Annotated in this window: 53 protein-coding genes and 1 pseudogene (2 of these 54 cut by a window edge); 18 read left to right on the top strand and 36 right to left on the bottom strand. The window is 66.4% G+C overall.

The window, feature by feature from the left end; genetic code table 11:
- The 4 genes from tkt to AB4Y34_RS30020 form a co-directional block, all read right to left on the bottom strand.
- Positions 1–1,236 carry the 5' portion of a transketolase gene (tkt, locus tag AB4Y34_RS30035; protein ID WP_368718057.1) on the bottom strand. It extends 846 nt beyond the left edge of the window, so 1,236 of the gene's 2,082 nt are visible here — the first part of the coding sequence; it begins with the start codon at positions 1,234–1,236; the stop codon falls past the left edge of the window.
- 278 nt (positions 1,237–1,514) lie between these two features.
- Complete coding sequence (locus AB4Y34_RS30030; RefSeq protein ID WP_176105983.1) at positions 1,515–2,060, bottom strand: cupin; 546 nt, start codon at positions 2,058–2,060, stop codon at positions 1,515–1,517.
- Positions 2,061–2,112: 52 nt separating this feature from the next.
- Positions 2,113–2,289: a hypothetical protein gene (locus AB4Y34_RS30025; protein ID WP_176105984.1), complete on the bottom strand. Its 177-nt coding sequence runs from the start codon at positions 2,287–2,289 to the stop codon at positions 2,113–2,115.
- A 61-nt stretch (positions 2,290–2,350) separates the two neighbouring features.
- Positions 2,351–2,683 (bottom strand): hypothetical protein, encoded by a 333-nt coding sequence (locus AB4Y34_RS30020; RefSeq protein ID WP_176384623.1) that lies wholly within the window; start codon positions 2,681–2,683, stop codon positions 2,351–2,353.
- A gap of 173 nt (positions 2,684–2,856) precedes the next feature.
- Here AB4Y34_RS30020 and AB4Y34_RS30015 point away from each other — a divergent pair, with 173 nt between their 5' ends.
- The gene (locus tag AB4Y34_RS30015; protein ID WP_368718056.1) at positions 2,857–3,093 is read left to right on the top strand and encodes a hypothetical protein; all 237 of its coding nucleotides are present in this window, start codon (positions 2,857–2,859) and stop codon (positions 3,091–3,093) included.
- Between the two features lie 48 nt (positions 3,094–3,141).
- Here AB4Y34_RS30015 and AB4Y34_RS30010 read toward each other — a convergent pair whose 3' ends face one another.
- On the bottom strand, positions 3,142–3,387 hold the full coding sequence (locus AB4Y34_RS30010; protein ID WP_176384626.1) for a DUF6723 family protein: 246 nt from the start codon (positions 3,385–3,387) through the stop codon (positions 3,142–3,144).
- A 146-nt stretch (positions 3,388–3,533) separates the two neighbouring features.
- Here AB4Y34_RS30010 and AB4Y34_RS30005 point away from each other — a divergent pair, with 146 nt between their 5' ends.
- A complete protein-coding gene (locus AB4Y34_RS30005; protein WP_368718055.1) occupies positions 3,534–3,860 on the top strand; it encodes a hypothetical protein in 327 nt (108 codons plus the stop codon).
- Between the two features lie 68 nt (positions 3,861–3,928).
- Here AB4Y34_RS30005 and AB4Y34_RS30000 read toward each other — a convergent pair whose 3' ends face one another.
- Complete coding sequence (locus AB4Y34_RS30000; RefSeq protein WP_176105989.1) at positions 3,929–4,603, bottom strand: MarC family protein; 675 nt, start codon at positions 4,601–4,603, stop codon at positions 3,929–3,931.
- 353 nt (positions 4,604–4,956) lie between these two features.
- Here AB4Y34_RS30000 and AB4Y34_RS29995 point away from each other — a divergent pair, with 353 nt between their 5' ends.
- The 3 genes from AB4Y34_RS29995 (at position 4,957) to AB4Y34_RS29985 (ending at position 7,404) form a co-directional block, all read left to right on the top strand.
- Positions 4,957–5,172, top strand: coding sequence for a DUF3311 domain-containing protein (locus AB4Y34_RS29995; protein WP_013091742.1), 216 nt, complete (start codon positions 4,957–4,959; stop codon positions 5,170–5,172).
- A complete protein-coding gene (locus AB4Y34_RS29990; RefSeq protein ID WP_176105991.1) occupies positions 5,169–6,644 on the top strand; it encodes a sodium:solute symporter in 1,476 nt (491 codons plus the stop codon). Before AB4Y34_RS29995 ends, AB4Y34_RS29990 begins: the two co-directional genes overlap by 4 nt.
- 109 nt (positions 6,645–6,753) lie before the next feature.
- Positions 6,754–7,404 carry a glutathione S-transferase family protein gene (locus AB4Y34_RS29985; protein ID WP_368718054.1) on the top strand — a complete coding sequence of 217 codons (651 nt, stop codon included), beginning with the start codon at positions 6,754–6,756 and terminating at the stop codon, positions 7,402–7,404.
- A gap of 12 nt (positions 7,405–7,416) precedes the next feature.
- Here the strand turns inward: AB4Y34_RS29985 and AB4Y34_RS29980 are convergent, their stop codons facing one another.
- Together AB4Y34_RS29980 and AB4Y34_RS29975 are read right to left on the bottom strand one after the other, a co-directional pair.
- Positions 7,417–8,610, bottom strand: a complete 1,194-nt coding sequence (locus AB4Y34_RS29980; RefSeq protein ID WP_217910554.1) for a GGDEF domain-containing protein — start codon at positions 8,608–8,610, stop codon at positions 7,417–7,419.
- Positions 8,570–9,322, bottom strand: a complete 753-nt coding sequence (locus AB4Y34_RS29975; protein WP_368718053.1) for a hypothetical protein — start codon at positions 9,320–9,322, stop codon at positions 8,570–8,572. The genes AB4Y34_RS29980 and AB4Y34_RS29975 overlap by 41 nt, the downstream gene beginning before the upstream one ends.
- Positions 9,323–9,903: 581 nt before the next feature.
- Between AB4Y34_RS29975 and AB4Y34_RS29970 the strand changes: the two genes are divergently transcribed.
- Positions 9,904–10,971, top strand: coding sequence for an aromatic acid exporter family protein (locus tag AB4Y34_RS29970; RefSeq protein WP_368718052.1), 1,068 nt, complete (start codon positions 9,904–9,906; stop codon positions 10,969–10,971).
- A 43-nt stretch (positions 10,972–11,014) separates the two neighbouring features.
- Here AB4Y34_RS29970 and AB4Y34_RS29965 read toward each other — a convergent pair whose 3' ends face one another.
- From AB4Y34_RS29965 to AB4Y34_RS29945, 5 genes are all read right to left on the bottom strand, one after another.
- Positions 11,015–11,410 (bottom strand): cupredoxin domain-containing protein, encoded by a 396-nt coding sequence (locus tag AB4Y34_RS29965; protein ID WP_176384634.1) that lies wholly within the window; start codon positions 11,408–11,410, stop codon positions 11,015–11,017.
- Between the two features lie 36 nt (positions 11,411–11,446).
- Positions 11,447–12,391, bottom strand: coding sequence for a metallophosphoesterase (locus AB4Y34_RS29960; RefSeq protein WP_176105995.1), 945 nt, complete (start codon positions 12,389–12,391; stop codon positions 11,447–11,449).
- Between the two features lie 172 nt (positions 12,392–12,563).
- The gene (locus AB4Y34_RS29955) at positions 12,564–13,523 is read right to left on the bottom strand and encodes an aldo/keto reductase (RefSeq protein WP_368718051.1); all 960 of its coding nucleotides are present in this window, start codon (positions 13,521–13,523) and stop codon (positions 12,564–12,566) included.
- 48 nt (positions 13,524–13,571) lie between these two features.
- A complete protein-coding gene (locus AB4Y34_RS29950) occupies positions 13,572–14,186 on the bottom strand; it encodes an HAD family hydrolase (protein ID WP_368718050.1) in 615 nt (204 codons plus the stop codon).
- Positions 14,187–14,266: 80 nt separating this feature from the next.
- Entirely contained in the window at positions 14,267–15,442 is a 1,176-nt protein-coding gene (locus AB4Y34_RS29945) for an epoxide hydrolase family protein (protein ID WP_368718049.1), read from the bottom strand.
- Positions 15,443–15,560: 118 nt separating this feature from the next.
- Between AB4Y34_RS29945 and surE the strand changes: the two genes are divergently transcribed.
- Complete coding sequence (gene surE / locus AB4Y34_RS29940; RefSeq protein WP_176384644.1) at positions 15,561–16,340, top strand: 5'/3'-nucleotidase SurE; 780 nt, start codon at positions 15,561–15,563, stop codon at positions 16,338–16,340.
- A 31-nt stretch (positions 16,341–16,371) separates the two neighbouring features.
- Here surE and AB4Y34_RS29935 read toward each other — a convergent pair whose 3' ends face one another.
- On the bottom strand, positions 16,372–17,115 hold the full coding sequence (locus tag AB4Y34_RS29935; protein WP_368718048.1) for a DUF4148 domain-containing protein: 744 nt from the start codon (positions 17,113–17,115) through the stop codon (positions 16,372–16,374).
- Between the two features lie 450 nt (positions 17,116–17,565).
- Between AB4Y34_RS29935 and AB4Y34_RS29930 the strand changes: the two genes are divergently transcribed.
- Entirely contained in the window at positions 17,566–18,042 is a 477-nt protein-coding gene (locus AB4Y34_RS29930; RefSeq protein ID WP_368718047.1) for a PA14 domain-containing protein, read from the top strand.
- Between the two features lie 145 nt (positions 18,043–18,187).
- On the opposite strand, the gene AB4Y34_RS29925 is transcribed toward AB4Y34_RS29930, so the two are convergent.
- The 8 genes from AB4Y34_RS29925 to cbiE form a co-directional block, all read right to left on the bottom strand.
- Positions 18,188–18,823 (bottom strand): carbonic anhydrase, encoded by a 636-nt coding sequence (locus AB4Y34_RS29925; RefSeq protein WP_176123793.1) that lies wholly within the window; start codon positions 18,821–18,823, stop codon positions 18,188–18,190.
- A gap of 320 nt (positions 18,824–19,143) precedes the next feature.
- The gene (locus AB4Y34_RS29920) at positions 19,144–19,419 is read right to left on the bottom strand and encodes a DUF1488 domain-containing protein (RefSeq protein WP_013091756.1); all 276 of its coding nucleotides are present in this window, start codon (positions 19,417–19,419) and stop codon (positions 19,144–19,146) included.
- A 219-nt stretch (positions 19,420–19,638) separates the two neighbouring features.
- Positions 19,639–20,820, bottom strand: a complete 1,182-nt coding sequence (locus AB4Y34_RS29915) for an alpha/beta hydrolase family protein (RefSeq protein ID WP_368718046.1) — start codon at positions 20,818–20,820, stop codon at positions 19,639–19,641.
- Between the two features lie 2 nt (positions 20,821–20,822).
- The gene (locus AB4Y34_RS29910) at positions 20,823–21,773 is read right to left on the bottom strand and encodes a GyrI-like domain-containing protein (RefSeq protein WP_368718045.1); all 951 of its coding nucleotides are present in this window, start codon (positions 21,771–21,773) and stop codon (positions 20,823–20,825) included.
- Between the two features lie 212 nt (positions 21,774–21,985).
- Positions 21,986–22,714, bottom strand: coding sequence for a precorrin-4 C(11)-methyltransferase (gene cobM / locus AB4Y34_RS29905; RefSeq protein WP_368718044.1), 729 nt, complete (start codon positions 22,712–22,714; stop codon positions 21,986–21,988).
- Between the two features lie 20 nt (positions 22,715–22,734).
- On the bottom strand, positions 22,735–23,481 hold the full coding sequence (locus AB4Y34_RS29900) for a cobalt-precorrin-6A reductase (protein ID WP_368718043.1): 747 nt from the start codon (positions 23,479–23,481) through the stop codon (positions 22,735–22,737).
- The gene (locus AB4Y34_RS29895) at positions 23,478–24,578 is read right to left on the bottom strand and encodes a cobalt-precorrin-5B (C(1))-methyltransferase (RefSeq protein ID WP_368718042.1); all 1,101 of its coding nucleotides are present in this window, start codon (positions 24,576–24,578) and stop codon (positions 23,478–23,480) included. Before AB4Y34_RS29895 ends, AB4Y34_RS29900 begins: the two co-directional genes overlap by 4 nt.
- On the bottom strand, positions 24,578–25,801 hold the full coding sequence (gene cbiE, locus AB4Y34_RS29890; protein WP_368718041.1) for a precorrin-6y C5,15-methyltransferase (decarboxylating) subunit CbiE: 1,224 nt from the start codon (positions 25,799–25,801) through the stop codon (positions 24,578–24,580). Before cbiE ends, AB4Y34_RS29895 begins: the two co-directional genes overlap by 1 nt.
- A gap of 311 nt (positions 25,802–26,112) precedes the next feature.
- Between cbiE and cobG the strand changes: the two genes are divergently transcribed.
- Genes cobG through cobJ form a run of 4 tightly spaced genes read left to right on the top strand, consistent with a single transcriptional unit; the run spans position 26,113 to position 30,696 of the window.
- Positions 26,113–27,582 (top strand): precorrin-3B synthase, encoded by a 1,470-nt coding sequence (gene cobG, locus AB4Y34_RS29885; protein WP_368718040.1) that lies wholly within the window; start codon positions 26,113–26,115, stop codon positions 27,580–27,582.
- Positions 27,575–28,201 (top strand): precorrin-8X methylmutase, encoded by a 627-nt coding sequence (locus tag AB4Y34_RS29880; RefSeq protein WP_368718039.1) that lies wholly within the window; start codon positions 27,575–27,577, stop codon positions 28,199–28,201. Before cobG ends, AB4Y34_RS29880 begins: the two co-directional genes overlap by 8 nt.
- A gap of 12 nt (positions 28,202–28,213) precedes the next feature.
- Complete coding sequence (locus AB4Y34_RS29875) at positions 28,214–28,945, top strand: precorrin-2 C(20)-methyltransferase (RefSeq protein ID WP_026229202.1); 732 nt, start codon at positions 28,214–28,216, stop codon at positions 28,943–28,945.
- Positions 28,942–30,696, top strand: a complete 1,755-nt coding sequence (gene cobJ, locus AB4Y34_RS29870; RefSeq protein ID WP_368718069.1) for a precorrin-3B C(17)-methyltransferase — start codon at positions 28,942–28,944, stop codon at positions 30,694–30,696. The genes AB4Y34_RS29875 and cobJ overlap by 4 nt, the downstream gene beginning before the upstream one ends.
- Positions 30,697–30,730: 34 nt before the next feature.
- Here cobJ and AB4Y34_RS29865 read toward each other — a convergent pair whose 3' ends face one another.
- Together AB4Y34_RS29865 and AB4Y34_RS29860 are read right to left on the bottom strand one after the other, a co-directional pair.
- A complete protein-coding gene (locus AB4Y34_RS29865) occupies positions 30,731–33,352 on the bottom strand; it encodes an AAA family ATPase (RefSeq protein WP_368718038.1) in 2,622 nt (873 codons plus the stop codon).
- Complete coding sequence (locus AB4Y34_RS29860) at positions 33,349–34,551, bottom strand: exonuclease SbcCD subunit D (RefSeq protein ID WP_368718037.1); 1,203 nt, start codon at positions 34,549–34,551, stop codon at positions 33,349–33,351. Before AB4Y34_RS29860 ends, AB4Y34_RS29865 begins: the two co-directional genes overlap by 4 nt.
- Positions 34,552–34,767: 216 nt before the next feature.
- On the opposite strand from AB4Y34_RS29860, the gene AB4Y34_RS29855 reads away from it, so the two are divergent.
- Positions 34,768–36,048: a DUF445 domain-containing protein gene (locus AB4Y34_RS29855; RefSeq protein ID WP_368718068.1), complete on the top strand. Its 1,281-nt coding sequence runs from the start codon at positions 34,768–34,770 to the stop codon at positions 36,046–36,048.
- Positions 36,049–36,191: 143 nt separating this feature from the next.
- Positions 36,192–38,165, top strand: a complete 1,974-nt coding sequence (locus AB4Y34_RS29850) for an AI-2E family transporter (RefSeq protein WP_368718036.1) — start codon at positions 36,192–36,194, stop codon at positions 38,163–38,165.
- A 126-nt stretch (positions 38,166–38,291) separates the two neighbouring features.
- Here AB4Y34_RS29850 and AB4Y34_RS29845 read toward each other — a convergent pair whose 3' ends face one another.
- A complete protein-coding gene (locus tag AB4Y34_RS29845) occupies positions 38,292–38,690 on the bottom strand; it encodes a MerR family transcriptional regulator (RefSeq protein ID WP_176384669.1) in 399 nt (132 codons plus the stop codon).
- A gap of 103 nt (positions 38,691–38,793) precedes the next feature.
- On the opposite strand from AB4Y34_RS29845, the gene AB4Y34_RS29840 reads away from it, so the two are divergent.
- The 3 genes from AB4Y34_RS29840 to AB4Y34_RS29830 all read left to right on the top strand — a co-directional run bounded on the left by AB4Y34_RS29840 (position 38,794) and on the right by AB4Y34_RS29830 (position 41,771).
- Positions 38,794–39,714, top strand: coding sequence for an alpha/beta fold hydrolase (locus tag AB4Y34_RS29840; protein WP_368718035.1), 921 nt, complete (start codon positions 38,794–38,796; stop codon positions 39,712–39,714).
- Between the two features lie 113 nt (positions 39,715–39,827).
- Positions 39,828–41,564 carry an FAD-dependent oxidoreductase gene (locus AB4Y34_RS29835; RefSeq protein WP_176384671.1) on the top strand — a complete coding sequence of 579 codons (1,737 nt, stop codon included), beginning with the start codon at positions 39,828–39,830 and terminating at the stop codon, positions 41,562–41,564.
- A gap of 21 nt (positions 41,565–41,585) precedes the next feature.
- Positions 41,586–41,771, top strand: a complete 186-nt coding sequence (locus tag AB4Y34_RS29830) for a hypothetical protein (protein ID WP_176384673.1) — start codon at positions 41,586–41,588, stop codon at positions 41,769–41,771.
- Positions 41,772–41,815: 44 nt separating this feature from the next.
- On the opposite strand, the gene AB4Y34_RS29825 is transcribed toward AB4Y34_RS29830, so the two are convergent.
- From AB4Y34_RS29825 to AB4Y34_RS29805, 5 genes are all read right to left on the bottom strand, one after another.
- Positions 41,816–42,043, bottom strand: coding sequence for a hypothetical protein (locus AB4Y34_RS29825; RefSeq protein WP_176384675.1), 228 nt, complete (start codon positions 42,041–42,043; stop codon positions 41,816–41,818).
- A 53-nt stretch (positions 42,044–42,096) separates the two neighbouring features.
- The gene (locus AB4Y34_RS29820; RefSeq protein WP_176384677.1) at positions 42,097–42,378 is read right to left on the bottom strand and encodes a hypothetical protein; all 282 of its coding nucleotides are present in this window, start codon (positions 42,376–42,378) and stop codon (positions 42,097–42,099) included.
- Positions 42,379–42,581: 203 nt separating this feature from the next.
- Positions 42,582–43,565, bottom strand: coding sequence for a 2-dehydropantoate 2-reductase (locus AB4Y34_RS29815; RefSeq protein ID WP_368718034.1), 984 nt, complete (start codon positions 43,563–43,565; stop codon positions 42,582–42,584).
- 71 nt (positions 43,566–43,636) lie between these two features.
- Complete coding sequence (locus AB4Y34_RS29810; RefSeq protein WP_368718033.1) at positions 43,637–44,431, bottom strand: class II aldolase/adducin family protein; 795 nt, start codon at positions 44,429–44,431, stop codon at positions 43,637–43,639.
- A 97-nt stretch (positions 44,432–44,528) separates the two neighbouring features.
- A complete protein-coding gene (locus tag AB4Y34_RS29805; protein ID WP_368718032.1) occupies positions 44,529–45,728 on the bottom strand; it encodes an aromatic amino acid transaminase in 1,200 nt (399 codons plus the stop codon).
- A 192-nt stretch (positions 45,729–45,920) separates the two neighbouring features.
- Between AB4Y34_RS29805 and AB4Y34_RS29800 the strand changes: the two genes are divergently transcribed.
- On the top strand, positions 45,921–46,862 hold the full coding sequence (locus AB4Y34_RS29800; protein ID WP_368718031.1) for a LysR family transcriptional regulator: 942 nt from the start codon (positions 45,921–45,923) through the stop codon (positions 46,860–46,862).
- Between the two features lie 24 nt (positions 46,863–46,886).
- On the opposite strand, the gene AB4Y34_RS29795 is transcribed toward AB4Y34_RS29800, so the two are convergent.
- From AB4Y34_RS29795 to katE, 6 genes and pseudogenes are all read right to left on the bottom strand, one after another.
- Positions 46,887–47,711 carry a helix-turn-helix transcriptional regulator gene (locus AB4Y34_RS29795; protein WP_368718030.1) on the bottom strand — a complete coding sequence of 275 codons (825 nt, stop codon included), beginning with the start codon at positions 47,709–47,711 and terminating at the stop codon, positions 46,887–46,889.
- 102 nt (positions 47,712–47,813) lie between these two features.
- The gene (locus tag AB4Y34_RS29790) at positions 47,814–48,941 is read right to left on the bottom strand and encodes a response regulator (protein WP_368718029.1); all 1,128 of its coding nucleotides are present in this window, start codon (positions 48,939–48,941) and stop codon (positions 47,814–47,816) included.
- Between the two features lie 9 nt (positions 48,942–48,950).
- Entirely contained in the window at positions 48,951–49,568 is a 618-nt protein-coding gene (locus tag AB4Y34_RS29785; protein WP_368718028.1) for a chemotaxis protein CheB, read from the bottom strand.
- 37 nt (positions 49,569–49,605) lie between these two features.
- Positions 49,606–50,451 (bottom strand): protein-glutamate O-methyltransferase CheR, encoded by an 846-nt coding sequence (locus AB4Y34_RS29780; RefSeq protein WP_368718027.1) that lies wholly within the window; start codon positions 50,449–50,451, stop codon positions 49,606–49,608.
- Between the two features lie 34 nt (positions 50,452–50,485).
- A complete protein-coding gene (locus tag AB4Y34_RS29775) occupies positions 50,486–54,040 on the bottom strand; it encodes a response regulator (protein WP_368718026.1) in 3,555 nt (1,184 codons plus the stop codon).
- A 322-nt stretch (positions 54,041–54,362) separates the two neighbouring features.
- Positions 54,363–56,098: pseudogene (katE, locus tag AB4Y34_RS29770) on the bottom strand (catalase HPII) (its annotated part continues 397 nt past the right edge of the window); the annotation flags it as partial.

The following is a 56,098-nucleotide window of genomic DNA, read 5'->3' as shown; positions in this document are numbered from 1 at the left end:
GCCGGCGCCTTCGAACTTGAGGTTGGTCTTCGTCGACGGCGACAGGTCGGCCGCGCCGCCGATCATCCACGGCACGCGCGCGGCAATCGCATTGAGCACCTTGCCCGATGATTCGCGTGTCGCGATCCCCTTGGGATCGGCGTCGAAGCTCGGGATGTCGCTGTCCCAGCCCTGCGGCAATTCGTGCGCCTGCATCTGCGCGAATTCGCGCGCGAGCTCCGCGTACTGCTTTTTGTAGCTGTCGAACTTCGCCTGCCATTGTTCGCGCGCCGCCTTGCCGCGCGCGCCGATGCCTTGCGCGAAACGTTCATGCACGCCCTCGGGCACGTAGAAGAACTTGTCCTCGGGCCAGCCGTAGAACTTCTTGGCCAGCGCGACTTCGTCGACGCCGAGCGCTTCGCCGTGCGCGGACGCGGTGTCCTGCTTGTGCGGCGCGCCCCAGCCGATGATGCTGTGGACCACGATCAGCGTCGGCCGGTCGGTCACCCTCTTCGCTTCGACCAGCGCCTTTTCGAACGCGGCGGTGTCGTTCGCATCGCCGACGTTCAGCGTGTGCCAGTTGTAGCCGTGAAAGCGGCTTGCCACATCGTCGCTGTACGCGAGGTCGGTATGGCCTTCGATCGTCACGCGGTTGCTGTCGTAAATCCAGATCAGGTTCGACAGCTTCAGATGCCCCGCGAGCGAGGCCGCCTCGTGCGAGATGCCTTCCATCATGTCGCCGTCGCCGCACATCGCGTACACGCGATAGTCGAACAGCGGCGCGTCCGCCCGGTTGAAGTGGTTCTCGTACCAGCGCGCGGCCATCGCCATGCCGACGCTATTGCCGAGCCCCTGGCCAAGCGGTCCCGTGGTGGTCTCGACGCCGGTCGTCATCCGGTACTCGGGGTGGCCCGGCGTGTTGCTGTCGATCTGGCGGAAATGCTGGATGTCGTCGAGCGACACGGCCGGCGCGCCGGTCGGCTTGCCGTGTTCGTCGACGGCTTTCACGTTGGCCAGATGCAGCAGCGAATACAACAGCATCGATGCATGCCCGACCGACAGCACGAAGCGGTCGCGATTCGGCCACAGCGGCTCGTCAGGGTCGTAACGCAGATGGTGTTGCCACAGGTGATAGGCGATCGGCGCGAGCGCCATCGGCGTGCCGGGGTGGCCGGAATTGGCCTTCTGCACGGCGTCCATCGACAGCGTGCGGATCGTGTTGATGCACAGCTGATCGAGGGAGGGATCGTTTTGCATGGGACGCTCCTTGTTCGGCATTTCGGGAGACGGCCGACGCACACCGCTGAGCGCGCGGACGGATCGGCGCATCGTGTCGTCATGGAAAACGCGCGCGTCCGGGCGTGTCCACGAGGACACGAAGCGGGACGCAAAGCCGCACGTGGAACCGCACACGTGCCGACGTTACTGCCGAAAGCGCGCGGGAAAATCGCGGCGAAGCCCACAGATGATGCGCCTAACCGCGCAACTCTGCACGCCACCCCGCAGCAGACCGGCTGCTTCGCGAACGACGAAGTTCAGGCCGCCTGCAGCCAAAGCTCGACCACCGGACCATGCTTGCCGTCGATCGGATCGAGCGGCGGAAACGGCAGCGCCAGCATCTCGGTGAGTTCCTGCGGCGTCAGCGCTTCGCGGCGAATGTCCCACTGCTGCCCCAACGGATAGCCCGCCACCACCTGAAAATGCGGCTCGAACGATTGCAGACAATGGCCGGTGCCGGCCGGCAGCAGCAGCACGTCACCCGTATGCAGCCTCACCACCCGTCCGCCGGGTCCGCCGACGATCACTTCGGCGCTCGCGTCGGTCACGCCGAGCACCTCGTGCGCGGTCGCGTGAAAGTGATGGAAGTCGAAGATGCTGTTGCGCCACTGCGCGGGCCATGCATTGCGCTCGAACAGGATTTCGAATGCGGCGGGCAGATTGCCGCTGCCGGGCGACAGCGCGCGCCGGTACAGCACGACCGGCAGCTTGCTGTTGTTCGGCACCCAGCCGTGCGGTTCCAGCATGAAAGCTTCGTATTCGGTCTGCGCGGCGTCGAAGCCGTGCTTTGACTCGTTGAACATGATTGCTCCTGGCTTGTGATGCGGTTGCCGCGAACCGGCGCTCCAGCACCGGCTAGCCTCCGCCGATGCCCTGCAGCACCTTGCCCGTGCCGCCGCACACGGTGCAGCGAGCACCGTCTACCGTGCCGGTGCCATGGCAGGCGCGGCAAATGTCTTCGCCCGCGCCTGGTGTGTTGGGCGGCGCTTCGTCGCCGGGGTTCATCGATTCAGTTGAGTTGTCCGGTTGCATGCGCTTTCTCCGGTTGAAGGTTGACGGACTGGATGCCCGGGCTGGCTCACGACGCGCCGCGTCATTGCTCGCCCGGCTGCTTGCGATGCGATTCGCGCCCGCCGCCCCCTGGCGGTTCGGCGTGCTCGCCGGTGCCGAGCGGCACCTCGGCGCCGTGCCGCGGGCTCTCGTTCGAACGTGGCGGATTGGTCGCTTTATCCACGCCGGTCTGCACGACCGGTTCGATGCCGAGCGGACTCGGCTCGACGTAGTGCGTGCCGCTCGGCTTGTTGCGGGCTTTGACTTCGTCGGATATCGCGGGCGCGGCGCGCTCATCCGGCCTCGTGGACTGCTCGCCGCCAGGTGTGGCGGCCTGCTGCCGGGTGTCGGCGTTGGTCGATTGGGGATCTGGCATCACGCCCTCCTCGTGTGTTCGGCCGTCGATTCGCGTCGTGACGCGGCATCTCGAACGGCCACCTGGTTCATGCAGCAACATTCGAGCCTTGCCGATGAAGTCAAGCGCAGCGCGACAGGCACGGCCATTGCGATCTCTCGCTTTGTAAAAAGGGGAACCCAAAGGAGAACCCTATGAGCATCACGACTATTCGCGTATCCGGCACCGAGGTGCAGGTCGAGCGCACGCTGTACACGTTCGCGCAAAAGAGCGACGCCGATGCGTTCCAGAACTGCCTCGTCGAGGGTTCGGTCGAGACCTGCTATCGCGATCACCCGCCGCTGGCGACGCGCCCCATCGAGCCCGACGAACATCCGGACGATCCTGCGCGTGGCAGCACGATTTCGCCGTCGCTCGGCGGTATGCCTTGATCGCGTCTGCACGTGTCGCGGAACAGGCACCGCACCGGCCGCGCGCGCTCAGCCTTCGGGGGCGGCGCGATCGGCCGCGACCAGCTCGCGGCCATACGCAATCGCGGCGCGGCGAGCCTCGTCGGCGGTCGCATAGGGGCCGATCTGCGGTGCGCCGTCGAACGGAAACAGAATCCGCCTGTCCGCTTTCCTCACGACCTTCAGTCCACCTATGTATCGGCCGTCGCCTGTTCCGTGATAGCTGGCGAAAATCTCGAACTCGTCGTCAGCAACGTCGGCCTTGTGTCGCGCCATATGCGTTCCTCTTCCTGTGCTTTGCGTGGGTGATGTCCAATGCGAGCCGGGCGCGCGCGGGCATCGCGATGCGGCGTGTGCGGGTTTTCAGCAAGTCACGTTCCACGCAACGACATCCGTCGTCATGCGGCACAAGCATTGCGCGTGTGAACGAAGACTTTGTGGAGACCCTGATGGATTTACCTGACACGAGCCGGCAAACGCCCCGTGCAATCGGCACATTCGGCCTGGACGCACCCACCCTGGCGCGGATTTCGACGCAGACGCTGCCGCTGCCGCTGCATCTGCATGTGCCGACGCCGCCCGAGGTCGACCCTGAGATCCCGCCCAAGACGCCGCCGCCGAACATCGACCCCGATCCGATCCCGGACGATCCGCTCGACGACCCCAACGGACCACCGGAAGGCGACCCGCCCGCGGCGCCGCCGCCGTTGCACGCATGGCGCCGGCGGTTGCCGTGCATCGCGGATTGAGCCCATGTCGGGACGGCCAATATGGGAGGATCGACAGTTATCCTCATTGCCATGAGCGCGCCGACCTGCTACGGGGTAGTCGCCCGCATCGTCGCGATCGGAGTCAGGAATTCCGACACGCCGGTCAGGATGATCTGTACGCCGATGCACAGCAGCAGGAACGCCGACACCCGCAATGCGACCTTGGTGCCCTCGACGCCGAGATAGCGCGCCAACACCGTCGCGCGGCTATAGATCAGATATACGCAGACGGCCACCGCGAACGTGATCGCGACCGAAGCGATGCTCGACATCACGAACGCCGACAGCTTGTGCGTACGATTCGCGGACAGCGCGATCGCGGTCGCGATCGAGCCGGGCCCGGTGGTCAGCGGCACGGTGAGCGGAAAGAACGCACGGGCCTTCGCAGTCTCGGCATCGACGCGCTTGACGTCCGTCTGCTCGGCCGGCGTGTCGGGCGCATTGAGCATCTGCCAGCCGCCGACGGCGAGCGCGAGCCCCCCGCCAATGCGCAGCGCCTCCATCGAGATACCGAAGAAATGCAGGATCGGCGTGCCGATGAAGAACGCCACCAGCAGCACGCAGGCGGCGTTGATCGCGACCTTGCGGGCAAGCGCGTCGCGCTCGTCGAGCGTCAACGATGCGGTCCGATCCAAAAACACGAACGCGCCGCCGAACGGATTGATGATGCTGATCATGCCGATGAAGCCGAACATAATGTCCGAGATCAGACTTTCGACCATGTGCGTGTCCGTGTGTCTGCGTGTGTGCCTGCATGTGCTCGCGGGGGTTCGCGCGTGGGCGCGGTGCCGGTCATGAATCCGGCACGCATCGCGCGGACCGGAAAATGCTGCAATGCTCGCAGATCATATCGCGGTGCGCCAGTCGCCCAGTAAAAAAGCCGCGCGATACATGGCGCGTCACGTCGCGTCCCGCTTTGCACCGCAGCAATCCGTGCGGGAAAGATGCAATTGCAACGGTCGAAATCCTCGCATTTATTTTGACCTACTTTACGGGAGCGAAGTATCCGGCATACAGTCATCAGCGAAGCCGGAATTTCAACGACACATAACTGCCCGTTCGAGGAGTTGCCCGCATGCTTCTTCGTGTACTTGCCGCGTTGCCGTTCATCGGCATTCTGGTCGGCGTTACGTTTGTCAATCGGGTCGAGCCCATCGTGCTCGGCATGCCGTTCGTGCTGGCATGGATCGTCATGTGGGTGGTGTTGAGCGCGATCATCATGGCGATCGTCTACAACCTCGATCCGTCCAACCGGCGCGTCGCCGCCAATGGCGAGGAGGTTCGCCCATGAGCGCACTCGTCATCATCGCTGCCGTTACGCTGTTCGCGCTGTTCCTGGGCGTGCGCGCGAGGCGCGGCCACGACATGAGCCTCGAGCAATGGAGCGTGGGCGGCCGCAGCTTCGGCACCGCGTTCGTGTTCCTGCTGATGGCAGGCGAAATCTATACGACCTTCACGTTCCTCGGCGGCAGCGGCTTTGCATACGGCAAGGGCGCACCGGTCTACTACATCCTCGCGTACGGCACGCTCGCGTACATCCTGTCGTACTGGATGCTGCCGCCGATCTGGCGCTACGCGAAAGCGCACCGCCTCGTCTCGCAGCCGCACTTCTTCACGCGCAAATACGAAAGCCCGGCGCTCGGCACGCTGGTCGCGCTGGTCGGCGTGGCCGCGCTGATTCCGTATCTGGTGCTGCAATTGAAGGGCCTCGGCATCATCGTCGCGACCGCGTCTTATGGCGTGATCTCGTCGACGGCGGCGATCTGGATCGGCGCGATCGTCGTGACCTCCTACGTGATCGTGTCGGGCGTGCGCGGCTCCGCATGGAACTCGGTGGTCAAGGACCTGCTGATCCTCGCGATCGTGCTTTTCCTCGGCATCTATCTGCCGCTGCATTACTACGGCGGCTTCGCCGCGATGTTCCGCACCATCGACGCCGCCCGTCCCGGCTTCCTGACCTTCCCGGCGCACGGTTCGAGCGTCGTGTGGTTCCAGTCGACCGTGCTGCTGACCGCGCTCGGCTTCTTCATGTGGCCGCATACGTTCGGTTCGATCTTCACGGCGAAGGACGAGCGCATCTTCCGCCGCAATGCCGCGATCCTGCCGCTCTATCAGCTGATCCTGCTGTTCGTGTTCTTCGTCGGCTTCGCGGCGACGCTGCGCGTGCCGGGCCTGAAGGGGGCCGACATCGACCTGTCGCTGTTCCGCCTGTCGCTGCAGACGTTCGATCCGTGGTTCGTCGGCGTGATCGGCGCGGCCGGCATTCTGACCGCGCTGGTGCCGGGCTCGATGATTCTGACCTCGGCCTCGACGCTGCTCGCCAACGACGTCTACCGCGGCATGGTGAACCGCAACGCGTCCGATGCGTCGGTCGCGATGATCGCGCGCGTCCTCGTGCCTATCGTGGCGCTGGTCGCGGTCTTCTTCACGCTGAACGGCGGCGAAACCATCGTCGCGCTGCTGCTGATGGGCTACAGCTTCGTCACGCAACTGTTCCCGGCCGTGATCTGCAGCCTGTTCCCGCGCAACCGCGCGACGAGGCAAGGCGCGTTCTGCGGGATCGTCGCCGGCGTCGCAGTGGTCACGCTGACCACGACGCTGCACTGGAGCGTCGGTCAACTGATGCCGTTCCTGCCCGAGGCGCTGAAGGACGTCAACATCGGCTTCCTCGCGCTCGCGGTCAACGTGATCGTGTTCGTGATCGTCAGCGCGGTGACGCAGCCGAGCGCGGCCGAGCAGGAGAAGCACGCGTCGGCGCATTGAAAGACAGCTAGCGCCTGATGCATCTGAAGGGGCTGTTCGCTTCGGCGACAGCCCCTTATTCTTCCGGTTCACGGTTCGACCGCTCGTCCCTCGACCCACGGAGCCCGACATGTCCTACGTTCTCTACTACTCGCCCGGCGCGGCCAGCATGCCCGTGCACTGGATGCTGCTCGAAATGGGCGTGCCGTTCGAAGCGCGCCTCGTCGATATCGACGCGGGCCAGCAGCACGATCCCGAGTATCTGCGTTTGAATCCGGCCGGACGCGTGCCGACGCTGGTCGTCGATGGCGTGCCCCGGCATGAATCGGCCGCGCTGCTGATGCTGCTTGCCGAGCGCCACGCCGACGCCGGGCTCGCGCCCGCGCCGGGGTCGTCCGCGCGCGGCGAATGGTTCGAATGGATGATCTACCTCGCGAACACGCTGCTGCCCGCGATGCGCGACTGGTTCTACGCCGGCAGCGACGGCGACCCGGCCGGCGCCGACGCGGTGCGCGCGCTCGCGCAACGCCGCATCGAAGCGGCGTGCGAGCGGCTCGACGCGCATTTCGCCGGCGGCCACGCGTACCTCGCGGGCGAGCAGCTCAGCACCGCCGATCTGCTTGCGCTCGTGCTGATGCGCTGGACCCGCAACATGCCGCACCCGGCGACGGTGGGCTGGCCGCATCTCGCGGGCTATATCCGCATGCTGCGCGCGCGGCCGGCGTTCATCGAACTCAATGAGCGCGAGAAGCTGACGGAGTGGCGCAACGAGGCTCAGTGACGCTCGACAGGTTCACATCGTCGCTTCCCTGCCCGTCTGCGCCGCGAACGCGAAACCGTTCTTGCCGTCGCGCTTGACCTGATACATCGCGGCATCGGCGGCGGCGATCAGACGGCGGTGATCGTCGACATCGTCGGGATAGCTCGCGATGCCCACGCTCGCGCGCACGCGGCCGATTCCCATCTGCTCGTCGGTCTCGACCACGCAGGCCATCAGCCGGCGCGCGATCTCGGCGAGCTCGTCATCGCCGGCGAAGGTGCGCACCAGCACCGCGAATTCGTCGCCGCCAATGCGCGCGACCAGATCGCCTTTGCGCACCGACGCGCGAAACCGCTCGGACACCGCGGCGAGGAATTCGTCGCCGGTGCGATGTCCGAACGAATCGTTGACCTGCTTGAAGCCGTCGAGATCGATGTAGAGCACGGCGAGGCGCGGCTCGACGGCCGCGGTCCGCGCGTTTCTGGCGGCGGCGTCGAGCGCGCCCAGCAGCTTGCGGCGGTTCGACAGGCCGGTCAGCGAATCGTGCAGCGACGCCAGTTCGAACTCGTGCGACTGCCCCGCGAGCTGGCGGTTGCGCTTCGCGTACATGCCGAGCGCCGTGATCAGCATGCAGAACAGCAGCGCGGCGAGCGCGATCAGCGTGCGCGCGACGTGCGTGACGCGCAGCCGCACGTCGGCGCTCGCCGCGTCGCGCTGCGCGCGCCAGTAGGCCGAGACGCTGCCGAGCACCGCCGCGACGGCTTCGGGCGTCGCCTGGGTCGGTGACATCGACGGAATGGGCGGCGCCGGCGACGGACTCGCGTTGACGAGCGCCGCGAGCGACGCGAAACGCCGCGCGAGTTCCGCGCGCGCCGCCTCATAGCCCGGCACGAACGACGCGTCGTGGCTCGCCGGTGCGTTGGCCATGTGCTGCCACGCGGCCAACTGTTCGCGCGCGCTGTCGACGCGCCCGGCGGCTTCGAGCACGAGGCCCGCGTACTCCTGCTTCAACTGATCGGAAAACACCGTGCGGATCTGCATCGCCACATACAGCAGGCCGAACAGCAGACACAACAGCGCGGCCACGGCGACGCTCGCGGGCCCCGGCCGGAAGCGCCACACCGGCCCGCGCGCGCGTGCGGCGCCGCGCAGCCACGCTTGCCCCGCTGACCCGGCGACCCCGTGCTCAGGGATGGGAGTAGGGATCTTGCTGTCGGCCGTTGTCATGTTGACGATAGCTCACGCGTCGAAAGAACTGTCCGATCCGCGCAAACAGACCGCCGTTGTGCTGCGACGACGCGCGCCGCTCCTGCTGCGCGACGCGCGTTTCTTTCGTATGTTGACCGCCCGCGGGCTTCGCCGTCGAATTCGCGACGTGCCGCATGGAGCGCGGCGGTGGCGTCGGAACGATCGGGGCGGTGGGTGGGTGGTCCGACAGACCCGCCGACAGATCCGCCGAGGCATCGACCGGGGTATCGGCCAGCGCGGCGGTGAGATTCGACTCGGGCGTACTCGGGTGGACCTGCCCGGACCACACGGCCGGGTTGGTGTCCTCGAAGCCGCCGTTCGAGCCGGCCGTTGCGAGCGCGACGTCTGACGCGGTGGGCTGCGTGGCTGACTGCGCGATGGCGGGCGTGGCGGCCTCCTGCGGCGCGTGCGCGACGGCCACCGTCGGCACCGCGGGCGCCGATGAACCGAGCGCCTGGCGTGCGCCCGCAATGGCATCCGCGTAGGTCTGCTGATCCTGGTTGAACCAGACGCCGTAGGCGACGGTACCCATCACGCCAAAGGTCAGCGCGCCGGCCGCCGCGAGGCATAGCGCGAGGCGGCCGAAGCGCGGCGGCGGGACGCCCGATTCGTCCGTGCCGTCGGGTTCGAAGGAGGAACGGCCGTCCGTTGTGGAATGACGCAAGTCGGTATCGTCGGGATCGGTAGCCATCGCAATACGCTCCGGGTATGCCACTTCCTGCTGACCAGCTGGCGCACTGACGAGCCGCCGCATAAGCCGCGCTCGCGGGCTGCCGCCGCACGCAATGCTCAATGAATGTAATCCTGTCGCGAACCGCCGACAACACAGCAGCGTTGCGTTTGCGCGTCGCTTCCAGGGTGCTTCGAACGACGCCGCCGGATACCGCGTGAGTTGGCAAAAAAGTGTGCAAAGCTGGTAAAAACTCCAACTCCGCTAATCGCTCGACAGCCAGCCGCGCGCCCGCCGTCACCGCGACGCCCGATGCGACGCGAGTTCCGCGAAACGCGCCATCGCGGTGGCCGTTTCGCATGCAACAACCGCGCCTGAACGCGCACTCACGCGCGACCCCGACAGCGCCGTTCGAAACCCTCGTGGGACTGAGCGCCGCGCGCCCTTGAGCAGCATCTCGCGAACCTGATGGCGTGCGAATTCCCGAAACCATTCGCGCCCGGTGGTAAGGTCACCTGCGCGCATGTCGCGAACGCGCGCCGTGCCTGACGCGGCCCGGCCTGACGCGGCCCGGCCCCACCTCATCGGTCAGCATGAGAATCATGTCGAACAGGTATCAGCACCAACCCCTCACGCCGCTGCGCCGCGCGCTCGCGCGCTTTTCTCTTTCGGAAACCGCCAGGTACACGAAGCTGACGCTCGGCCTGTGGATCGGTTTCGGCATCCCGTACCTGCTCGGATTTCCCGACGCGGCCGTGCCGCTTGCCGGTTCGACGATGCTGACGCTGGCGCTCGGTAGCTCGATTTCGGCGGCGCGAAGCTACTTCTACAAGCGGGTGTTTTCCAACGTGGTGGCGATGCCGATCGGCACGCTGCTGATCTGGCTGACCGCACCGCACCTGTGGATGGGCGCGGCACTGCTGCCGCTCGTGATCTTCAGCATCGTCGCGCTGCGGCCGTCGCTGTTCCAGATGACCAGCATCACGGTGCCGATCACGCTCGTGCTCTATACGGGCGAACATCTCCCTCTGCTCGAACAGCGTCTGATCGGCGTGGTACTCGGCATGTTCCTCGGCTTCGTGATCCAGCAGATCGCGTTTCCCCCCGATCACGGCTACTGGGCCAACACGCTCGTCAACGACGGCAACGAACAGGCCATCGATGTCGTCGCGCAACTAGCCGCGGCTCAGCTCGACAAAGCGCAGATCAAGCCGGCGGCCTCGAAGCTGCGCACGCTGAGCACGAACCTGAAGCAGGCTCACCTGCTGCTGAAGACCGACCTCGAGCAAGCGTGGGTGTCGCCCCATCTGAGGCGCAACGCGGCAAGGCTGCCGGTGTTCGCGTGCTATCAGGAGACTTTCGATTCGCTGGTCAATTTTCTGGAAACGATGGACACGTTTCACGATCAGTTCGCCGCGCTCGATGCCGCGTGGCGCGAAATGTTTCTCGCGCGGCTCGCGCGGCTCGTCAGCGCTCACCGGCAACTGGCCGAGGCGGCGGACCTGCGCGTCGAGCGTCCGCCGCTCGACGCCCCGCCTCTGCATATCGAGGACCTGCGTCAACTGACCGAGGACCTGCCCGCGTCGAACGTGTTTACGAGCGTGTACCTCGGACATCTGACCGGCTACGGGATTCTGCTGTGCCGGTTGAGCGAGCTGCATACCGCGTGAGCGGCGCGGGTTGCCCGGTTCGCCTCGCCGCTCATGGCACCGCTCATTGCACGGTAATGGTCGCCCTCATGTTCGGATGAATGCCGCAGAAGATCTTGTACACGCCCGGTTTATCGAATTTGAATTGATAGGTGTCGTTCTGATCCAGCGCGGACGAGCGGAACAGCCCCGCGTCGTTGACCACGGTGTGCGGCTCGCCGTCGAGATTTTTCCATGTGACCGTCGTGCCCGCCTTGATGGTCAAATCCGTCGGCGTGAAATTAAAGTTTTTCATGAACATCGCGTTAGGCGTCGCCGCGACGGTCTGCTGCTGCGCCGGCTTCATCGGCATCTGCATCGGCATGGTGGTTTGCGCGAAGCCGAGCCCCGCCGACATCGCCAGAATCGCGGCACTGCCGAGCGCAACTGCGAGTACTCGGCCCATCAGGTTGGTTGGCATCACTGATCTCCTCGAGCGTAAAAGTAGCGCGTGCGGTCACGCGAGCGTCGTGTCGTCGAGCGTCGCCTTCAGCGGATGACGCGCGATGCTGACGCTCGTCACGCCGAGCATCTTCGGCAACTGGTCGCTCGCGACCTTCAGCGGCCCCGGGCCTTCGCCCTGGCCGGCGGTCGGTTGCGGATAGGCGGTCGAGCGCGCGGTATGGAACGTCACGTTGCCTTCGACCTTCGTCACGATTTGGTGAATGTGACCGTTCAGCACCGTCACCGAACCGAAGCGCTTCAGATAGTCCATCGCCTGTCCCGCGTCACCGGTGCCCCAGCCCCACGGCTCGTAGATCGTCCACATCGGCATGTGCGCGAACACGACGACCGGGGTGCTCGACGTGCGGCCTTTCAGATCGTTTTCGAGCCATTCGAGCTGCTCGCTGCCGAGACCGCCGAGGCCATTCGGCTTGAAATGCATCACGTTGACGAGGCCGACGAAATGCACGCCCTGATGATCGAAGCTGTAATAGCCGCGGTTATCCGACGCCTTGCCGAAACGGTTGAAGTACTCGGTGCCGGGGCCGTCGGTGACGTCATGCTCGCCGGGGACCGTGTGCAGCTCGGTGATCTTCAGTCCCGACATCAGCTGCGCGGCCAGATCGAATTCAGAGGGCTTCGACAGATGCGTGATGTCGCCGGTGTGAATCGCGAGCGGCGGCCGCGACGGCATCGCGTTGACGTAATCGATCGTCTGTTTCAGCGTGCCCGCGACGTCGGGATTCGCTTCCTTGTTGAAGCCGATATGCGTGTCGCTGATCTGCAGGAAAAGCGGCGTACCCGCCACTGGCGTCGCGGTGTTCGCGTCGGCCGCGAGCGCGAGTTCGACCGGCGTCAGCACGCCGCCAGACAGCATGAACACGGTGCCCAGGCCACCGAACGCAAGACACTTCAGCGCGCCGCGACGCGCCGGATCGAATGAATGTTGTGACGACATGATGACCTCACGATAGGGATTCGCCGAACCGAACCCGGTTCGTGAGGCATGACTGTCGTGTGGCGGGTTTTATTCCCGTGTCGTGCGGCGTTTGCGGGACGTAACGCGTGTATGCAAATGGAAAGCAGTCAGTAAACGCCGTGACGGATTGCACACTGAATTGCGCATCGCGTCAGCCGCCGACCGCCGCGACGATCCGTGCGCGCATCGCGGCGTCGGGCAGCGGTCCCGATCCCGCGCGCACGTTGTCCGCCATGTATTGCGGCCGGCCGGTGCCGGGAATCACGACCGTCACCGCAGACTGCGCGAGCACGAATTTCAACAGAATCTGCGCCCAGCTCGTGCAACCGATTTCCGCGGCCCATGCGGGCAGCGGCGTTTTCATCACGCGCGCGAGCAAACCACCGCCGCCGAACGGCTGATTGATCACGACGCCGATGCCGAGATCGGCCGCGAGCGGCAGGATGCGTTGCTCGGCCGCACGATCGTCGGCCGCGTAGTTGATCTGCACGAAGTCGGGCTTCTCGCTGCGCATCACCGCCGCGACCTCGTCGAACGCGCTCGACGTGTAATGCGTGATGCCGAGATAGCGAATCCGGCCGCGCGCTTTCCAGTCGCGCAACGTCGCGAGCTGCGTGCGCCAGTCGAGCAGATTGTGGATCTGCATCAGATCGACATGCGGCTGCTGAAAACGCCGCAGCGATTCCTCCATCTGCGCGATGCCGGCTGCGCGTCCCTCGGTCCAGACCTTGGTGGCGACGAAGGCCTTGCGATGCGCGTCGAGCTGGGTGAGCAGCGCGCCCGCGACCGCTTCCGACGAACCGTACATCGGCGAAGAATCGATCACCGAGCCGCCCGCTTCGAACAGGATGCGCAGCACGTCGGCGAGCTGAGCGCGCGCGGCGGCATCGTCGCCGACGTCGAAGGTACGCCACGTGCCGCAGCCGATCACGGGCAGCGCTTCGCCGGTGGACGGGATCGCGCGGCGGTTCATGCGGGGTAAGGAGGTACCGGATTGCGCGGGTGGTTTAGTCTGCGCGGACGTGACGCGCGACCACGCGAGCGTTGCCGGTAATCCGAGCGCCGCGCGCAGAAAGCGGCGGCGGTGATCGTGGTTCGACGCAAGTGCCATAGCGGGTAGGTGCCCTCGTGCGTGGAAGTTCGACCGTCATCGCAGCGGCTAAAGCACACCCCGCCGCGCGAATTCGACCGCCAGGCCATCCGCGTCGACGAACCGGTAGCCCTGCAAACCAGCCGCGAGCGCGCCGTCCACGTTGGCCTCGCTGTCGTCGATGAACAGCGTCTCCGGTGGGGCCGCGCCGAGCCGTTCGACGCAGCGCAGATAGGTTTGCGCGGCGGGCTTCGCCGCGCCGAACACCGCCGACGAATACACGTGCGGCCCGAACAGCCGCGCCACGGGCGGATTCAGATAAGCGATGTGGTCGGTCAGCAGGCGGCAGTTGTTGGTCAGTATCGCGATGCGGCAACGCTGCGCCGCGCGCGACGCCAGCGCGAGCGCCGCTTCGTTTGGCATGATCGACGCGAGCCGCGCGTCGAGCCATTCGGCGCGGCTCACGGGATACCCGAGCAGCGCGCCGAGTTCGCGCAGATATTCGTCGTCGCTGATTTCGCCGCCGTCGGCGCGCGCCTCGAGTCCCGAGCCCCAGATCGCATGACGCACGGTCTCTTCCGTGCAGCCCGCGATCGCCGCGAGACGCTCGACACGCGCGGCGCGGTCGTAGTGCGACAGCACACCTTCCAGGTCGAACAGAAGCAGCGTGACGGGTGCGCTCATGCCGTCGGTCTCCGGGGTTGAAGTTTGCGCCGCGCGCCGTGCGCCATGCGCCATGCGCTTTTTGCGCGCTACGCTGCGGCCTAACGTGTTTTCTGCCGCAACGGCCTAAAGAACTTGCGAATCTCGGCCGCCAGCAACTCGGGCTTTTCCATCGCCGCGAAGTGCCCGCCGGCCGGCATTTCGCTCCACTGCACGACGTTGAAGGTTCGTTCGAGCCAGCTGCGCGGCGGATGATTGATCTCTTTCGGAAACAGCGCGAAGCCGACTGGCGTGTCGATGCGCTCGCCGTCGGTGAAACGCATCGGCTGCAGGCGGTTTTCCCAATACATCTGCATCGCCGGCCCGATGCACTGCGTGAACCAGTACAGCGAGATATTGGTCAGCAGCTCGTCGATCGAGAACACGCTTTCGACGTCGCCGCCGCAATCGCTCCACTCGCGAAACTTCTCGCCGATCCATGCGGCGAGTCCCACCGGCGAATCGTTCAGCGACGCGGCGACGGTCAGCGGTTTGGTGCTGTGCTGATGCGCGTAGCCGCCTTCGAGCGCGGCCCAGTCGTTCTTCTCGCGCAGATAGTCCCGCTCGGCCGGGGTCGGCTCCCGCTGCGCCGCGCCGATCGCCGGCTCGTAGGAACTCGGCAGGAAGTTCAGGTGGATGCCGTCGACCGCCCGCGGATGATGCGCGGCCAACGCGATCGACACGCCCGCGCCAAGATCGCCGCCCTGCGCGCCGAAGCGCTCGTAGCCGAGCCCGCGCATCAGCGACACCCACAGGTCCGCGACCCGGAACGCGGACATGCCGGCCTGCGCGGGCGCAGGCGAAAACGCGAAGCCCGGCAGCGACGGCGTGACGACGTCGAAGGCGTCGGCGGGATCGGCGCCGAACGCGGCCGGATCGCACAACTGATCGAGCAGCGCGTGAAACTCGAAGAACGAACCAGGCCAGCCGTGCGTGATCACGAGCGGATAAGCCTGGAATCCCGGTGTGACACTCGCGGCGCGCCGATGCGCGAAGTGCACGGTCTGGCCGTTCACGTCGGCGAGAAATTGCGGCAGCTGGTTCAACTTGCGTTCGGCCGCGCGCCAGTCGAACTGCCCAGCCCAATAGCTCGCGAGTTCGCGCAGCCAGGCCGGGTCGGCGCCCTGCTGCCACGCGGGCGCGGGCGTCGCGGGTGCCCAGCGGGTCGCACGGATGCGGCGGCGCAAATCGTCGATGTCCTGATCGGCGATCGCAATCTCAAACGGGTCGATCTGCATGGCGGGTCGTCCTGGGTCGGTTGGCGGCTCAACGTCATCGTACGCGCGTCGAATGAAAGCCGGATAATGGGCGTCCCTTCCCTACGATCCATTGACCGACCCACAGGAGATTGAATCGATGTCCGCTTACGAATCCAAGGTGCCGCGAGTGCTGCTGACGAACGACGACGGTATCGACGCGCCCGGCCTCGCCGTGCTCGAAGCGGTTGCTGCCGAGCTCGCGCACGAAGTCTGGGTGGTCGCGCCCGAGCACGACCAGAGCGGTACGTCGCATTCGATCAGCCTGCATTCGCCGCTGCGCGTGAGCCGCCAGGGCGAACGCCGTTTCGGCGTGACCGGCACGCCCGGCGATTGCGTCGTGATGGGCGTGCGTCATCTGATGCGCGAGGCGCCGCCGACGCTGGTGCTGTCCGGCGTCAATCGCGGCGGCAATCTCGGCATCGAAACGATGTTCTCGGGCACGGTCGGCGCGGCGATGACGGGGCTGCTGCTCGGACTGCCGTCGTTCGCGCTGAGCCAGGTATTCACCGATCGCGAACGCGTGCGCTGGGACACCGCGCGCACGCTCGCGCCCGGCGTGATCCGTCAGTTGCTCGCGATCGAGCATGCGGCGCCGACCTGCCTGAACATCAACTTCCCGGACGTCGATGCAGCCGATGCCGGTCCGCTGACGCCGACGCGCCAGGGCGTCGGGCTCGTCAGGGACATCGAGGTGCTGCCGGAAGTCGATCCGCGCGGCATCGCGTATCACTGGCTGCGCTTCGATCGTGGCCCGCGCGAGAACGATGCCGACAGCGAAACGGCGACGGTCGCGGCGGGCCGCGTATCGGTCACGCCGCTCGCGTTCGATCGCACCGACGAGACCACCTTCGCGCGGCTCGCCGCGTCGTTGATCTAAAGGTTGATGGGACGCGGCGCGGCGGCCTCCTTCAGTGCGCTCCAGGTCCCGACGGTGCGGGTCTGCCGAACGCGGGCATCGTGCCGTTCTCTCTCGCGCGCACGAGTTCGGCCTCTACCTCGGCGCGCGTTTTGGGGCCGCTGTTGGCAACCGCTTGAGTCGCGGCCTCGCTGCTCTGCCCCGAGCGCGGCATCGACCACGCCGATTCGACGCCTTGCGTTGCATGTGGCGGCGACGGCCGCGCCTCTGGCATCACGCCAGCCGCTTTCTTGCCGGAGCGCTCGGCAGTAGAACTTTTCCGGTAGCTGCTGCCCCGTGCATGAGTACCCGATGTCGTCACAGCGCTTTGCGCTGAATGCGGTTTCGTGGTGGTGCCCGATGCAATCCGGCTATGGTGTGTGCGCACTGTCTTTGCCGCGGGCGGCGCCTGGGTCCGGTTCGAGGTGACCGCGGGCGGTGGCGGCAAAATCGTCGGCTGCGGCTGCGGTTGCACCTGCGGTTGCGGCTTGTTCGACTCCCGCGCGTACTGTAGCGCCGCGATGGCCAGTGCGTCGCCTGCCTGCGCTCCGATCGACGCGGCCGGCTGAGACCGCAGCGCAGGCGCGTCGTCGCGCAGCGCATGGTGCCGCGTCGCCGCCGCGCCCGTCGCGCCGACACCCCGTTCGCCATCGGCGACGAGGCTCGCGTCCCGGCCGGACGACCAGTCGTTGTCCAACTGCGACACGTAGGCCCCGATCGTCACCGCGCCGAAGACGAGGCCCGTCAACACGATCATTCTCGGTTCGCTGTACAAGGCACGCTCCCCATTCCGACAGATCGACGACCCATTAGTCAAAGTGTCGGCGATCCGAAGGACAGTGTTTTCGTTTTAGACCCAACAACTGACGAATCGGCGGATCTCGTCGTGGGTGTGTCCGAAACCGACGGGGATTCTTCTGTGCAAACGGGCCCTTTAACCGGAGTCCCAAGCAAGTTTTCCTGCGCCTTCGCGACCCTTTTCTCAGCGGGACGCGAAGCCGGCTCAAACGAGCGGCCCTTCCTCGGGTTTGCCGCGCATCGCGACGGCAACCGAACTGCCGACGATCAACGCGATACCGTCGCGAGCGCGCCGAGGAGCGCCATGATCGCGAGTGCATCGAACGACCCGCGCACGTCCAGTTGCCGCGCTCTCGCGCTTACGGCGACGCTTCAAGCGCATTCGCCGTGTGCAAATTTAATAATAATTATGACCATCGACCAGGCGGGCATCAGGGGAATCGGTGCCGCGCTCGGTGTTGAGATCGAAGTCGATCAGCGGCGTGATCGACGTCTTCACCGGCGCCGCGCTGAAGGTCCGATCGCATCGGCCGGCGTCAATGCGACCAACTACGGCGTGCGCCGGACCGGCGCGCTAAAGGCGGCGCAGGACGGCGAATACATGTTCACGATCAACAGCGACAACGTCGCGCATCTGTGGATCAACGGCGTGAAGGTGATCGACAAAACGAGCACGACGCAAGGCAGCGCTTCGGGCAAGGTCCATTTCGCCGCGAACCAGAGCGCGTCGATCAAGGTCGAGTACGTGCACGGCAGCGGAGCGGCGAGCATGCATCTGTTGTGGTCGAACCCGGCTGCGAAGAGCCCTGATGTGTTGAAGGTCGTGCCGCCGGATTCGCTGGTGACGTCGAGCCGACAGGGATGGTTGTGCCGCGCGGCGCGGTGAGATCGACGCCGCGCCACAGCGCCGGCCACCCCCAAAAACAACGCGGCGCACCGGAAAATCCGTTGCGCCGCGTTCTTTTTAGGCAAGGCTTTTAGCAAGCTCGGGCTATTGATTTCTCAAAGCAAAACCCGTTTTAAATGCCACGTCAACCCGCATAAATTTCCGGATTCTCTGTAAGCGACAAAAAGTTACCGGTATTCCCATCGAGCGCGAGCATTTCGCCGCTTTCGATATCGAAGATCCAGCCATGCAGCCGCAGCGTCTTGTTCACGAGCCCGACCGCCACCGACGGATGCGTGCGGATATTGGCCAGCTGTGCGATCACGTTGTCCTTGACCAGCGCCGCGAGACGCTCCGCATCCGAGCAATAGTGACGCGACGCGTTGATCGCTTTCGCCGCATCCGCGTGACGCAGCCAGCTCGCGACCGCCGGCATGTGCTCCAGGTTCGTGCAGGACGAGATCGCCGTCATCGCGCCGCAGTTCGAATGGCCGCAGATCACGATGTCGGTCACGCCGAGCACGGCGATCGCATATTCGACGGTAGCCGACACGCCGCCCGGCTCCGGGCCGTACGACGGCACGATGTTGCCCGCGTTGCGGATCACGAACAGTGAGCCCGGCTCGGTCTGCGTCAGCAGTTCCGGCACCACGCGGCTGTCCGAACAGGTCACGAAGAGCGTGCTGGGATTCTGCGCGGTCGATAAACGCTTGAAGAGCGCGCTTTGCTGTGGAAAGACCTCGCGTTGAAAGCGGATCAGACCTTCGATGATTTCCTGCACGATTTTCTCCAGAGAATCGAAGAGACGGATTTAAAGTTTGCCGCGACTATACCGCAGCCTTTCACTCGTCGCGCGAATCACCGTGCTAATCGTCGGACGCTCCAGCGTCGAATTGCCAGCGAAATAATGGTGTGCCTGGACGCGCCATAAAAAAAGACCCGGCTGCCGGCAGCCGGGTCCAACTCTCTCGCTCACACGCATGAAGCAATGTGTGCGTCGATACTGTAGCCGCGCCGGCGCCGCGGATATAGCCGCCGCGGCGGAAGAGTCCTTTCCACCGCGGCGAGAATCAGTTGACCCGATACGCGCAAGCGGGCCGCTCAATCGAAGTCGCGCGTTTCGAGTTCCACGGACCGTCCCCCGTTGCGTTCGAGCACCCGCCGCGTAGCATTTTCAATGCGGGCGCGGTTCGCCTCGAACGTTCCCACCAGATCGTGAGCCGACGGGGCGCCGTTGCCGAGGCTGCCGTTGCCGAAATGGTCATTGAGCGCGTCGAGCGACACGCTGCACCATACGTCCTTCCCGTCCACATTGGCCTCGTAGGCGACGCGCGCAGCAGCCACCACTTCCCGCCGTCCGGTGAATTCGATCCTCATGATTGTCCTCCGTGTGTCAAAGGGAAATCCGAATACGCAACGCTCATGCCCAAACTGGCCGGCTGGCCGGCTGCCCTGGCGCGAGCGCGCATTCTGCGCAAGGTGCATACAGCTGAGCGGCCGTCATGCGCGGCCGCGCCGATGCGCCGCAGCAAGGCCTCCTCCGGGCCGTCGACGCAGTCAACATACCGATACTACGCCCTTCATGTCCCGCAATACTCAATCGTCACGCCCGCGCGCCGGCAGCGTCGCCGCGAAGAAATCACGTACCTGTGCCGCGGTTCGCGCATGAATCGCGGCGCGATCGACGCCCGGCCCGTCCTTGCAGATCGGCGCCAGACGCTCCATCAGCTCGGGCTTGCACACATCCATGAAGGTGTAGTGCGAGGCGCCCGGCACCATCGTCACCGTCGCTTGCGGCATGAAGCCCGCGATGCGGTGAATATTGGTGTCGACGGGCGCCGTCGTGTCCGCCTCGCCCGCGAGCAGCGCGACCGGAATCGTCACTTCCTTGAACGATGAACTGTTGAACGCCTCGCCGAGCGCGGGCGCGATCGCGAACGCCGCCTTGACGCGCGGATCACGATACGAGTCGCCCGAACGCGCGCGCGATGCATTCGTTTCGGCCGATAGCCCGTCGACCGTCAACGCCGACGCGTCCGGCGCGTGCGCGAGACTCGCGGCTTCGGGCGGCGAGCAGATCGCATCGGCTTCGGGCGACGTGCAAAAACGCTCGAACGCCGCGCGATCGGTACGTGCGCCCGCGACTTCGAGCACCGTGTAGCCGCCGAGCGAAAAGCCGAGCGCGCCGATCCGCGTCGTGTCGATGCGCGGACCGAAACGCGGGTCCGCGAGCACGCCGTCGAGCACTTCGCTCAAGTCGGTCGCGCGCTCCCACCAGAGGATGAACCCGTCGCGCGTGCGCGGCTCCAGCGCGTTGTTGCCCGGATGATTGACGCCCGCGACGATATAGCCCTGCGCGGCCAGCGATGCCGCGAGCCAGTCGAGACTGTCCGCGCTACCGCCGGTGCCATGCGACAGCAGCAGCAACGGGTATTTGCGTTGCGCCGTGGACAACGGCGCATCGTCGGCGGCGGCGTGGCCGACGAACATCGGATGGCCGGGCGCGCCGATATCGTGGGGCGTCTCGGCTTGCGTCGCATCGGCCGGATACCAGATGCGCGTGATCAGCGCCTGCGTTTGCGCGCCGCGCCAGTTGCGGGCCACGTCGGGATGAAACACGCGGCTCGTCTCGCCGACATGCCAGTCGGCGGATGCGGTTCGCGCGTCGGCATGCGCCGGCGACGCAGCCCACATCGCGCCGCCCAGCGCCCCCGACAATGCCACGCTCAACGACACCACCACCGCGCTCGACAGCGCGGCACAGCTTCGACGCATCATGGTTAGTCCTCGCGAATGGGGATCAGCAGATCGGTAATGCAGGGGTCCAGCGCGCCGCGATCGGGCGCGCTTCGATACAGTTCGAGCCCCGGCCGCTGATCGCGCCGGTAGCCGCTGCGGGGCAGCCAGCCGCTGTACAGCGCCCTGAAAGTCGGCGAGATCAGCGCATAAGGACCGACGAGGCGGTGCACCGCGTACAGCCCGCCTTCGAGCCGCAGCGGCTCGATGCCCGGTGGCAGCCCCGCAACACGCGAGCGTTGCGCGGCATCGTCGAGCCGTCGCATCGCATCGCTGCACGCCGCCGGCAACCCCGCGACGACTCCCGCGTGGTAGCAAAGCCCGCCCGCCATCGACGGATCGCGCGCGCAGATGCCGACGCGCTGTTGCAACACCGGGTTCTCGTCGCAGCGCAACGTCGTCATCAGCGTGTGGAAGGTCTGGCCGATCGTCACGACCGGGCCGTCATGGCGAAGGCATAGCACGTCGAGCGGCGCGATCTCGATGACTTCGACGGATGGTAATGCGGGCGTGCTTTGGTTTTCAGCGTATTCGTCGCGGCAGCCGTCAACGCCTATGCGATCGCCTTCGCCATGCTGCGCGATGCGCGCATGCGCCGTTCGCCGCGTCCGCGCCAAAGCCGCCGGATTCGCCACCAGATGCCGCTGCCGGGTCCTGAACTCGCTCGGCGATACACCGGCGAAATCGCGAAACGCACGCGCGAACGCCTGGGGGCTGTCGTAGCCAGCGTCGTGCGCGACCGCCGTGACTTGCGCGGCGTCGGTCAGCCGCTGCGCCGCCTCGGCGAGTCGCAGACGCTTGACGGTATCGACGACGCTCTCGCCCATCAACGCGCGATAAATCCGGTGGAAGTGGTATGGCGACATATGCGCGACGGCCGCGAGGCTGTCGAGCGTGTGTCGCGCGCCGGGCTCGACCAGAATGGCCTCGACCACGCGAGCGATCCGTCGACGGTAATCACATTCGGTGCCGGGCTTCATCATGGCGCCACGATAGCGCTCTGCGCGCCGCGTGGCGGTGCAGAACTTGCGGATTTTCGCGCTTTCGCGTTTTGCCAGGAAACCGGCGGCCACGCTCGCGCGCTGCGTCACATTATGATCGACAACGCACGCCGCTTTCCGACACCCAAAAGGCTGTCACGGCGCCGTCAACTGCCGTTCCCATACAGCGTCGAATCGGCGAAACCTTCGGCGGCCAGCACCTGCCCGACCAGAATCAGCGCGGTGCGCTCGATCGCGCTGCCCTGCACTTTCGCGACGATATCGTCGAGCGTGCCGGTGATCTTTTCCTCGTCGGGCCAGCTCGCACGATAAATCACCGCGATCGGACACGCGCCGCCGTAATGCGGCCGCAATTCATCGACGATGCGCGCGAGATGCCGCACGCCGAGGTGAATCGCCAGCGTCGCGCGATGCCGCGCGAGATCGGCCAACTGCTCGCCTTCGGGCATCGACGTTTTGCTCGCGTAGCGCGTGAGGATCAGCGTTTGCGACACGCCGGGCAGCGTCAGCTCGCAGCCGAGCGCCGCCGCGCATGCGGCCGCCGCGGTCACGCCGGGTACGATTTCGTAAGGGATGTCCAACTCGCGCAAGCGGCGGATCTGCTCGCCGATCGCACCGTACAGCGACGGATCGCCCGAATGCACGCGCGCGACATGCTGGCCCTTCGCGTGTGCCGCCGCGAGCAGCGCGACGATCTGGTCGAGATCGAGTTCCGCGGTGTTGACGACCTGTTCGGCGCTATGACCTTCGAGCACCGCCGCCGGCACCAGCGACCCCGCATACAGGATCACCGGACAGCCGCGCAGGAGACGCTGCCCTTTCACCGTGATCAGTTCCGGGTCGCCCGGACCCGCGCCGATAAAAAACACTGTCATTCAGTACTCCAGTTATTTGCTCACTGATCCGATGCCGAAGCCGAATCCAACTGCGCGGGCAACGCATCGAGAAGATCGGCAACGCCGCCAAACTCGCGATCGACGTCGGGCAACACCGGCCGTCGCAGCATGATCACCGGCAAGCCGCGTTCGCGCGCAACGTCGAGCTTGGCCTCGGTCGCGCCGCCGCCGCTGTTCTTGCTGACGACGACGTCGAACGCCTGCAGCGCGAACAGCGCGCGTTCGCCGTCGAGCGTGAACGGTCCGCGCGCCGCGAGGATGCGCGAGCGCGCGGTGTCCGGATGCGAATCGAGCACGCGCACGGTCCAGAATTGATACGGCGGAATCTCGTCGAGATGCGCGAGCGGTTCGCGTCCGAGCGTGAAAAGCGGTCGCCTGAACAGCGCGAGCGCATCGATCAGTTCGTTCCAGTCATCGACCATGCGCCAGTCGTCGCCCGCTTGCGGCTGCCACGCCGGACGCCGCAGCGCCCAGCACGGCACCTTCGCGACGCGACACGCCTCTACGGCATTCGCGCTGATCCGCGCCGCGTACGGATGCGTCGCGTCGATCACGAGGCCGATCGCTTCGCTTGCGAGGTAACGCGCCAGCCCCTCACTGCCGCCGAAGCCGCCGACGCGCACCGCGCACTTCAGGTCGTCGGGCACCTTGCCGAGCCCCGCAAGACTGTACACATGCGCGCGACCGAGTTGGCGCGCAATCTTCAGCGCATCGCCGGTGCCGCCGAGCAGCAGGATGCGGGTCATCGGGCGACTCCGACGAAGTTGCCCTGCCGGTCGATCGCGAAAATTTCGACGCTGACCTGCGGCGGCACGATATCGTGTGCAACGGCCAACGCGCGCTGACAGACGATGTCGCCGAGCGGCACCTGTTGCGCGTGCGCGAGCGCGAGCGCCTGCTGGCTCGTGTTGGCCGCGCGCATCGCCGCTTGCAGCTCGGCGTCAGCGCCATGCTCGGCGGCCCAGCCGGCGAGTTGTTCGAGATCGATGCTGGAGTTGCGGCTATGCAGGTCGAGATGGCCGGCCGCGAGCTTGCTGAGCTTGCCGAAGCCGCCGCAAATGCTCAGACGCTCGACCGGCGCGCGCTTCACATGCTTGAGCACCGCGCCGACGAAATCGCCCATTTCGATCAACGCGATATCGGGCAAGCCGTAGTGCGCGCGCATCGCGTCCTCGCTCGCATTGCCGGTGCAAGCGGCCACATGCATATAGCCGTTCGCGCGCGCAACGTCGATGCCCTGATGAATCGACGCGATATACGCGGAACAGGAAAACGGCCGCACGATGCCGGTCGTGCCGAGTATCGACAGTCCGCCGACGATGCCGAGCCGCGGGTTCATCGTTTTCAGCGCGAGCGCTTCGCCGCCTTCCACGCCGATCGTCACTTCGAAACCGCCGCGATACGCGTGGCGAGCGGCGAGTTCGTCGAGATGCTGCGTAATCATCTGGCGCGGGACCGGATTGATCGCCGGTTCGCCAACAGCCAGCGTGAGCCCCGCGCGCGTGACCGTGCCGACGCCCGGCCCCGCGCGAAAAATCACACCAGGCTTGGGCACGAGGCGCACGCGCGCGAACAAGAGCGCGCCATGCGTCACGTCGGGATCGTCACCGGCATCCTTGATCGTGCCAGCCTCGGCGATCCGCTCGCCGTCCATTTCCGCGAGACGGCAGAACGTGAGCCGCATCGGCACATGCTGGCCCTTCGGCAACACGATCTCGGCGACCTCGCTGAGCTCGCCTTCCAGCAGCAGACGCGCGGCCGCCAGCGACGTCGCGGTCGCGCAGCTGCCGGTCGTATAGCCGCTGCGCAGCGGCGCCGGCTGTTCGGGGGTTTCGTCGCGCATCACGAATCGGCTGACGGTTTGGCGGGTTTGGTCACGTCGAGCAGCGTGATCGGCAACGCCTGGCGCCATGTATCGAAGCCGCCCAGCGGTTGCGCGTGCGCGAGCGCGATGCGTGTCAGCGTGCCGCCATGCTGCTCGCGCCAGGCGGCGAGCACCGCCTCGCCTTGCAGCGTGACCGCGTTCGCGACGAGCCGGCCGCCGTCGCGCAGTTGCGCCCAGCAGGTGTCGAGCACGTCCGGCACCGTCACCCCACCGCCGATGAACACCGCATGCGGCGCAGGCAGTCCGCGCAACGCGTCCGGCGCGCGGCCGGCCACGAGTTGCATACCGGGCACGCCCAGAGCATCGCGATTCTGTTCGATGAAGCGCTGCCGCGCGTCGTTCGCCTCGATCGCGATCGCACGACAGGTGGGATGCGCGCGCATCCATTCGATACCGATCGAACCGCTGCCCGCGCCGACGTCCCACAGCAACTCACCGGGTGCGGGCGCGAGGCGCGCGAGCGTGATGGCGCGCACGTCGCGCTTGGTCAACTGGCCGTCGTGGATAAAGGCGTCGTCGGGCAGGCCGCAGGTCAGCGGCAGACGCGGCGCTTGCGCCGCCGCGCGGCAGTCGAGCGCGATCAGATTGAGCGCGGCCATCTCGCCGTCCAGCCATTGATCGGCGCGGCCATCGACGCGCCGTTCGCGTTCGCCGCCCAGATGTTCGAGTACCGTCATGTGAGTCGCACCGAAGCCGCGCGTAGCGAGCGAGGCCGCCAGCGCCGCAGGCGTGCGCCCGTCCGCGCTCAGCACGAACAGACGCGCGCCGTCATGCAGATGCACATTCAGCGCGGCAAGCGGCCGGCCCACCAGCGACACGGTCGCGACATCCTGCAACGGCCAGCCGAGCCGCGCGGCCGCGAGCGACAGCGACGACGGCGCGGGCAGCACTCGCAATTCTCCGGCCGGCAACTGCCGCGCGAGCGTCGCGCCGACGCCGAACAGCATCGGGTCGCCGCTCGCGAGCACGCACACCGCATGCGGACGCTCGGCGAGCAACGGCGCGAGATCGAACGGACGCGGCCACGCGGCACGGCGCGCGGCGAGCCGCGCGGGCAGCATCGCCAGATGGCGCTCGCCGCCGTACACGACCGACGCGCCCAGCAACGCACGCCGCGCGGGCCGCCCCAAACCGGCGAAGCCGTCGTCGCCAATGCCCACTACGGTCAGCCATGCCGGCATGCATCCATCCTCATCAGTTGCGTCGATTCTTGAGCGATTGCACCGCGCCGCGTCATGCATGCGGCTGCGCGCAGGCTCGGACCGCGGGTTGCGAAAGTCCGCATGATACCGCCGCCATGCGGCCCGCGGGTCCGCGGCACGGCGCCGTGCGTCGCGATCGGCGGCATCGCGCGATGGCCGGCAAACAGGCGCTGCGGCCATTGCGTAAAGATATAATGGCCGCTTTCATTGCCCACGGTCAGCCCGAAGCGCTTTTCGGCCGCATGGTTCACGCCGGCCCTCATCGGGCAGCATGCAGCGAGGCCGCCGCCATGCCGTCGCGCGACGCTAAACCCGGTGCCCCATTGAATCGAGCTTCGCCTCCCACCGTTTCGTCCCACGCGGTCACGACACCGCGGTCCTCGGCATGTCCGGGGTTGCTGCGCATCGTCCCCGCGCGCGACGGCGGCATCTGCCGCATCAAACTGCCCGGCGGCGTGCTGAGCGCGTCGCAGGCAAACGCAATCGCCGATACGAGCACACGGCACGCGAACGGCGTCGCCGAGTTGACCAATCGCGCAAATCTGCAACTGCGCGGCGTGCGTAGCGGACACGAAGCTGCGTTGAGCGCGGCGCTGATTGGCGCGGGGCTTGGACCGTCCACCGCGAGCGACCCTTACACCACCGTCCCCACCGCGCTCAGCTACGCCGACGACGTCCGCAATGTGATGATCAGCCCCGCCGCCGGCCGCGATCCGCACGCGCTGATCGACACGACGCCGCTGTGCGCGGAGCTGCTCACGCTGCTGCAAAGCGATGCGCGTTTCGCCGCGTTGTCGCCGAAATTCGCGCTGCTGCTCGACGGCGGCGAACGACTCGCGCGAGTCGATCATCCGCATGACGTGTGGCTCGCCGCGTCGACTGAGGAACAAGGCGTGCGCTTCGCGTTCGGCCTCGCGGGGTGCCCCGGCTCGACAGGCAATAACGCGAACGCCGGCGGCCATCCCGATGCCGACGGCACGGGCGCCCTCGCGGCCGTCCCGCCGTCGCGCGTGCCCGCGTTCGTGCGCGCGTTGCTGCACACGTTCCTCGACCTCGCCGCCGCCGACGCGACCCGCATGCGCGACCTGCTCGCCACGCACTCCGCCGATGCGGTGCTGCGACACGCGCAACGTTACGTCGATTTCCCGCTCGCACGCGACGCATCGCTGCGCCGCTGGCAACGCCACATTCCCGCCGACGCATCGCTGCGGCTCGGCGCGCACGCGCAGCGCGGCGACGGCACGTGGCACGTCGGCGGCCAGCCGCCGCTCGGCCGAATCGACGCGGCCACACTGCGCAGCCTTGCCGCGCTCGCGCAACGACACGGCAACGGCATGCTGCACGCAACGCCGTGGCAAAGCGTACTGCTGACCGACATCGCGACGAACGCCGTGCCCGCCGTGCTCGCGAAGCTGAGCGCACTCGGCCTCGCCTGCGATCCCGCGCAGGCCATCACGCATGTGATCGCCTGCGCCGGTTCGGCCGGCTGCGCGAAGGGCCTCGCCGACACCAAGACCGACGCCCTGCAACTCGCCGAACGCTTACCCGCAGGCGTCGACGTGCATCTGACCGGCTGCCCGCGCTCGTGCGCGGCCGCGCATCGCGCGCCGTACACGCTGCTCGCCGCGGCGCCCGGCCGCTACGACCTTTATCGACGCGACGACCGCCCCGGTTTCGGCCAATGCGTCGCGCCCCAACTGACGATCGACGAGGCCGCCGCGCTGCTCGCGCGCCTCGCCCGGAGTACTCCACATGCTTGATTACATTCGCGACGGTCAGGAGATCTATCGCCAATCGTTCGCGACGATCCGCGCCGAAGCCGACCTCGCGCGCATCCCCGCCGACCTCGAAAAACTCGCGGTGCGCGTGATCCACGCGTGCGGCATGGTCGACGTGATCGACGACCTCGCGTTCTCCCCCGGCGCAGGCAGCGCGGGCCGCCGCGCGCTCGCGCAAGGCGCGCCGATCCTGTGCGACGCGGGCATGGTCGCGCAAGGCATCACGCGCGCGCGGCTGGCCGCGAACAACGAAGTGATCTGCACGCTGACGCACCCGGACGTGCCAGCGATGGCGCGCGAGATCGGCAACACGCGCTCGGCCGCGGCGCTCGAATTGTGGCGTCCGCATCTGGCGGGCAGCGTCGTCGTGATCGGCAATGCGCCGACCGCGCTGTTTCATCTGCTCGACATGCTCGATGCCGGCGCGCCGAAGCCCGCGCTGATTCTCGGCTTTCCGGTCGGCTTCGTCGGCGCGGCGGAATCGAAAGCGGCACTCGCGCAAAACGGCCGCGGCGTCCCCTATGTGGTGGTGCACGGACGGCGCGGCGGCAGCGCGATGGCCGCCGCCGCGGTCAACGCGCTTGCGACGGAGGTCGAATAAATGACGAGCCAGATAACGAGCCGTGGCCGGCTGTACGGCATCGGTGTCGGTCCCGGCGACCCGGAGTTGCTGACGTTGAAAGCGCTGCGGTTGCTGAAAGCGGCGCCGGTGGTCGCATATTTCGTCGCGAAGGGCAAGAAGGGCAATGCGTTCGGCATCATCGAGGCGCATCTGCACGACGCTCAGCAGCATCTGCCGCTCGTCTATCCGGTCACGACCGAAGCGCTCGAACCGCCGCTGTCGTACGAAGCGATCATCGCGGACTTCTACGACACCGCCGCCGAAGTCGTCGCCGGCCATCTCGACGCGGGCCGCGACGTCGCCGTGGTCTGCGAAGGCGATCCGTTCTTCTACGGCTCGTACATGTATCTGCACGACCGGCTCGCCGCGCGCTACGACAGTGAGGTGGTGCCCGGCGTCTGCTCGATGCTCGGCGGCGCGGCGGTGCTCGGCGCGCCGCTGGTGTATCGCAACCAGAGCTTGTCGGTGCTGTCGGGCGTGTTGCCCGAAGACGAATTGCGCCGCCGTCTGGCCGATGCCGACGCGGCGGTCATCATGAAACTCGGCCGCAACTTCGACAAGGTGCGGCGCGTGCTCGACGAACTCGGACTCGCGCAGCGCGCGCTGTACGTCGAACGCGCGACGATGCGCAATCAGCGCATCGTGCCGCTCGCCGAAGTCGATCCGATGGCATCGCCGTATTTCTCGCTGCTGGTTGTGCCGGGGCAGAAATGGCAAGGATGAACGCGCCCGCGATCGTGATTCTCGGCACGGGCGCGCTCGCGACGGCGCGGCGGATTCAGGCGCTGTATATCGAGCGTGACGCGCATGCCGCGGCCGGCGTTGCCACGGCATGTCGGGTCCACGCGCTGCAAGGCCGCGTCGAGGCCGACGTGTCGTACAGCGAACTCGGCGCGCATCTGCGCGAGCTGTATGCGCGCGGCACGCCGATCGTCGCGTTGTGCGCGGCCGGCATCGTGATTCGCTGCCTCGCGCCGCTGCTGTCGAACAAAGGCGCCGAGCCGCCGGTGCTCGCGGTTGCCGAGGACGGCAGCGCGGTCGTGCCGCTGCTCGGCGGCCTCGCGGGCGTCAACCTGATGGCGCGCGACATCGCTGCCGCGTTGGCCGTGCAGCCCGCGATCACGACGAGTGGCGAACTGCGCTTCGGCACCTGCGTGCTCAATCCACCCGATGGCTATGCACTCGCCGATCTCGGCCAGGGCAAGCGCTTCGTGTCGGATCTGCTCGCGGGCGAAAGCACGCGCATCGAAGGCGACGCCCCGTGGCTCGACGACGCGCAACTGCCGCGCTCGGACTCGGCGCGTCTCGCGATTCGCGTGACGCCGCGCGCATGGGATGGGCGCGAAGACGAGCTCGTGATTCATCCGCGCAGCGTGGTGGCGGCTGTCGTCAGCGACGATGCCGACTGCGCCGATGCGATCGTCGCACGCGTGCGCGCGGCACTGAACGCGCACGGTCTCGCGATGCTTTCGCTCGCGGCCTTGCTAGCGCCGTCGCCCAGCATGGCCGACCCGGCGCTCACGCAAGCGGCACGGCTTCTCGATGTGCCGCTACGTTTCGCCGATGCCAGCGCCGAACCGGGCGAATCGAGCGCCGCACGCTTGCTGCATACCGCGCTACGCGTCCCCCACGAAACGCTGCACGACGACGCATATCCGAACGTCGCGCTCGCCCTCTCCTCACTCGCCATCGACCCGGCGACGCTCGGCCGCCCGCGCGGCCGTCTGACCGTGATCGGCCTCGGCCCCGGGTGTGCCGAACTGATGGTCCCGGCCGCGCGCACCGCGTTGAACGAAGCGACCGACATCCTCGGCTACGACACCTACGTGAAAATGGCTGGCCCGCTGCGCGCCGATCAGCGTGTGCACGGCACCGACAATCGCGAGGAATTGCAGCGCGCGCGGCACGCGTTCGAGCTCGCGAGCGAAGGCCGCTCGGTCGTGATGGTGTCCTCGGGCGACCCCGGCGTGTTCGCGATGGCGGCCGCCGTGCTCGAAGCGCTCGAAGCATCGCGCAACGACGCATGGGCCGCCGTCGAACTATCGATCGTGCCGGGCGTGTCGGCCGCGCTCGCGACCGCCGCGCAGGCCGGCGCCCCGCTCGGCCACGACTTCTGCATGCTGTCGCTGTCGGACAACCTGAAGCCGTGGACGATCATCGAAACCCGCCTGCGCCATGCGGCGCAAGCCGATCTGGTAATGGCCTTCTATAACCCGATTTCGCGCGCGCGTCCGTGGCAACTCGACAAGGCGCTCGATATCGTGCGGGAATATCGCGCGCCATCGACCCAGGTGGTGCTCGGGCGCGATATCGGCCGGCCCGGTGGCACGCTGCGCACGCTGACGCTCGGCGAGCTTCGCTCGGCCGACGTGGATATGCGCACGATGGTGATCGTCGGGTCGTCGCTGACGAGAAAATTCGCTTGCGGCGACAACGGCGCGCAGTGGGTGTACACGCCGCGGTGGTACGAGTAAGCGGGCCGTACCGGGTGGTGCCAGCCCGCTCCGCTCATGCCACCTTCAGATCCTGCACCGCCCGCTGCCTGACGCCCAGGTCGTCCCACAACTCCGGATGACACGTGAACACCAGAATCTGATGCCGCGTCGCCGCGTCGATCAATACGCGTTTGAGTGCGTCGCGGCGCGCGGCATCGGTGTGGACCGCGGCATCGTCGAGCATCAGCAGAGTCGGCCGGCCTGAGGCCTGCAGCAGGTCCGCGTACGCGAGTCGCGCCAGGATGCCGAGCTGTTCGCGCGTACCGAAGCTCAGCGCGTCGAGCAGTTCCGCGCGGCCGTCGCGATCGAGCATCGCCGGAATCAGATCGTCACCGAAAGCGAGGCTCGACTGCGGAAAAATCCGCTTCAGGTAGTGACCGAGCCGCTCGGTCAACGGCGCGCGCAGTTGCGCGAGCGCGGCGTCGCGTTCGTCGACCAGCACTTCGTCGAGCAGATTCAGCGCGCTCGCGCGCAGGCTCAGTTCGTCCTTGCGGCGCGTGGCCTGCTCGACCTGCGCTTCGAGCACGGCAAGCCGTTCGCCGAGACCCGATGCGCCCATCGTTTCGAGCTGGCTACGCAGCTCCGCGATCCGCAGCTGACGCTCGTGCTGCTCGTTGCGCGCGAGTTCCGCCGATGCGCGGTAGCGCTTCGCCTCCGCCACGGGATCGTCAAGACGCGCCGCATCGAGTTCGCGCTCGCGCTCGCCGCGCTGGTTCTTCAGCACATCGACCTTCACGCGCTGCTCGACGATATGCGCCTGCCACTGCGCGCGGTTGCGTCGGAACGCTTCGTCGTCCAGCTGCGCTTCTTTGCGCTGCAGCTGCGCCGTGAGCGAATCGGCCTTCGCGACGCCGGTGGATTGCGCGCCCGCCGCCTGCGCGAGCACCTTGCGCGCGGCCTCCAACGTGTCGCGCGCGATTTCGGCATTGCGGCGCGCGTCGTCGAGCGGCGGCGCCGCCGACACGTCGGGCAGACCCGCAAGGCGCTCGCTCGACGCCTGCAAGCGCGCAGCCGTCGATGCCAGCGCCGCGCGCAACGCATCGATGCCTTGCGGCGCATGGACCTCGAGTATCCCGGTCTGGCTCTTCTGTTGCGCGACCAGCGTTTTCCATTGCTCGTGACGCGCCTGCGCATCGCCCACCGACGCGACGCCCAGCGTGAGCAGCAACTGAGCGTGCTGCGCCTCGAGCGACGCCAGTTCCGACAACTGCGCGGACAGATCGGACACGCCCGGAATCACGCGCAATTCGCCGAGCTCGCCGAGGCCGATGCGTTTTTCTTCGTCGACACGCAGCACGCCTGTGCCGCTGATCGTCACAGCGCCGACGCTTAACTCGCCGTTCAAGCTGTACTCGACGCGCGTCATCGCCGCTTCGGTCCGCGCGCGCAGCACGGTCAATTCGCCGTCGAGCGTGACGAGGCGCTTGAATTGCGCGTCGTCGAGTTCGAGCGCCGCCGCGTCGCGCGCGGCCTGCAGCACCGCCGCGTTCGCCTTGTCCGCCTCACCGATCGACGCTTCGAGCCGCTGGCTCTCCGCCCGATAGAAATCGACCTGGCTGCGCAGATCGGCGGCGGTCACGGCCGCGTTCGCGAGTTCGAGCGCGCGGTTCGCCTCGGCGGCTGCCTGCTCGAATTGCGCCACGCGGCTTTGCGCCTGCGCATGCGCGGTTTGCGCAGCCGCGACTTCGGCGCGCGCCGCGTCGAGCTGCTCGCGCTCGCGCGCGATGGCCGCCTCCAGTTCGAGCGCACCCTGCTCCTGCTGCACTGACAACGCGAGTTCCGCCTCGCCGATCTTCAGCGATTGCGCGAGCCCTTCGAGATCGCGTTCGAGTTGTTCGACCGCCGCGGCACGTTGCTGCGCGAGCGCGGCTTTTTGCTCGTGAAGCTCCCACGGACGCCGGCGCTCGGCGTCGTCGAATGCCTGCTGTTGTGAGGCGAGGCGCGCGATGTTGTCGTCGAACTGCTGGCGCTGCTGTCGCAGCTCGTCGCGGCTCGCGATCAGCGCGGCGAGCTTCTGCTCCGCCTCGGCAAGCGGCCCGGTCGATTTCTGCGTGCGCGCGGTCAGCAGTTGCCGCAACTCGCGCTGCACGGCCGCGATCAGCGCGTCCTCGCCGCCCGCTTCGCGGCCGCCCGAAAGTTGCGTGAGCGCGTCGCGCAGATACTGCGCCGCGTGCCCGGTCGAATCGCGCATCTCCTGCGTGCCGCCTTGCTGCACCCACAACAGACCCGGCACGCCGGCGTTCTCGGCTTTCATCGGACCGCGCGCCGCGCGCGAGAAGCCGAGCAGCGCGGCGAGCTTGTCTTCGGCTTCGTCCTCGCTGTACACGGCCTGGCCGATCCTCAGCTCGCAGCGCTGACGCGACACGAACTGCTTCGACAGACGGCACGCTACCCCATCGAGTTCGAAGCTGACCTCGACCGACGGCTGCCCGTTCGCGAGCCCCCACGGCAACAGGTCCTTCAGGTGCGAGGCCTTGTAGCGTTCGAGGAACACCGTGCGCACCGCTTCGGCAATCGTGCTTTTGCCGGCCTCGTTCGGGCCGACGAACAGGTTGAGACCGGGCTGCAGATCGTCGATCACGATCCGCCCGCCGAACTGCCTGAATTCCTGAATCGCGATACGTTGCAGCTTCATGCGCAGGCTCCTTCACGCGGCGCTTCAGGTTGCCGATCGCGCGCCTGCGCAGGTGGTGCGGCATGGGAATCGCGGTGCCACTGTTCGCGCTGAAAGCGCGCCAGCAGCAGCAACGCTTCCGCCGCGCGCCGCGCCTGTTGTGGATCGGCCTGCGCGTCTTCCTGCAAGCCGCGCAGCCGTGCCACCACCTTCGCGAGATAGCCGCTTTGCGCGCCGAGTTCGGCGAGATCGTCGGCGGTGGGCAGCACGTGCAGGCTGCTCAGATCGGCACGCAACGCGCGCACCCGGGCGCGAGCCTCTTCGACCGCGACATGCAGCGCCTCGGCATCGGCGAGCGCCGCCGTGCCACCGACCTCGATGCGCAGCACGTCATTCGCGCCGAGTTCGGCGAGGCGGGCTTTCAGTGCGTCGATGTCGGTCGGCACCGAAATCGTCTCGTCCCAGCGATGCCACCGGTATTGCCCGACTCGCACCGCGTCGACCTGCGGCATCGCGCCCGGCTCGCTAATCGTGACGTCGAGCACGAAGCCCGGTTCGTTCGCGCGGAAGCGGTCCTGTTCGTGTGTGCCCGCGTACCACGTGCGTTCGCCGACACGCAGATGGCCGTGCCAGTCGCCGAGCGCCAGATAGTCGAGCCGCGCGCTCACGGCGCGCGTCGGCGCGATCGGGTTCGACGAATCGATGCCCTCCTGCAGGATGCCGCCGACGCTGCCATGCGCGAGCCCCACGCGGTGATAGGCGTGCGGCGTCTCGGTGGAATCGAAGAATGCGGTGGTGTCGTCGTAGGTGATGCGCTGCGTGAGCGGCGCGCACAGCACCGCGCAACGGCACGCGTCGAGCAGCACGACGCCGGTTTCGAGCACGACGCGCACGTTCGGCGGCACGCAATTGAGCCGCTGCGCGCGGGTCCACACGCTTTCGACCAGCGCCGCGTCGTGATTGCCCGGCAGCATGATCCACGTTCCGGAAAACGCTTGCAGCGCGGCGAACAAGCGCCGGATCACGGTGTCCGACACCGTCTGCAGATCGAACACGTCGCCCGCGACGAGCACCGCGTCGACGTTGCGCGCGGCCGCTTCTTCGGCGATGCGGCGCACCGTGTCGAGGCGCGCTTGAGCGAGATGCGCGGCCTCGTCCGCTTCGAACTGACCGAACTGCGTGCCGATCTGCCAATCCGCGGTGTGCAGAAACCTGATCACTGTGCCTCCATTGCGATTGCGTTGCGTCGTCTTGCGGGTGGCTCGACGACGAGCCCAACCGCGAATGTTACCTTGCCGAAGCCCCTGCGCGTATCGCGCGCGCGCATCCAGGCTGGACGCGTGCGCGGGCCGTACCGCATCATTGCAACCGAACCGGCTGCCGCGCCACCTTTCAGCCGCCCGCCGCCCGCCGCCCGACACGATCAACCGCGCCCGATGGACAAGACCACCGAACTGAAGAAGGCCAAGCGCACGCCTTTACTGCTGCTGCTCGCGGCCGCCTGCGTTTTCGTCGTCACCGCGTTCCTGCCGCGCGGCCTGTGGGTCGACGGCATCAAGGCCGTCGCCGAGGCCGCGATGGTCGGCGCGCTCGCCGACTGGTTCGCGGTCGCGGCGCTGTTTCGCCGCGTGCCGATTCCGGTCGTGTCCGCGCACACCGCGATCATCCCGCGCAACAAGCACAAGATCGCCGACAACCTCGCGCACTTCGTGCAGGACAAGTTTCTCGACGTGCCGTCGCTGGTCGGTCTGATCCGCCGGCACGATCCGGCGCAGACCATCACCGCGTGGCTCAGCGAATCGGCCAACACCGAGCGCCTCGGCGACTACGTGGTGCGCCTCACCGGCGGCATCCTCGAGGTGGCCGACGACGCGCGCATCCAGAACTTCATCAAGGTCGGCTTGCGCGACGTGCTCGCGAAGGTCGATCTGTCGCAATCGCTCGGCGCGATCCTCGACACGCTGACGCGCGACGGCCGTCATCAGGAACTGCTCGACACCGCGATCGATCAGGTGATCGCGGTGCTGCGCGAAGCGCCGGCGCGCGAGTTCATTGCCGCGCGCATCGTCGATTGGGTGAAAAGCGAGTATCCGACGATGGAGAAGTTTCTGCCGTCGGCGTGGATCGGCGAGAAGGGCGCCGAAGCGATCGCGAGCGCCGCGAACCGTATGCTCGAACAGATCGCCGAGAACCCCACGCACGAGCTGCGCGACAGGTTCGACCGGATGGTGCAGAAGCTGATCGTGCGGCTGAAGACCGATCCGGTTTTTCTGCAACAGGGCGAAGCGCTGAAGCGCTATCTGGTCGAAGGCGAGGCTTTCAGCAGCTACGTGAAGGACATGTGGGGCGAACTGCGCGCGTGGCTCAAGCGCGATCTGCAAAGCACCGACTCGGCGCTGCATGCGCGTGTCGCCGCGATGGGCGCGTGGGTCGGCCGCGAACTCGCGCGCGACCCAGCGCTGCGGCAATCGCTGAACGATCACCTCGAAGAAGCCGCGCGCGCGATGGCGCCGGACTTCGCGCAGTTCCTGACGCGCCATATCAGCGATACCGTGAAGAACTGGGACGCGCATGAGATGTCCCGGCAGGTCGAGATGAATATCGGCAAAGATCTGCAGTACATCCGCATCAATGGGACGATCGTCGGCGGATTTATCGGCTTGCTGCTGTACGCGAGTTCGCAATTGCTGGAGATGTTGCGAGTGCATGTAGGCTGACGATTCGAGCTCATCGAGCCACCCGCCGCGCAGCCGCGCCTGAGCCCTGCTCCCACCAAACCGCCTACAATTCGGGCATATGTCTTGCGGACGACCAGTGCTCCGCTCGGTCGTCAACGCGTCCCAACCGGAATTGTGTTTACATGAAAATATCGCTACCGCCGCCGCATGGGCGCCCCAACCGCGTTTATCCGCCGGGCACGCCGGGCCTGCATGGCCTCGTGTCGCTAATCACCGGCGTGGTGGTCGTGTGTGCGCTGTACTTCGGGCGGGAGGTGCTGATTCCGATCACGTTGTCGGTGCTGCTGAGCTTCCTGCTCGCGCCGCTCGTGCAGATGCTGCGGCGTCTGCACATGGGCCAGTTGCCGTCCATCTTCATCGCGGTGCTGTTCGCTCTCGCGTCGCTGCTCGCGATAGGCGCGCTGATCGGCGCGCAGCTCGTGCAGCTCGCGAACGCCCTGCCGCAGTACCAGGAAGCGATCGAGCAGAAGATCGAAACCGTGCAGGAAAAGACCGTGGGCCGCGCCGATTCGCTGATGAGCAGCGCTGCCAGCGCGTTGCAGCGCATGGCGCCGTCGCGTCCCGCGCCGCCGCGCCCGACCGGCCGCGCCGCGCGCAACGCGCCGCAGGTGCCGCAACAGGTTGAGGTGCACGAGCCCGCGCCGACGCCGGTGCAGCTCGCGCAGCGCGCGCTGACGCCGGCCATCGCGCCGATCGAGACGACCTTCATCGTGCTCGTCGTGACGATCTTCATCCTGCTGCAACGTGAGGATTTGCGCGACCGTTTGATCAGCCTGTTCGGCTCGCGCGACCTGCACCGCACGACTACCGCGATCAACGACGCCGCCGGGCGCCTGTCACGCTATTTCGTCGCGCAGCTCGGCGTGAATCTGAGCGCGGGCGGCATCATCGCGATCGGGCTCGCGATCATCGGCGTACCGGGCGCGCTGCTGTTCGGCGTGATCGCCGCTTTGCTGCGCTTCGTGCCGTACATCGGCATCTGGATCGCCGCGATCCTCGCGGTATTTCTCGCGGCCGCGATCCAGCCGCAATGGACGATGGCGGTCCTCACGCTGATCCTGTTCATCGTCGTCGACGTGGTCGCCGGGCAGATCGCCGAGCCGCTGCTGTACGGTCATCGCTCGGGCCTGTCGCCGCTCGCGGTGGTGGTCGCGGCGATTTTCTGGAGCTGGCTGTGGGGGCCGATCGGCCTCGTGCTGTCGACGCCGCTCACGCTGTGCGTCGTCACGCTCGGGCGCTACGCGGACCGCTTGAACTTCCTGACCGTGCTGCTCGGCGATCAGCCCGCGCTGACTCCCGCGCAGAACTTCTATCAGCGCCTGCTCGCCGACGATCCGCACGAGGCGATCGTGCAGGCCGAACGGCTGCTGCGCGAGATGTCGCTGATCGACTACTACGACAAGGTCGCGCTCGAAGGCCTGCGGCTCGCGCGCAACGACGCGCAGCGCGGCGTGCTGATGCCCGGGCAGTTGCAGCGGATCAACGACGCGCTCGCCGATATCGTCGAGAACCTCGAAATCGCCGACGGGCTGCCCGATACGCTGTCGCCTGCCGAATCGGCGGACGCGGGTAACGCGCTGCTCGCGGGGGCGCCGGAGCTGGCGTCGCCGGGCGCGGGTGCTTCGGAGCGCTACGGCAGCGATCCGCTGTCGCGCTCGCCACAGTCGGACGATGCGGGCAAGGCGGCGGTGTTGTGCGTGCCCGGCCGCGGCGCATTCGACGAAGTGACGACGGCCATCGCCGTGCAACTGCTGAAGCGCCAGGGTTTCGCGCCGCTGATGGCGACGCACTCCGGCTATCGCAGCGCGCGCGCCGATGAGCCGAGCTTCAGGGACACCTCGATCATCTGCATCGTGTCGCTCGACGCGCCCGAGTCGCCGCCGTATCTGCGCAACATGCTGCGGCGCACGCGCGAATGGCGGCCCCGCGCGACGCTGGTGGTCGGCGTCGGCGACGCGCCGGACGACAGCGCCGAACTCGATGCGGGCGGCGAGCTGCATGCGTCGCCGACGTTCCGCGCAATGATCCAGGCTTGTCACGCGGCGACGAGCGCGCAGCCCATGCGGCAGCAATCGCAGGCGGCAAGCGCGGGCTGAGGCTGTTGGCCTGAAGCAGGCCACGTCGAAAAACCAGGATTTTTGCTTCAAGCATCCATCTGCGGCTATGGCTAGCGCGCACCGCCCCGCTCAGGGCTTACGTTAAGCCTCGCTCGAATCCCATTCTCATGGTCCGTCGAGGCTTCCTTCCCGACCACCAAGCTGCAATGTCTCGTTGGCATCGATCGCTTTGAGCAGACTCGCGACGACTCGTCTGCTTTCTCCGAGATCGCGCATCTTGACGTCGAGCTTTTCGACCTCGCGCCGCAACGCAGCGCGTGCCTCGGCACACGGATGGAAAACGGGCTTGGCGCCGAGCACACAGGGCAGCAACAACCGGATACTGCTGATCTTCAGTCCCGCCGCGCTGAGCACGCGGATACGGTGTGCCGCGTCTATCTCCTGCGGACCGTAATCGCGGTAGCCCGATTCGGTTCGCATTGGTTTGAGCAAACCTTCGTGTTCGTAATAGCGCAGCATGCGTTCACTAACGCCGCTGCGGCGAGCCAGTTCACCGATACGCATGACATCTCCCATACGAAACGCTTGACTTTGACAACGCTGTCAAAGTTTAGCCTGATCTGGCTGGCCGGATCGCCCGCCGCTACATTCGCCAAGGGACTTGCTCATGACATCCACCGATGACACGTTTGACGGAACGTTTCCGTTTTCGCCGCGCTTCAGCGACGCTGCCGGCTTTCGAATGCATTACGTCGATGAAGGCCGCACCGATGGCGAGGTTGTCCTGTGTCTGCATGGGGAACCGACATGGAGCTATCTGTTTCGCGACCTGATCGTGGCGTTGTCAGGCAGCTACCGTGTGATAGCGCCCGATCACATGGGATTCGGCAAGAGCGAGACCCCGGAACATCGCACGTACTGGCTGCAGGATCATATCGACAATCTCGAACAGTTCGTGCTGGCCCTGGATTTGAACGACATCACGCTCGTCATGCACGACTTTGGCGGCCCGGTCGGCATGGGACTCGCCGCGCGGCATCCAAGCCGCATTCGCCGAATCGTCAGCACGAATGGCCCGACTCCGTTTGGTCAGCACACGTTACTCGATAGATGGAACGCCAATACCGCGGTCGCGCCGTGGTTCCAGTGGATCGTTCGCGCCGAATCGCAAGGGCGCCTTGAATCCGTGCTGGGCGAACTCGGCTTCAATATCCTGAGTACGTTGAAGCTCAACGGCTTCGAAAACCATACGCGCATCAACGATACGTGGCTGCGCGCCTACGGTTCGCGTTTCGTCGTGCCCGCCGACAGCGCCGGCGCAATTGGCTGGGCCAAAGGCTTCGCGATCGGGGCGCATCGTTTCGAGGTGCCCGACGCTGCTGCGCTCGACGCGATCCGGTCGAAACCGGCGCTCGCCATTTGGGGCGATGCCGACCGTACGCTGGCCGCGGAACACTTGCTGCCGCTGTTCAGCGAACTATTTCCGCTGGCGCCGATTCACCGGCTCGCGGGAGTCGGCCATTACAGCTTCGAAGACGCACCGCAGGAAATCGCAGGCCTGATCGTCGAATTCCTGAAGACCCACTGACGCAAGCCTGGACGGGGTCAGCTCGCGTCGCGGCGTCGTACCCAAAATGCGGACAGCCGCGCACGCACGCTGCCGCATACTGCGTCGATAACGCAAGCAAACCGGAGACACGCATGACCCGTCCGTTCAAACCCTATCCGTTCGCGCCGCGCCGTTATCCGGCCGCGCTGCCGCCGCTCGTCGACGGACGCGATCCACAAACGCGCGCCGTCGCGATCGTCGGCGGCGGTCCGGTCGGCATGACGCTCGCGATTGCGCTCGCGCGCCAGGGGGTGCGCTCGGTGCTGATCGAGGCCGACGACAGCGTCTGCACCGGCAGCCGCGCGATCTGCATCTCGCGACGCAGCCTCGAAATCTTCAAACGGCTCGGCGTCGTGGAGGGGTTTCTGCAAAAGGGGCTGGCGTGGACCGGCGGGCGCAGCTTCTATCGCGACACCGAGGTGTTCCGCTTCGCGATGCATCAGGACGACGAGCAGTCGCTGCCGCCGATGATCAATATCGCGCAGTATCGGATCGAGCAACTGCTGCTCGACGAGATCGAACGGCACGCCGATCTGATCGACGTGCGTTGGCAAACGCGTGTGACGGGCCTCGTGCAACGGCCGCTAGGCGGCGCGACCTTGACGCTGCGCAGCGCCGAATCTGCCGGTTCCATAGGCACGAGCTGGCAGATGGACGCCGCGTGGGTCGTCGCCTGCGACGGCGGACGCAGCACGATTCGCGACCTGCTCGGATTGAAGCTCACCGGCACGACCTACGAAGGCCGCTACGTGATCGTCGATATCGAACTCGACAGCACGCGCGCGACAGAACGCCTCGCTTATTTCGATCCGCCGTCGAATCCTGGTTCGACGGTGCTGGTGCACAAGCAACCCGACAACGTGTGGCGTATCGACTATCAGTTGCGCGACGACGAAGACCCCGACGCCGCCGTGCTGCCCGAGAACGTGATGCCGCGCGTGCAAAACCTGCTCGACTCGATGGGCGAAACCGGCGCGTGGTCGCCGATCTGGATCACGATCTACAAGGCCAATGCGTTGACACTCGAACGCTACCGGCATGGCAACGTGCTGTTCGCCGGCGACGCCGCGCATCTGGTGCCGATCTTCGGCGTGCGCGGCGCGAACTCCGGCATCGACGACGCCGACAATCTCGGCTGGAAGCTCGGCTGCGTGATCAACGGGAGCGCGTCGCCAGCGCTGCTCGATAGCTATAGCGACGAACGTGTGTACGCGGCGCGCGAGAATCTGAGCTATGGCATGAAAAGCACCGAATTCATGGCACCGCCGACCTTCGCGTTTGATCTGCTGCGCACGGCCGTGCTCGGACTCGCCGAGCGTCATGCGGCGGTGCGGCCGCTGATCAATCCGCGCCAGACGCATGCGATCGCGTATCGGCAATCGCCGCTGAACTTCGTGGGCGACAAGGCCGATGCATTCGATCGCGGCCCCGCGCCGGGCACCGTGCTGCCCGAGTGCAGGCTGCTGAAACAATCGCAGGATGGCGCACGGCTCGGCATTCACCTAACCGACCTGCTCGGACCGTGCTTTACGGCGATCCGCTTCGACGCAGACCACGCGAACGACGGTGAGTCGTGGCAGCAACTGCAAAGCATGCTAGCCAGCCAGGACATTCCGTTCAACCTGATCGATATCGTCACGGCCGAAGCTCAATCGGCGAACAGCCCTCAAGCGATCGACCCAACCGGCCGCCTGCACCACATGCTCGACGCACAGCCCGGCACTGTCTATCTGATCCGCCCCGACGGCCACGTGCTGGCGCGCTGGCGCAACGGCAGCGCGGCCGCCGTGCGGCACGCGCTCGATGCCACGCTGACGCCGCAGAACTAACGCGCAAGGACCCTCGACACCATGACCGATTCCGATCTCGACCTCGTCTATACGACGCTGTGCAACACGCTGACCCAGGAAGGCGAAGCGCAGGCGTCGCTGTATCTGGCGCGCCTCGCGCTGTTGTGCCTGACCGAACTCGACGACCCGCGGCGCGCGTTGTCGTTGATCGAAGCGGCGAAGCTGCCGGCTGCCGTCGCGGTCTAGCAGGGGCAAAAGAAACCGCCTCCCAGGAGGCGGTGACAAGAGGATTATTTTTCCGCGAGCCGATGACCGCCGCCATGCGGCTCGACGCGATAGCGCTGGCGAATCTCCTTCAAATGATCGAGATCGCCGGGGTGCTTGCCGTCGGGAAAATCGACTTCGGCGATGCTGTGGCCAGCGCTCGCCTTGAGCATCCCGCGCTTTTGGCCGCTGCTAGCCTGCACGGCGATCGCTTTGATATTGCCTTGCGGATCGTATTCGATATGGACCTTCATGGGGGACTCCTCGTCATGTTCGATGGAATTGAGCGGATGCACAGCGGCCGGGTTCATATTGCGTCGGTCCATGCAATGAAGAGTCCGTAGGAAGCATAGTCGGTTGCGCTCGTGTTATGCACCTCCAGCAGCACGACGCGATTGCCTTCGGCGTCGCAATCGTTGGAAAGGTTGCGGACTTCGATGTTCTTGTCCCACGGCGGTCCCGACAGGGGGATCGCTGCCGCCCACAGGATTTCGCCGTAGTTCATCGGACCCACCCACCAGAACGCGGAGTCGCCCGCATTCAGATCGACTCCGCTGCCGAGCAGTTGGCCATTTACATTGATACCCATCGCTGTCTCCCAGTTGCAGACGGCCACAGCGACGCGTAATTGCCCGTGTGCCCGTGGCGGTGGTTACACCGCTGACTAGAGGACGGCGACGCTTGATGCGTTTTGAATGAAGCCCCGTTTTCTGCGAATGCCCACAAAAAAGCCGCGCGATCAACGCGCGGCTCTTCTTCCTTCTTCGAACCGAAGGCGTTACGACAACAACTTCACTGCCTCGGATACAAGCCCAACGTACTCGCATGCAGCCTCGCGAGCCCGAGCAACGCATCCGTATAAGGCGTCGGCACCCGCGTCAGTTGACCAAGCTCGCGCACCGCGCCGACCAGCGCATCGAGTTCGACCGCCTTGCCGGCCTGCACGTCCTGCAGCATCGACGTCTTCATCACGCCGAGCTTCAGCGTGACCGCGTGACGGTCATCGGGCGCCTGGTCGATCGGGATGCCGAAGCGAGCGCCGATTTCCTTTGCCTCCAGCATGATGTGCGTGACGAAGCCGCGCACCAGTTCGTCGCCGAGAATCCGGTCGGTCGTTGCGCCGGTGATCGCGCTGACCGGGTTCATCGTCATGTTGCCCCATAGCTTGAACCAGACGTCGCGCTGGATCTGCGCGGAGGCCGTCGCATGGAAGCCCGCCGCCTGCAGCAGCGCGGCAAGCAACTCGACACGCTCGCTCGCCTTACCCGACGCCTCGCCGACGATCATCCCATTGCCCTGGTGATGCCGGATCACGCCGGGTGCGTCGATCAGGCAACTGGCATGCACGACGCAGCCGACAGTCTGCGCGGCCGGGATCGCGGCTGCGATCGCGCCGTCGGGATCGATCGTCTTCAGGCGCTGGCCGGCGAGCTCGCCGCCGAGGCCGTCGCAGAACCACCACGGCACGCCGTTCATCGCGGTCAGCACGATCGTTTCCGGGCCGAGCAGTGGTTTGATATGCGCGGCCACCGCCGCCATCGCCGGGCCCTTCACCGCGATCACGACCAGCTCCTGCACGCCGAGATCGGCCGGCTTGTCGCTCGCCTTCACCTGCTCGGCGTAGATCACGCCGCCTTCGATCAGCCGCAGGCCGTGCTGGCGCACCGCGTCGAGCGTCGCGCCGCGCGCGACCACGCTGACCTGATGCCCAGCCTGCGCGAGCTTCACGCCCATCCAGCCGCCGATCGAGCCGGCGCCGTAGATCGCTACTTTCATCGCCTGAATCCTTGCCTGTTTCTGTGTTTATCGCAGCGTTGATTGTCGCGCTGTTTTATGCGTGGCTTCATTCATTGCCGGTAGCTCGCATCGATCCGATCGACCCGCCGCACCAGCGCATCGAAAACGTCCTGCCCGGCGCCGTGGCGCGGGTCGAACTGCAACGCGTCGCGCGAGCAGCGAATCGCGACCTCCTCCGGCACCGGCCGCGCGCGCCCCATCGAAAACGTCGCCATCTGGATTTCGCACGCGCGATTCAGCGTCCACAGAATCGCGAAGGTCTGCGGCAACGTCCGTCCCCACGATAGCAGACCGTGGTTGCGCAGGATCACCGCCTGTTTGTCGCCGATATGCGCGAGCAGCCGCGGGCCCTCTTCCGCATGAATCGTAATGCCTTCGAAGTCGTGATACGCGATCCGGTCGTGCAATTGCGCGCTATAGAAGTTGGTCTGCTGCAGGCCCTCTTCGAGACAGGCCACCGCGACGCCCGCGGTCGTATGCGTGTGCATCACGCAGTGCGCGTCGGGCAAGCCTTCGTGAATCGCCGCGTGCACGATGAAGCCGGCCGGATTCACCGGATACGGCGAGCCGTCGAGCACCCGCCCCTGCGCATCGATCTTCACCAGATTCCTCGCGGTCACTTCGCTGTAGTGCAGCCCGAACGGGTTGATCAGGAAGTGGCGCTCGGCGCCGCTGACGGGTTCGGGCACGCGCAGCGTGATGTGGTTGTAGATCATCTCGGTCCAGCCGAGCAGATCGAAAATCCGGTAGCACGCGGCGAGCTGCACGCGCGCCTGCCATTCGTCCGGATGCATCGCGGCCGGTCTGGCCGGGCTTGTCGGCTGCGCTTCGAGGGTCGTGGCCATCGTCAGTGTCTCCATGATTGTGGTTGTGACGGCGCGCCCATGCGCGCCGCCACCTTATTCACGCGTGCCGCAACAGCGGCTTGACCGCCGGACGGCTTCAGGCGCCCGACACCACCGCCGCGATCGACGACGCGACATAGTCCGCGTTGCGCGCGTTCAGCCCGGCGACGCACATACGGCCCGAGCGCAGCACGTACACCGCGTATTCGTTGCGCAGACGCTCGACCTGGCGTTCGGACAGGCCCGTGTATGTGAACATGCCGCGCTGAGCGACATAGCGCGCGCGCATCACTTCATCGACGCGTCCGTCGAGCCCCGCGTGGATCACCTTGCGCATCGCGAGGATGCGCTCGCGCATCGCGCCCAGCTCGGCTTCCCACGACGCACGCAGCGTCGCATCGGCGAGCACGTTGGCGACGAGACGCGCGCCGTGCGTCGGCGGATTGCTGTAGTTCGCCCGCACCGCCGACATCAGCTGACCCGCCACGCGCGCCGCTTCGTCGGCGCTCTTGCAGACCACGCTCAGCGCGCCGACACGCTCGCCATACAGCGAGAAATTCTTCGAGAACGAGTTCGCGACGATCAGCGGCACGTTCGCGCCGGCGAGCAGGCGCACCGGTGCGGCGTCGTCTTCGAGGCCGGCGCCGAAACCCTGGTAGGCCATGTCGACGAATGCGATCAGCTTGCGACGCTGCAAAACCGGCACCAGCTCCGCCCATTGCGCCGGGCTCAGATCGACGCCGGTCGGGTTATGGCAGCACGCGTGCAGCAGCACGACGCTCTTTTCCGGCAATGCGTCGATCGCGGCGAGCATCTCGGCGAAACGCAGGCCGCCCGTTTGCGGGTCGTAGTACGGATAGGTGTTGACCGTCAGGCCCGCGCCTTCGAATATCACGCGATGGTTTTCCCAGCTCGGGTCGCTGATCCACACCTGCGAGCCGGGGAAATAGCGTTTCAGGAAATCGGCGCCGACTTTCAGCGCGCCCGAGCCGCCGAGCGTTTGCAGCGTCGCGATCCGGCCTTCGGCGCGCGCCGCGCTATTGGCGCCGAACACCAGCGCCTGCGCGGTGTCGCGATAGAGCGGCAGACCCGCCATCGGCAGATACGAGCGCGGGCCGATCGCGTCGAGCAGCGCGGTTTCGGCGCAGCGCACCGCGTCGATCACCGGCAGCTTGCCGGCGTCGTCGAAGTAGATGCCGATGCTGAGGTTGACCTTGTTCGGCCGGGGGTCCAGTTGGAAGTCTTCGTTCAGGCTCAGAATCGGGTCGCCCGGATAGGCGGGAATATGGTCGAACATGACGGGTCCTTGAAGACGGCCTGTGCAGGCCTGTTGTAGCGGTCGTCCGCGCGCCGCGTGACGACAGGGCAAACCTTAAGTCTAAGCGGGTTTGCCGGGCTAAGTCGACCCGCACGAGTGTCGGTCGCCGCCGGGCCGCGCACAATCAATCGATTTTTCACGATTCGTAAGTTTTTCTTTAGAATCGATCGTATGCCTCTTACCCGCGTCACGATCCGCCAATTCGAAGCGTTCCTCGCCATCGTCGATCTGCACAGCATCGGCGCGGCGGCAGAGCGGCTCGGGCTGACTTCGTCGGCGGTCAGCCAACTGCTTGCCGAGCTCGAAAGGGAGCTCGGCTTCCGGCTGTTCGGTCGCACCACGCGGCGTGTCGCGCTGTCCAGCGCGGGGCAGGACTTTCTGGCGTCGGCCGAATCGGTGCTGCGCCACGTGCGCATGGCCGCCCAATCCGCCGACGACATCCGCAACCGCGCGGCCGGCATCGTGCGGGTCGGCGCGCCGCTCGTGATCGCATCGACGGCGCTGCCCGCGGCGATCGCCGCGTACGCGCGCGGCAAGCCGAAGGTGGTCGTGCGGGTCTGCGATACCGTGGTCGAGCAACTGGTGGAGCGCGTGGAGAGCGGCGATATCGATCTCGCGATCGGCCCGGACCGGCAAAGCGGGCCGCGCGTGCGCTCCGAGGCCGCGTTCGCGAGTCCGTGGGTCATGTGGTGCGCGGCCGCGCATCCGCTCGCCGCTCGCCGCCGGGTGCAGTGGCAGCATCTGCGCGACGTGCCGATCGTCGCGACCGGCCGCGACCACGAGCGCGCGGTCGATCAGATGCGCGCCAATCTGCCGGTCGAGGCACGCATCATTCCGGTCGATGTCGTCGATAACGTGACCACCGCGTTCGGCCTCGCCGCGCAAGGGCTGGCGGTCACGCTCGCGCCGGCCTATGTGGCGCCGCTCGCGCGCACGTTCGGGCTCGTGATGAAGCGCATCGTCGATCCGGAAACGATTCGCGAGGTGTGCGTGTATCGCTCGACCGAACGGGCGCTGTCGCCATCGGCCGATGGTTTCGCGGATTTCGTGATGCCGTGGTTGAAACGCTGGGATCGGGAGACGCAGGCCGACGCGCGGGGTAAGCGGAGTTGATGCGCGATGCGACGCATCGCGCATCTAGGGCTGCATACACAGCGCGAACAACTGCCGCTGATTCGAAATCCCGAGCCGCGCATACGCGCGCTTCTGATACGTGACGACGCTCGCCGGCTTCACACCCATCTGCCCGGCGATCTCGGCGGCGCTTGCGCCTTCGAGCGTGCCACGCAACGCGTCGAGTTCGCGCGGCGTCAGCGCCGGACATGCGCGCCGCACGCGCGCGAGCATCGCCGCGCCGGTGCCCTGCTGATGCTGCCCATTCAGCGCGTAATGACCCTTGGCCGCATGCGCGAACAGCGGCGCGACGCTTTCGATCCGCTCCAGATCGCCCGGCGTGAACACGCCGTATGCGCGGTCGCGATACAGGTTGATCGACAGCCACACGCTATCCGCGGGCTGCACCAGCAACGACAGCCGGTCCGATACGTTCGGCTGCGCGTAGCAGACCGCGCGATACGCTTCATTCTCGATTTCGTCGCCGCGCTGCTGATGCAGCACCAGCGCATCGCGTGAAGCGCTGCGCCGCTTGCCGTCGGTCTGGCCGATGATCGCGCGATTGCCGTCCAGCGCATAAAAATGCGCGGCGTAGCGTTCGGCGACGTCGCGCAGAAAATGCCCGCCGCGATGATCTGCTGCCGACACCGTACGCGGCCGCGCATCGAACTCGTACGCGAAGATCGTGCACTGCGAAACGGGCAGCGACAATGATTCGCCCACCGTCTGCAGAATGCTCGCGGCGAGCGCGTCGGCATCCGGGTGCGAAATCGCCATGACGAGGTCGGTGGCGCGCGCGGTGCTGATCTGACCGCTGCGCTGCGGTGATGCGAGACGCCAGGAACGCATGATGGGATTCGTGCTTGCGCTGCGTGGATTGGGTTGCGGCAAGCGTAGCACAGCGGGCGCGCGGCGCAGGGCTGCCGGCGTGATGGACTCGTCAGCGACGCCTTATCGCCGGGTAAACGACCCCCGCTGCAACGCCACCACCCTCGGCAATTCGATCGTAAAGGTCGTGCCGGCTTCGTCGCTGGATACGACGCTGACGTCGCCGCCATGCATCCGCGCGATCTCCTGCACGATATGCAGACCAAGCCCGAGCCCTTCGCGCGAGCGCGCGCCGTTGCCGTTCGACCCGAACGCCTTGAACAGATGCGGAAACACTTCGGCCGGAATCGTGCCGCGATTGGACACCTTCAGCCGCACGCAATCCTCGGCCTCGCCATCGACCTCCACGCCGATATCACCCTCCGGCGCGCCATGATGCAGCGCATTGCTGACGAGATTCGACACCGCCTGCCACACGAGATCGGTATCCCACGCGCCGGCCGTATTGCCGGTGCAGGTGAACACGATCTGCTTGCCGCCCTTCTGCGACGCGAATTCATCGATCACCGAGCGGCACAGCGTCGCGAGTTCGATCGAGCGCGGCTGCAACGGCAGACGTCCGCCTTGCAGGCGTGCGAGGTTCAGTAGCTGATCGACCATCCGCGCCATCCTCAGCGAACTGTTCTTCATACGCGCGGCAACGGTCGCGGCCTGCTCGTCGGCGGCCGTGCGCATCAGGTATTCGGCCGACGCGAGCACCGCGCCGAGCGGCGTGCGCAGATCGTGACTGAGCACCGCCATCAGCATTTCGTTCGCTTCGAGCATCTGGCGCGTCGTCACCAGTTGCGCGGCGAGCTGGCGCTTCTGCTGCTCCAGCTGCACGAACACGTCGACCTTCGACTGCAGGATGCGCGGATCGAACGGCTTGTACAGGAAATCGACCGCGCCCGCCTCGTAGCCGCGGAACGTGCGCGACGCGTCCTGCGCGGTCGCGGTCAGGAAGATGATCGGGACGTGCGAGGTGCGCGGGCTGCCGCGCATCAGCGCAGCCAGCTCGAAGCCGTTCATGCCGGGCATATTGACGTCGAGAATCGCCAGCGCGACTTCGTGCTTGAGCAGCAGATCGAGCGCGGCGGTGCCGGAGTCGGCGACCAGCACCGCGACGTCGGGCCGCGCGAGCAATGCTTCGAGCGCGGTGATGTTGTGGGCGATGTCGTCGACGATCAGGATGTTCACAGGTGAGTTCGTCATGGCACCGGGTCAGAGGGAAGTCGGCAGCGCGGCAAGGCGCCTGCCCAAGGTTTCGGGATTGAAAATCGCATCGGCGGCGCCACGCGCGATCGCCGCGCGCGGCATTTCCGCCGAACCGGCGCTGGCGGGGTCCTGCACCCATGCGGTGCCGCCGAGCGTGCGCACGCGTTCGAGGCCGAGCGCGCCGTCGTCGTTGGCGCCGGACAGCAGGATCGCGAGCAGCCGCTCGCCGTACACCGTGGCGGCCGATTCGAACAGCACGTCGATCGACGGCCGCGAGAAGCGCACCGCCGCATCGGTCGATAGCGCGACCGTGCGGTCCACTTCGACGAGCATGTGGTAACCGGGCGGCGCGACGTGCACTCGGCCCGGCTGGATCAGCTCGCCCGCATCGGGTTCGAGCACCGGCAGCGCGCAGCGATGCGCGAGCGCCGGCACCAGATAGCTCGGCGAATCGGGCGGCAGATGCATGACGATCATCACGGCCGCCGCGAAGCGCGCGGGCAACGCGGCGAGCAGCACGTTGAGCACCTCGATGCCGCCCGCCGACCCGCCGATCACGACCAGCTCGTAACCGCGCGGCGCGTGCGGGTGCGCGGCGCCGCCGGCATCGGCGGTCTGGGTCATCGCAGGTTCGTCGTTCAAGGATGGCATCGCGACCTCGCTAACGCTTCTGATAAATGCGCTCGGCCGCGCGGAACTCGTCGAACGCCGGGTAGTGACGCGAAAACCGCAGGCTTTCCTTGCTGCCCAGGCCGAGAAAGCCGCGCCGCACCAGCGCGTTCTCGAACAGCCCCAACGCGCGATCCTGCAAGCGGCGGTCGAAATAGATCAGCACGTTGCGGCACGACACCAGATGCGCTTCGAGGAACACTTCGTCGGTGGACAGGCTGTGATCGGCGAACACCACGCGCTCTTTCAGCGAGCCGGCAAAGCGCGCGCCGCCATACGCTGCATGATAGTAGTCAGACAGCGAACGGGTGCCGCCCGCCGCCAGATAGTTCTGCGTGAAGCCCTGGATCCGTTCGAGCGCATAGATGCCCGCCTCCGCGCGCGCGAGCGCGTCGGGGTTGATGTCGGTCGCATAGAACAGCGTGCGCTCGGTGAGGCCCTCCTCGTCGAACAGGATCTTCAGCGACCACAGCTCCTCGCCGGTGCTGCATCCCGCGATCCACACCTTGATCGACGGATAGGTGCGCAGGCGCGGCAGCACGTGTTCGCGCAGCGCGAGGAAATACGACGGATCGCGAAACATGTCGCTGACCTGCACGGTCAGGTACCGGAACAGCCGCGAAAACTCGTTGCCGTCGCGCATGATGCGGTCCTGCAATTGCGACAGCGTCTCCACGTTGAATTCATCGAGCGCCTGCGTGAGGCGGCGGCGCAGCGACGACATCGCGTAGTGGCGAAAGTCGTGCTGATACTTCAGATAGATCGCCTCGAGCAGCAGCCGCAGCTCGATGTCGAAATCGCTGAGACGCTGCGGTACGTCGGATGCGGACGGTTTCATCGCGTTTCTCGCTTGCGTGCTTGCGCTCGCGCTCTCAGCGCTGCCGCAGCCACACGCGGCACAGCGCGACGAGCTTGTCGACGTCGATCGGTTTCGACACGTAATCGTCGGCGCCCGCTTCGAGGCAGCGCGTGCGATCGTTCGCCATCGCCTTCGCGGTCAGCGCGATGATCGGCAGATGCGCGAAGCGCGGATCGCGGCGAATCTCGCCCATCGCGGTCAGGCCGTCCATCTCGGGCATCATCACGTCCATCAGCACCAGATGCACTTCCGGTCCGCTCTCCAGTTCGTCGAGCGCCTCGCGGCCGTTGCGCGCGATCAGCAGCTTCGCGCCGAGCGGTTCCAGCACGTGCGACAGCGCGAAGATGTTGCGCACATCGTCTTCGGCGAGCAGGATCGTGCGGCCCTCGAACGCATTGTCGCGTTGGCGCACGGTGCGCAGCATGCGCTGCTGCTCCGGCGCGAGCGACGACTCGACGCTGTGCAGGAACAACGTGACTTCGTCGAGCAGACGCTCCGGCGATTTCGCGCCCTTGATGATGATCGACTTCGAATAGCGGCGCAGCCGGTGCTCCTCTTCGTCGGACAGCATGCGGCCCGTGTAGACGATCACCGGCAGCGATGCATGCGCGGTGTTGGCGGCGAGACGTTCGAGCAGATCGTAGCCGGTGCCGTCGGGCAGCGCGAGATCGGTGACGACGCAGTCGAACGCCACCGTCGACAGTTGCTCGAACGCCTCGGCGAGCGTCGCGACCGCGACGATCTCGGTGTTCTCGCTTTGCAGCAGCGCGCGGATGCTTGCACGCATCGGCGCGTCGTCTTCGATCACCAGCACGCGCTTCAGGCGCTGTTGCAGTCGCGCTTCGAGGCGGCGGATCGCGGCCTCCATCGTCGAGCGCGCGGTCGGCTTCAGCGTGTAGCCGATCGCGCCGAGGTGCAGCGCCTTGTCGGCGTGATCGGTAGCCGACACGATATGAATCGGAATGTGGCGGGTCAGCGGATCGTTCTTCAGCCATTCGAGCACCGTGAGGCCCGAGCGGTCCGGCAAACCGACATCGAGCAGCACCGCGGCCGGCCGCATGTCTCGCACCAGCGCGAGGCCGCTGGCGGCGTCGCTCGCGTGCACGAAGTCGAAGTCGAGTTCGTGCACGAGATCGCGCAGAATCGCGGCGAACGGCGGATCGTCTTCGACCGCGACGATCAAACGGCCCGCGCGGGTGCGGTTGTCGCGATCGTCGGCAATCGGCGCAGCAGCGGGCTCGACGGTGCCGGGCTGCAAAGCGTCGCGCGATGCGACTGGCGACGCCCGGTTTGCCAGACCATTCGCCGGCGAGATCACCGCGGCGGGCGCCGCGTCGAGCGGCGTGTATAGCAACGGCGTATCCGCCGTCGCCTGCGCGCCCATGCCCATGCCCGCGTTGATCGCGCCGTCCGCGGCCTCGCCCGCTTCGAGCGGCAGCCACAGCGAAAACACGCTGCCCTTGCCGACTTCGCTCGCGACCGTAATGCGCCCGCCCAGCAGCCGCGAAAACTCGCGCGAAATCGACAACCCGAGACCACTGCCGCCATATTGACGGCTCGTCGAACCATCGGCCTGCTGGAATGCTTCGAAGATCATGTCGAGCTTGTCTGCCGGAATGCCAATGCCGGAATCGCGCACGTCGAAGCGCAGCACGTTGTCCTCGACCTTGGCGACCTCGAGCGTGACCTCGCCGCGCTCGGTGAACTTCACCGCGTTCGACAGCAGGTTGCGCAGAATCTGCGTGAGCCGCTGACCGTCGGTGACGAACGTATCCGGCGTACCGGGCAACTTATCGAAAGCGACCCGCAAGTGCTTGGTCGCCGCGATCGGCCGGAACATTTCGTCGAGCGATTGCAGCGTCGCGTCGATCGACACCGTTTCGGGTTCGACCGTCAGCTGCCCCGCCTCGACCTTCGACAGGTCGAGAATGTCGTTGATCAGCACCAGCAGATCGCTGTTCGACGCGTAGATCGTCTCCGCGTAGCGCACCTGCTCATCGGTGAGATTGCCGCTGCGATTCTGCTGCAGCAGCTTCGCGAGAATCAGCGAGCTGTTCAGCGGCGTGCGCAATTCGTGCGACATGTTGGCGAGGAATTCGGACTTGTAGCGGCTCGACTGTTCGAGGCGCTCCGCGTTGGCCGCCAGATCGTTCTGCGCGCGCAGCAGATCCGCTTTCTGCCGCTCCAGCCGCTGCGCGTATTCCTCGAGCTGCACGTTGGTCCGTTCGAGCTCGGCCTGCTGCGCTTCGAGGCGCCGTTGCGATTCCATCAGCGCGCGGCCGCGTTCCTCGAGACCTTCGTTGGAGACCCGCAATTCCTCCTGCTGGACCTGCAACTCCTCGTTCAGTTGCTGCGTCTCGGCGAGCGCATCCTGCAGGCGCTCGCGATACAGCGCCGCTTCGAGAAAATCGCCCATGCTGTGGCGGATCAGCTCCATGAACTCTTCGTCGCGCGGCCTCACTTCGCGCAGGAAGCCCATTTCGATGACGCCGTTGACCTGGCCGTCGTTGTCGATCGGCAGGATCAGCAGATTGCGCGGCGCGCCGCTACCCGTCGCCGACGTGACCCGCACATAATCGGCGGGCACGTCGCGCAGCACCAGCGTGCGGTGCGAGCGCGCGGCCTGGCCGACCAGCGTTTCGCCCTCCTCGAAACTCAGGGCGGCCGTCTGTTCGCTGTCGCGGCTGTACCCATACGCGGCGATGCGGCGCAGCGTGCCGCTTTGCCGGTCGCGCACGTACAGCGCGGCGACGACCGCATCGAGATACTGGGCGAGAAACTCGAGCATCGCGCGGCCGACGAGCGGCGCGCTCGTCTGGCCGACGACCTTGTCCGCCAGCAGGCGCTGGCCCGAGCGCAACCAGACCTGCTGCTCGAGCAGCGTGGTCTGCTCGGCCTGCTGACGCAACACATTGTCGTAGGTCTCCGACAGGTCCAGCAGTTCGCGACGACCTCGCCATGCGAGCAGGCCGCTGACGCCGAGGCTGAACAGCAGGAACAGGCCAACCAGCGTCGCCGTCACATTGCGCGTCGCTTCGGCGCGCTGCTGGCGCAGCCGCAATTCGACATCGAGAAAATCGTCGAATTCGCGGCGCATTTCGTCGAATTCGACCTTGCCGCGCCCCGCCGCGATCGCGCTCTCGTAGTTCAGGTTGCGCCGGCGCGCGTCGATGATTTCTTCGGCGAAGCGGGTCCAACGCTGCTGCAACGCCTCGATCTGCTTGAGCCGCGCGATTTGCAGCGGGTTGTCGGCGACCTGCTTCCGCAAGCTTTCGAGCTGCGCGTTGAATTTCGGGCCGCCGTTTTCATACGGTCTGAGAAGACTCTCGTCACCGGTGATCAGAAAGCCGCGCATCGACGATTCGCGATCGACCGCGAGCCGCAGCATTTCGTTGGCGTCGCCGATCACGCGCTCGGAGTGCTCGGCCCAGCTCATCGTCGACACGAGGTAAGCGATCAGGCCGACGAACAGCGCCATCGTGACGAGGCCGACGCCCAAAGGCAGCGCGATATTGCGGCGAAGGATGCGGCGGAAACGAGGTTGATCGACGGCCTGCGATGCGGTCATTTTTCCTGTAAGTGGCATGGCGAATCGGGTCGATGCGGAATATTTTGCGAGTCTGCGCACAGTGTTGAGTACCGCGAAGCGACCGCCGTCATCATACAAGGACGACGCTCATCCGGTAACGGAAGGCGGCTGGTTGAGCTTGCTGGCAGGGCGCGGCACGCTCGCGCGAGCGGTCGCGTTCGGCGCGCGATGCAATAAAGAAACCTGGCCGGCTCGCACCGGTCAGGTTCCTGCATCGAACACACGTCATCGACACGCCGCATTGCGGCTACGCTCAGCGCCGTTTAGCGGCTAACTCGGCAGCGCAACGTGCCCGGCCCGCTCAGGCCGGCACCGATTCCGCCTGCGCCGCGCGCGACCAAACGCGATGCTGCCCGGCGGCCTCGATGAACGCCTTCAACACATCGGCGCACTGCGAATCCTCGCCAGTCGCGACGCCGTCCGACTGCGCCGGCAACTGCGCGGCAGTGAGCAGATCGCGCCCCGCGCCGAACGCCGCGATCGCCTTCAGATGCTTGAACGCTTCGAGCACGAAGTGCCTCGCATCGCCCGATTGCGACAGCGCCTTCGCCCCCTTCTCGCCGCCGACGACGATCACCGCGTCGAACATCACCGACGGCAGCCCGGCGATCGTCGCGTCGGGCGCGAGGCCATCGATCCCGGCGAGCGTCGGTGCGATCAGCATCGGCGTCGCGCCTTCGCCCTTGAGCGCCTGCTGCAGCTGTTTGATTGCCGCGGCATCGGAACCGGGCGCGGCGAGCAGCGCGATCTTGCGGGTCTTGATGCCGGGCTTTACGCGATTGAGCAAACTCAACGCCGGCGATGCCTTCGGTCCAACCAGCCTGGCCGTGCCCTGCTTCGGCGCCGGCAGACCGAGTCCTTCGGCCACTTTGGCGGCGAGACCGGCGTCGAAGTTCGCGAGAATCTCGTTGACCTGGCGCGCGCGAATCTCGGGCTTCGTCACCTTACCCAGTTCGAACAGATAGGCCGCCGCGATATGGTCTTTTTCTGGCTGCGACATGCTGTTGTAGAACAGCGCGGCCTGCGAGAAATGATCGGCGAACGAGTCGCTGCGCACGCGAATCTTCGTGCTCTCGACGCGTTCCTGATAGCTGTCGAAGCCGCCATTTTCGGCGGCCGGATCGGTTTCCTTCGGCCAGCCGTCGTTCAGCGAGTTCGGCTCGTACGACGCCTGGCCGACGTGAATCGCCTGTCGATGCATCGCATCGCGCTGATTGTTGACGGACGCACAGACCGGCCGGTTGATCGGAATCTCGTGGAAGTTCGGGCCGCCGAGGCGGCTGATCTGCGTGTCGGTGTAGGAGAACAAGCGCCCTTGCAGCAGCGGGTCGTTGGTGAAATCGATGCCCGGCACGATATGCCCCGGATGGAACGCGGCCTGTTCGGTCTCAGCGAAGAAGTTGTCCGGATTGCGATTGAGCGTCATCTTGCCGATGATCTTCAGCGGCACCAGCTCTTCGGGAATCAGCTTGGTCGGATCGAGCAGATCGAAATCGAACTTGTGCTCGTCGGCTTCCTCGACGATCTGCACGCCTAGTTCGTACTCGGGATAATCGCCGCGCTCGATCGCTTCCCACAGGTCGCGCCGATGGAAGTCCGGGTCCTTGCCCGCGAGCTTCTGCGCTTCGTCCCACAGCAGCGAATAGGAGCCTAGCACCGGACGCCAGTGGAACTTGACGAAGCGCGCCTTGCCCTCTGCATTGACGAAGCGGAACGTGTGGACGCCAAAGCCTTCCATCGTCCGAAAGCTGCGCGGGATCGCGCGATCCGACATCGTCCACAGCACCATGTGCGCCGATTCGGGCATGAGCGAAACGAAGTCCCAGAACGTGTCGTGCGCGGACCCGCCGGTCGGCATTTCGTTCGGAGCTTCCGGTTTCACCGCATGCACGAAATCGGGAAACTTGATCGCGTCCTGGATGAAGAACACCGGCATGTTGTTGCCGACCAGATCGAAATTGCCTTCCTGCGTGTAGAACTTCGTCGCGAAGCCGCGCACGTCGCGCACCGTGTCGGCCGAGCCGCGCGGACCTTGCA

The sequence above is a fragment of the Paraburkholderia sp. BR10954 genome (genome assembly GCF_040965775.1).
In the GTDB taxonomy this organism is placed as follows: Bacteria; Pseudomonadota; Gammaproteobacteria; order Burkholderiales; family Burkholderiaceae; genus Paraburkholderia; species Paraburkholderia youngii.
The sequence above is the reverse complement of the archived record's forward strand: the minus strand, read 5'-3'. Positions and strand labels throughout refer to the sequence as shown.

Excerpts from the sequence above, each read along its gene's own strand:
- AB4Y34_RS29855 (WP_368718068.1), top strand. The coding sequence starts at position 34,768 with ATGGACAAGACCACCGAACTGAAGAAGGCCAAGCGCACGCCTTTACTG.
- AB4Y34_RS29810 (WP_368718033.1), bottom strand. The coding sequence starts at position 44,431 with ATGGCCACGACCCTCGAAGCGCAGCCGACAAGCCCGGCCAGACCGGCC.
- AB4Y34_RS29900 (WP_368718043.1), bottom strand. The coding sequence starts at position 23,481 with ATGACCCGCATCCTGCTGCTCGGCGGCACCGGCGATGCGCTGAAGATT.
- AB4Y34_RS29820 (WP_176384677.1), bottom strand. The coding sequence starts at position 42,378 with ATGGGTATCAATGTAAATGGCCAACTGCTCGGCAGCGGAGTCGATCTG.
- AB4Y34_RS30025 (WP_176105984.1), bottom strand. The coding sequence starts at position 2,289 with ATGCAACCGGACAACTCAACTGAATCGATGAACCCCGGCGACGAAGCG.
- AB4Y34_RS29825 (WP_176384675.1), bottom strand. The coding sequence starts at position 42,043 with ATGAAGGTCCATATCGAATACGATCCGCAAGGCAATATCAAAGCGATC.
- AB4Y34_RS29805 (WP_368718032.1), bottom strand. The coding sequence starts at position 45,728 with ATGTTCGACCATATTCCCGCCTATCCGGGCGACCCGATTCTGAGCCTG.
- surE (WP_176384644.1), top strand. The coding sequence starts at position 15,561 with ATGTCCGCTTACGAATCCAAGGTGCCGCGAGTGCTGCTGACGAACGAC.
- AB4Y34_RS29945 (WP_368718049.1), bottom strand. The coding sequence starts at position 15,442 with ATGCAGATCGACCCGTTTGAGATTGCGATCGCCGATCAGGACATCGAC.
- AB4Y34_RS29790 (WP_368718029.1), bottom strand. The coding sequence starts at position 48,941 with ATGACGAACTCACCTGTGAACATCCTGATCGTCGACGACATCGCCCAC.
- AB4Y34_RS29775 (WP_368718026.1), bottom strand. The coding sequence starts at position 54,040 with ATGACCGCATCGCAGGCCGTCGATCAACCTCGTTTCCGCCGCATCCTT.
- AB4Y34_RS30010 (WP_176384626.1), bottom strand. The coding sequence starts at position 3,387 with ATGGCGCGACACAAGGCCGACGTTGCTGACGACGAGTTCGAGATTTTC.
- cobJ (WP_368718069.1), top strand. The coding sequence starts at position 28,942 with ATGAACGCGCCCGCGATCGTGATTCTCGGCACGGGCGCGCTCGCGACG.
- AB4Y34_RS29980 (WP_217910554.1), bottom strand. The coding sequence starts at position 8,610 with ATGACAACGGCCGACAGCAAGATCCCTACTCCCATCCCTGAGCACGGG.
- AB4Y34_RS29970 (WP_368718052.1), top strand. The coding sequence starts at position 9,904 with ATGTCGAACAGGTATCAGCACCAACCCCTCACGCCGCTGCGCCGCGCG.
- AB4Y34_RS29780 (WP_368718027.1), bottom strand. The coding sequence starts at position 50,451 with ATGAAACCGTCCGCATCCGACGTACCGCAGCGTCTCAGCGATTTCGAC.
- AB4Y34_RS29865 (WP_368718038.1), bottom strand. The coding sequence starts at position 33,352 with ATGAAGCTGCAACGTATCGCGATTCAGGAATTCAGGCAGTTCGGCGGG.
- AB4Y34_RS29990 (WP_176105991.1), top strand. The coding sequence starts at position 5,169 with ATGAGCGCACTCGTCATCATCGCTGCCGTTACGCTGTTCGCGCTGTTC.
- AB4Y34_RS30015 (WP_368718056.1), top strand. The coding sequence starts at position 2,857 with ATGAGCATCACGACTATTCGCGTATCCGGCACCGAGGTGCAGGTCGAG.
- AB4Y34_RS29845 (WP_176384669.1), bottom strand. The coding sequence starts at position 38,690 with ATGCGTATCGGTGAACTGGCTCGCCGCAGCGGCGTTAGTGAACGCATG.
- AB4Y34_RS29815 (WP_368718034.1), bottom strand. The coding sequence starts at position 43,565 with ATGAAAGTAGCGATCTACGGCGCCGGCTCGATCGGCGGCTGGATGGGC.
- AB4Y34_RS29935 (WP_368718048.1), bottom strand. The coding sequence starts at position 17,115 with ATGATCGTGTTGACGGGCCTCGTCTTCGGCGCGGTGACGATCGGGGCC.
- cobG (WP_368718040.1), top strand. The coding sequence starts at position 26,113 with ATGCCGTCGCGCGACGCTAAACCCGGTGCCCCATTGAATCGAGCTTCG.
- AB4Y34_RS29785 (WP_368718028.1), bottom strand. The coding sequence starts at position 49,568 with ATGACCCAGACCGCCGATGCCGGCGGCGCCGCGCACCCGCACGCGCCG.
- AB4Y34_RS29895 (WP_368718042.1), bottom strand. The coding sequence starts at position 24,578 with ATGCGCGACGAAACCCCCGAACAGCCGGCGCCGCTGCGCAGCGGCTAT.
- AB4Y34_RS29915 (WP_368718046.1), bottom strand. The coding sequence starts at position 20,820 with ATGATGCGTCGAAGCTGTGCCGCGCTGTCGAGCGCGGTGGTGGTGTCG.
- AB4Y34_RS29830 (WP_176384673.1), top strand. The coding sequence starts at position 41,586 with ATGACCGATTCCGATCTCGACCTCGTCTATACGACGCTGTGCAACACG.
- AB4Y34_RS29920 (WP_013091756.1), bottom strand. The coding sequence starts at position 19,419 with ATGAGGATCGAATTCACCGGACGGCGGGAAGTGGTGGCTGCTGCGCGC.
- AB4Y34_RS29850 (WP_368718036.1), top strand. The coding sequence starts at position 36,192 with ATGAAAATATCGCTACCGCCGCCGCATGGGCGCCCCAACCGCGTTTAT.
- AB4Y34_RS30020 (WP_176384623.1), bottom strand. The coding sequence starts at position 2,683 with ATGCCAGATCCCCAATCGACCAACGCCGACACCCGGCAGCAGGCCGCC.
- AB4Y34_RS29950 (WP_368718050.1), bottom strand. The coding sequence starts at position 14,186 with ATGAGCGCACCCGTCACGCTGCTTCTGTTCGACCTGGAAGGTGTGCTG.
- AB4Y34_RS30000 (WP_176105989.1), bottom strand. The coding sequence starts at position 4,603 with ATGGTCGAAAGTCTGATCTCGGACATTATGTTCGGCTTCATCGGCATG.
- AB4Y34_RS29880 (WP_368718039.1), top strand. The coding sequence starts at position 27,575 with ATGCTTGATTACATTCGCGACGGTCAGGAGATCTATCGCCAATCGTTC.
- AB4Y34_RS29985 (WP_368718054.1), top strand. The coding sequence starts at position 6,754 with ATGTCCTACGTTCTCTACTACTCGCCCGGCGCGGCCAGCATGCCCGTG.
- AB4Y34_RS29835 (WP_176384671.1), top strand. The coding sequence starts at position 39,828 with ATGACCCGTCCGTTCAAACCCTATCCGTTCGCGCCGCGCCGTTATCCG.
- cbiE (WP_368718041.1), bottom strand. The coding sequence starts at position 25,801 with ATGCCGGCATGGCTGACCGTAGTGGGCATTGGCGACGACGGCTTCGCC.
- AB4Y34_RS30030 (WP_176105983.1), bottom strand. The coding sequence starts at position 2,060 with ATGTTCAACGAGTCAAAGCACGGCTTCGACGCCGCGCAGACCGAATAC.
- cobM (WP_368718044.1), bottom strand. The coding sequence starts at position 22,714 with ATGACAGTGTTTTTTATCGGCGCGGGTCCGGGCGACCCGGAACTGATC.
- AB4Y34_RS29955 (WP_368718051.1), bottom strand. The coding sequence starts at position 13,523 with ATGGCACTTGCGTCGAACCACGATCACCGCCGCCGCTTTCTGCGCGCG.
- AB4Y34_RS29965 (WP_176384634.1), bottom strand. The coding sequence starts at position 11,410 with ATGCCAACCAACCTGATGGGCCGAGTACTCGCAGTTGCGCTCGGCAGT.
- AB4Y34_RS29995 (WP_013091742.1), top strand. The coding sequence starts at position 4,957 with ATGCTTCTTCGTGTACTTGCCGCGTTGCCGTTCATCGGCATTCTGGTC.
- AB4Y34_RS29840 (WP_368718035.1), top strand. The coding sequence starts at position 38,794 with ATGACATCCACCGATGACACGTTTGACGGAACGTTTCCGTTTTCGCCG.
- AB4Y34_RS29975 (WP_368718053.1), bottom strand. The coding sequence starts at position 9,322 with ATGGCTACCGATCCCGACGATACCGACTTGCGTCATTCCACAACGGAC.
- AB4Y34_RS29960 (WP_176105995.1), bottom strand. The coding sequence starts at position 12,391 with ATGTCGTCACAACATTCATTCGATCCGGCGCGTCGCGGCGCGCTGAAG.
- AB4Y34_RS29795 (WP_368718030.1), bottom strand. The coding sequence starts at position 47,711 with ATGCGTTCCTGGCGTCTCGCATCACCGCAGCGCAGCGGTCAGATCAGC.
- AB4Y34_RS29930 (WP_368718047.1), top strand. The coding sequence starts at position 17,566 with ATGACCATCGACCAGGCGGGCATCAGGGGAATCGGTGCCGCGCTCGGT.
- AB4Y34_RS29800 (WP_368718031.1), top strand. The coding sequence starts at position 45,921 with ATGCCTCTTACCCGCGTCACGATCCGCCAATTCGAAGCGTTCCTCGCC.